The sequence below is a fragment of the Pseudooceanicola lipolyticus genome (genome assembly GCF_002786325.1).
GTDB lineage: Bacteria > Pseudomonadota > Alphaproteobacteria > Rhodobacterales > Rhodobacteraceae > Pseudooceanicola_C > Pseudooceanicola_C lipolyticus.
Map to the genome: position 1 here is coordinate 55918 of NZ_PGTB01000001.1, position 56001 is coordinate 111918.

The 56001-nt window shown below is 63.9% G+C and carries 55 protein-coding genes (2 of these 55 cut by a window edge); 28 read left to right on the forward strand and 27 right to left on the reverse strand.

Going from position 1 to position 56001, the window contains the following annotated elements; genetic code table 11:
• Positions 1–9 carry the start of an MmgE/PrpD family protein gene (locus CVM52_RS00280; protein ID WP_100160726.1) on the reverse strand. Its footprint begins 1377 nt before the window's first position, so only the first 9 of its 1386 coding nucleotides appear in the window; the start codon lies at positions 7–9; its stop codon lies beyond the left edge, outside the window.
• A 100-nt stretch (positions 10–109) separates the two neighbouring features.
• Here CVM52_RS00280 and CVM52_RS00285 point away from each other — a divergent pair, with 100 nt between their 5' ends.
• From CVM52_RS00285 to CVM52_RS00330, 9 genes are all read left to right on the forward strand, one after another.
• Positions 110–928: an aspartate dehydrogenase domain-containing protein gene (locus CVM52_RS00285; RefSeq protein ID WP_100160727.1), complete on the forward strand. Its 819-nt coding sequence runs from the start codon at positions 110–112 to the stop codon at positions 926–928.
• Between the two features lie 3 nt (positions 929–931).
• Entirely contained in the window at positions 932–2197 is a 1266-nt protein-coding gene (locus tag CVM52_RS00290) for an aconitase X (protein WP_100160728.1), read from the forward strand.
• Positions 2190–2606, forward strand: a complete 417-nt coding sequence (locus CVM52_RS00295) for an aconitase X swivel domain-containing protein (RefSeq protein WP_100160729.1) — start codon at positions 2190–2192, stop codon at positions 2604–2606. Before CVM52_RS00290 ends, CVM52_RS00295 begins: the two co-directional genes overlap by 8 nt.
• A 55-nt stretch (positions 2607–2661) precedes the next feature.
• The gene (locus CVM52_RS00300; protein ID WP_100160730.1) at positions 2662–3921 is read left to right on the forward strand and encodes an NAD(P)/FAD-dependent oxidoreductase; all 1260 of its coding nucleotides are present in this window, start codon (positions 2662–2664) and stop codon (positions 3919–3921) included.
• Positions 3921–4685 carry an aspartate/glutamate racemase family protein gene (locus CVM52_RS00305; RefSeq protein WP_100160731.1) on the forward strand — a complete coding sequence of 255 codons (765 nt, stop codon included), beginning with the start codon at positions 3921–3923 and terminating at the stop codon, positions 4683–4685. Before CVM52_RS00300 ends, CVM52_RS00305 begins: the two co-directional genes overlap by 1 nt.
• A 294-nt stretch (positions 4686–4979) precedes the next feature.
• A complete protein-coding gene (locus CVM52_RS00310; protein ID WP_100160732.1) occupies positions 4980–5963 on the forward strand; it encodes a Bug family tripartite tricarboxylate transporter substrate binding protein in 984 nt (327 codons plus the stop codon).
• 99 nt (positions 5964–6062) lie between these two features.
• The gene (locus CVM52_RS00315) at positions 6063–6524 is read left to right on the forward strand and encodes a tripartite tricarboxylate transporter TctB family protein (protein ID WP_100160733.1); all 462 of its coding nucleotides are present in this window, start codon (positions 6063–6065) and stop codon (positions 6522–6524) included.
• The gene (locus CVM52_RS00320) at positions 6524–8011 is read left to right on the forward strand and encodes a tripartite tricarboxylate transporter permease (RefSeq protein ID WP_100160734.1); all 1488 of its coding nucleotides are present in this window, start codon (positions 6524–6526) and stop codon (positions 8009–8011) included. The genes CVM52_RS00315 and CVM52_RS00320 overlap by 1 nt, the downstream gene beginning before the upstream one ends.
• 270 nt (positions 8012–8281) lie before the next feature.
• A complete protein-coding gene (locus tag CVM52_RS00330) occupies positions 8282–9082 on the forward strand; it encodes a glutathione S-transferase family protein (RefSeq protein ID WP_100160736.1) in 801 nt (266 codons plus the stop codon).
• Between the two features lie 323 nt (positions 9083–9405).
• Here CVM52_RS00330 and CVM52_RS00335 read toward each other — a convergent pair whose 3' ends face one another.
• Genes CVM52_RS00335 through CVM52_RS00350 form a run of 4 tightly spaced genes read right to left on the reverse strand, consistent with a single transcriptional unit; the run spans position 9406 to position 12427 of the window.
• A complete protein-coding gene (locus CVM52_RS00335; RefSeq protein ID WP_100160737.1) occupies positions 9406–10143 on the reverse strand; it encodes an SDR family NAD(P)-dependent oxidoreductase in 738 nt (245 codons plus the stop codon).
• A complete protein-coding gene (locus CVM52_RS00340) occupies positions 10140–10790 on the reverse strand; it encodes an isochorismatase family protein (protein WP_100160738.1) in 651 nt (216 codons plus the stop codon). Before CVM52_RS00340 ends, CVM52_RS00335 begins: the two co-directional genes overlap by 4 nt.
• 11 nt (positions 10791–10801) lie before the next feature.
• A complete protein-coding gene (locus CVM52_RS00345; protein WP_100160739.1) occupies positions 10802–11662 on the reverse strand; it encodes an isocitrate lyase/PEP mutase family protein in 861 nt (286 codons plus the stop codon).
• A gap of 36 nt (positions 11663–11698) precedes the next feature.
• On the reverse strand, positions 11699–12427 hold the full coding sequence (locus CVM52_RS00350; RefSeq protein WP_172720865.1) for a maleate cis-trans isomerase family protein: 729 nt from the start codon (positions 12425–12427) through the stop codon (positions 11699–11701).
• Between the two features lie 233 nt (positions 12428–12660).
• Between CVM52_RS00350 and CVM52_RS00355 the strand changes: the two genes are divergently transcribed.
• The gene (locus CVM52_RS00355) at positions 12661–13440 is read left to right on the forward strand and encodes a GntR family transcriptional regulator (protein WP_100160741.1); all 780 of its coding nucleotides are present in this window, start codon (positions 12661–12663) and stop codon (positions 13438–13440) included.
• Positions 13441–13451: 11 nt separating this feature from the next.
• Here the strand turns inward: CVM52_RS00355 and CVM52_RS00360 are convergent, their stop codons facing one another.
• Genes CVM52_RS00360 through CVM52_RS00390 form a run of 7 tightly spaced genes read right to left on the reverse strand, consistent with a single transcriptional unit; the run spans position 13452 to position 20347 of the window.
• Positions 13452–14336, reverse strand: coding sequence for an MBL fold metallo-hydrolase (locus CVM52_RS00360; RefSeq protein WP_240620810.1), 885 nt, complete (start codon positions 14334–14336; stop codon positions 13452–13454).
• Position 14337: 1 nt separating this feature from the next.
• Complete coding sequence (locus CVM52_RS00365; RefSeq protein WP_172720866.1) at positions 14338–15156, reverse strand: SDR family NAD(P)-dependent oxidoreductase; 819 nt, start codon at positions 15154–15156, stop codon at positions 14338–14340.
• Between the two features lie 23 nt (positions 15157–15179).
• Positions 15180–16682 (reverse strand): aldehyde dehydrogenase, encoded by a 1503-nt coding sequence (locus tag CVM52_RS00370; RefSeq protein WP_100160744.1) that lies wholly within the window; start codon positions 16680–16682, stop codon positions 15180–15182.
• Complete coding sequence (locus CVM52_RS00375; RefSeq protein ID WP_100160745.1) at positions 16679–17479, reverse strand: GntR family transcriptional regulator; 801 nt, start codon at positions 17477–17479, stop codon at positions 16679–16681. The genes CVM52_RS00370 and CVM52_RS00375 overlap by 4 nt, the downstream gene beginning before the upstream one ends.
• On the reverse strand, positions 17419–18345 hold the full coding sequence (locus CVM52_RS00380) for a polysaccharide deacetylase family protein (RefSeq protein WP_100160746.1): 927 nt from the start codon (positions 18343–18345) through the stop codon (positions 17419–17421). Before CVM52_RS00380 ends, CVM52_RS00375 begins: the two co-directional genes overlap by 61 nt.
• Positions 18346–18355: 10 nt before the next feature.
• On the reverse strand, positions 18356–19102 hold the full coding sequence (locus CVM52_RS00385; RefSeq protein WP_100160747.1) for a maleate cis-trans isomerase family protein: 747 nt from the start codon (positions 19100–19102) through the stop codon (positions 18356–18358).
• Positions 19103–19141: 39 nt separating this feature from the next.
• Positions 19142–20347, reverse strand: coding sequence for an FAD-dependent oxidoreductase (locus CVM52_RS00390; RefSeq protein WP_100160748.1), 1206 nt, complete (start codon positions 20345–20347; stop codon positions 19142–19144).
• Between the two features lie 278 nt (positions 20348–20625).
• On the opposite strand from CVM52_RS00390, the gene CVM52_RS00395 reads away from it, so the two are divergent.
• The 6 genes from CVM52_RS00395 to CVM52_RS00420 all read left to right on the forward strand — a co-directional run bounded on the left by CVM52_RS00395 (position 20626) and on the right by CVM52_RS00420 (position 27215).
• Positions 20626–21543, forward strand: a complete 918-nt coding sequence (locus CVM52_RS00395) for a branched-chain amino acid ABC transporter permease (protein WP_100160749.1) — start codon at positions 20626–20628, stop codon at positions 21541–21543.
• A gap of 13 nt (positions 21544–21556) precedes the next feature.
• On the forward strand, positions 21557–22471 hold the full coding sequence (locus tag CVM52_RS00400; RefSeq protein ID WP_240620811.1) for a branched-chain amino acid ABC transporter permease: 915 nt from the start codon (positions 21557–21559) through the stop codon (positions 22469–22471).
• Positions 22468–23247 carry an ABC transporter ATP-binding protein gene (locus tag CVM52_RS00405; RefSeq protein ID WP_100160751.1) on the forward strand — a complete coding sequence of 260 codons (780 nt, stop codon included), beginning with the start codon at positions 22468–22470 and terminating at the stop codon, positions 23245–23247. Before CVM52_RS00400 ends, CVM52_RS00405 begins: the two co-directional genes overlap by 4 nt.
• Positions 23240–23959, forward strand: coding sequence for an ABC transporter ATP-binding protein (locus tag CVM52_RS00410; RefSeq protein WP_100160752.1), 720 nt, complete (start codon positions 23240–23242; stop codon positions 23957–23959). Before CVM52_RS00405 ends, CVM52_RS00410 begins: the two co-directional genes overlap by 8 nt.
• 38 nt (positions 23960–23997) lie before the next feature.
• On the forward strand, positions 23998–25182 hold the full coding sequence (locus CVM52_RS00415; RefSeq protein ID WP_100160753.1) for an ABC transporter substrate-binding protein: 1185 nt from the start codon (positions 23998–24000) through the stop codon (positions 25180–25182).
• Positions 25183–25274: 92 nt separating this feature from the next.
• A complete protein-coding gene (locus tag CVM52_RS00420; RefSeq protein WP_172720868.1) occupies positions 25275–27215 on the forward strand; it encodes a TRAP transporter permease in 1941 nt (646 codons plus the stop codon).
• Positions 27216–27329: 114 nt separating this feature from the next.
• On the opposite strand, the gene CVM52_RS00425 is transcribed toward CVM52_RS00420, so the two are convergent.
• The gene (locus tag CVM52_RS00425; RefSeq protein ID WP_100160755.1) at positions 27330–28295 is read right to left on the reverse strand and encodes a TAXI family TRAP transporter solute-binding subunit; all 966 of its coding nucleotides are present in this window, start codon (positions 28293–28295) and stop codon (positions 27330–27332) included.
• Positions 28296–28539: 244 nt separating this feature from the next.
• Between CVM52_RS00425 and CVM52_RS00430 the strand changes: the two genes are divergently transcribed.
• Entirely contained in the window at positions 28540–30246 is a 1707-nt protein-coding gene (locus CVM52_RS00430) for a thiamine pyrophosphate-requiring protein (protein ID WP_100160756.1), read from the forward strand.
• Between the two features lie 19 nt (positions 30247–30265).
• On the opposite strand, the gene CVM52_RS00435 is transcribed toward CVM52_RS00430, so the two are convergent.
• The 3 genes from CVM52_RS00435 to leuC are packed head-to-tail and all read right to left on the reverse strand — an operon-like array spanning position 30266 to position 33233.
• Positions 30266–31216, reverse strand: a complete 951-nt coding sequence (locus CVM52_RS00435) for a 3-hydroxyacyl-CoA dehydrogenase NAD-binding domain-containing protein (protein ID WP_100160757.1) — start codon at positions 31214–31216, stop codon at positions 30266–30268.
• Positions 31213–31830: a 3-isopropylmalate dehydratase small subunit gene (leuD, locus tag CVM52_RS00440; protein WP_100160758.1), complete on the reverse strand. Its 618-nt coding sequence runs from the start codon at positions 31828–31830 to the stop codon at positions 31213–31215. Before leuD ends, CVM52_RS00435 begins: the two co-directional genes overlap by 4 nt.
• Positions 31830–33233, reverse strand: coding sequence for a 3-isopropylmalate dehydratase large subunit (leuC, locus tag CVM52_RS00445; RefSeq protein ID WP_100160759.1), 1404 nt, complete (start codon positions 33231–33233; stop codon positions 31830–31832). Before leuC ends, leuD begins: the two co-directional genes overlap by 1 nt.
• A 170-nt stretch (positions 33234–33403) precedes the next feature.
• On the opposite strand from leuC, the gene CVM52_RS00450 reads away from it, so the two are divergent.
• Positions 33404–35464 carry a hydantoinase/oxoprolinase family protein gene (locus CVM52_RS00450; RefSeq protein ID WP_100160760.1) on the forward strand — a complete coding sequence of 687 codons (2061 nt, stop codon included), beginning with the start codon at positions 33404–33406 and terminating at the stop codon, positions 35462–35464.
• Between the two features lie 3 nt (positions 35465–35467).
• The gene (locus CVM52_RS00455) at positions 35468–37243 is read left to right on the forward strand and encodes a hydantoinase B/oxoprolinase family protein (RefSeq protein WP_100160761.1); all 1776 of its coding nucleotides are present in this window, start codon (positions 35468–35470) and stop codon (positions 37241–37243) included.
• Between the two features lie 63 nt (positions 37244–37306).
• On the opposite strand, the gene CVM52_RS00460 is transcribed toward CVM52_RS00455, so the two are convergent.
• Positions 37307–38347 carry a LacI family DNA-binding transcriptional regulator gene (locus CVM52_RS00460; RefSeq protein WP_240620812.1) on the reverse strand — a complete coding sequence of 347 codons (1041 nt, stop codon included), beginning with the start codon at positions 38345–38347 and terminating at the stop codon, positions 37307–37309.
• A gap of 130 nt (positions 38348–38477) precedes the next feature.
• Between CVM52_RS00460 and CVM52_RS00465 the strand changes: the two genes are divergently transcribed.
• The 3 genes from CVM52_RS00465 to CVM52_RS00475 are packed head-to-tail and all read left to right on the forward strand — an operon-like array spanning position 38478 to position 42207.
• Complete coding sequence (locus CVM52_RS00465) at positions 38478–39590, forward strand: sugar ABC transporter substrate-binding protein (RefSeq protein WP_100160762.1); 1113 nt, start codon at positions 38478–38480, stop codon at positions 39588–39590.
• Between the two features lie 5 nt (positions 39591–39595).
• On the forward strand, positions 39596–41203 hold the full coding sequence (locus tag CVM52_RS00470) for a sugar ABC transporter ATP-binding protein (RefSeq protein ID WP_100160763.1): 1608 nt from the start codon (positions 39596–39598) through the stop codon (positions 41201–41203).
• Entirely contained in the window at positions 41200–42207 is a 1008-nt protein-coding gene (locus CVM52_RS00475) for an ABC transporter permease (protein ID WP_100160764.1), read from the forward strand. Before CVM52_RS00470 ends, CVM52_RS00475 begins: the two co-directional genes overlap by 4 nt.
• A gap of 307 nt (positions 42208–42514) precedes the next feature.
• On the opposite strand, the gene CVM52_RS00480 is transcribed toward CVM52_RS00475, so the two are convergent.
• Positions 42515–43393 carry an isocitrate lyase/PEP mutase family protein gene (locus tag CVM52_RS00480; RefSeq protein WP_100160765.1) on the reverse strand — a complete coding sequence of 293 codons (879 nt, stop codon included), beginning with the start codon at positions 43391–43393 and terminating at the stop codon, positions 42515–42517.
• A complete protein-coding gene (locus CVM52_RS00485) occupies positions 43390–44157 on the reverse strand; it encodes a GntR family transcriptional regulator (protein WP_172720869.1) in 768 nt (255 codons plus the stop codon). Before CVM52_RS00485 ends, CVM52_RS00480 begins: the two co-directional genes overlap by 4 nt.
• Before the next feature lie 206 nt (positions 44158–44363).
• Here CVM52_RS00485 and CVM52_RS00490 point away from each other — a divergent pair, with 206 nt between their 5' ends.
• From CVM52_RS00490 to CVM52_RS00510, 6 genes are all read left to right on the forward strand, one after another.
• On the forward strand, positions 44364–45353 hold the full coding sequence (locus CVM52_RS00490) for a Bug family tripartite tricarboxylate transporter substrate binding protein (RefSeq protein WP_100160767.1): 990 nt from the start codon (positions 44364–44366) through the stop codon (positions 45351–45353).
• Positions 45354–45465: 112 nt separating this feature from the next.
• Positions 45466–45984: a tripartite tricarboxylate transporter TctB family protein gene (locus CVM52_RS00495; protein ID WP_100160768.1), complete on the forward strand. Its 519-nt coding sequence runs from the start codon at positions 45466–45468 to the stop codon at positions 45982–45984.
• 12 nt (positions 45985–45996) lie between these two features.
• Positions 45997–47511, forward strand: a complete 1515-nt coding sequence (locus tag CVM52_RS00500; RefSeq protein WP_100160769.1) for a tripartite tricarboxylate transporter permease — start codon at positions 45997–45999, stop codon at positions 47509–47511.
• Positions 47508–47807 carry an SDR family NAD(P)-dependent oxidoreductase gene (locus CVM52_RS26510; RefSeq protein WP_133119761.1) on the forward strand — a complete coding sequence of 100 codons (300 nt, stop codon included), beginning with the start codon at positions 47508–47510 and terminating at the stop codon, positions 47805–47807. Before CVM52_RS00500 ends, CVM52_RS26510 begins: the two co-directional genes overlap by 4 nt.
• 44 nt (positions 47808–47851) lie before the next feature.
• A complete protein-coding gene (locus CVM52_RS00505; RefSeq protein WP_100160770.1) occupies positions 47852–49018 on the forward strand; it encodes an iron-containing alcohol dehydrogenase in 1167 nt (388 codons plus the stop codon).
• Positions 49019–49138: 120 nt separating this feature from the next.
• Positions 49139–49333, forward strand: a complete 195-nt coding sequence (locus CVM52_RS00510; protein ID WP_133119762.1) for a hypothetical protein — start codon at positions 49139–49141, stop codon at positions 49331–49333.
• Positions 49334–49625: 292 nt separating this feature from the next.
• Here CVM52_RS00510 and CVM52_RS00515 read toward each other — a convergent pair whose 3' ends face one another.
• The 8 genes in view from CVM52_RS00515 to CVM52_RS00550 are tightly spaced (at most 23 nt apart) and all read right to left on the reverse strand, a layout consistent with a single transcriptional unit that may run on beyond the window.
• Positions 49626–51074 carry an aldehyde dehydrogenase family protein gene (locus CVM52_RS00515; protein WP_100160772.1) on the reverse strand — a complete coding sequence of 483 codons (1449 nt, stop codon included), beginning with the start codon at positions 51072–51074 and terminating at the stop codon, positions 49626–49628.
• A gap of 1 nt (position 51075) precedes the next feature.
• On the reverse strand, positions 51076–51843 hold the full coding sequence (locus tag CVM52_RS00520; protein WP_100160773.1) for a sugar isomerase domain-containing protein: 768 nt from the start codon (positions 51841–51843) through the stop codon (positions 51076–51078).
• A gap of 23 nt (positions 51844–51866) precedes the next feature.
• Positions 51867–52601, reverse strand: coding sequence for a phosphorylase family protein (locus CVM52_RS00525; protein WP_100160774.1), 735 nt, complete (start codon positions 52599–52601; stop codon positions 51867–51869).
• Complete coding sequence (locus CVM52_RS00530; RefSeq protein WP_100160775.1) at positions 52598–53434, reverse strand: carbohydrate kinase family protein; 837 nt, start codon at positions 53432–53434, stop codon at positions 52598–52600. The genes CVM52_RS00525 and CVM52_RS00530 overlap by 4 nt, the downstream gene beginning before the upstream one ends.
• Positions 53431–53988, reverse strand: coding sequence for a cysteine hydrolase family protein (locus CVM52_RS00535; RefSeq protein ID WP_100160776.1), 558 nt, complete (start codon positions 53986–53988; stop codon positions 53431–53433). Before CVM52_RS00535 ends, CVM52_RS00530 begins: the two co-directional genes overlap by 4 nt.
• Positions 53985–54872, reverse strand: a complete 888-nt coding sequence (locus CVM52_RS00540) for an ABC transporter permease (RefSeq protein WP_100160777.1) — start codon at positions 54870–54872, stop codon at positions 53985–53987. The genes CVM52_RS00535 and CVM52_RS00540 overlap by 4 nt, the downstream gene beginning before the upstream one ends.
• Complete coding sequence (locus CVM52_RS00545) at positions 54869–55897, reverse strand: ABC transporter permease (RefSeq protein WP_100160778.1); 1029 nt, start codon at positions 55895–55897, stop codon at positions 54869–54871. The genes CVM52_RS00540 and CVM52_RS00545 overlap by 4 nt, the downstream gene beginning before the upstream one ends.
• A protein-coding gene (locus CVM52_RS00550) for an ABC transporter ATP-binding protein (protein ID WP_100160779.1) crosses the window boundary here: on the reverse strand, positions 55894–56001 show its 3' end. Its footprint extends 1419 nt past the window's final position; 108 of the gene's 1527 nt are visible here — the last part of the coding sequence; its start codon lies off the right edge, out of view; it ends in the stop codon at positions 55894–55896. Before CVM52_RS00550 ends, CVM52_RS00545 begins: the two co-directional genes overlap by 4 nt.

The following is a 56001-nucleotide window of genomic DNA, read 5'->3' on the forward strand; positions in this document are numbered from 1 at the left end:
GTCGTTCATGGCGGATCCTTGAAAGGCAATGAAATTGGAGTTGCATATCTACCTGTATACATGACAGAGTACAGATATCAGTCAAGGCATTCGTGAGGGCGGCAAGGGCATGACAGATACGACGCGGATCGTTTTGGGCGGCTTTGGCAACGTGGGCCAGCAGATCGCCGCCAAGTTGACAGCCGATCCCTCGCAAGCGCTCCGGATCGTCGCCATCGCGGCACGTGACAAACAGAAGGCCGCCGCGAATGCCGCAAAGTTCGGTCTGGAGGTCCCGGTGATTTCCGCGTCCGAGGCACCGCAATACGGTGCCATCCTCGTGGAATGCGCCACCTATAACGGCTTTCGCGACGTGGTCGAACCGACCCTGAGGGCCGGTGGCCATGTCATCGCCGTGAGCGTTGGCGCGCTTGCCGTCAACCTTGACCTGATCGACATCGCCGAAGAGACCGGCGCCACCTTGCAGATTGCCGGTGGCACCTTGCCAGGGCTGGATATCATCCGCGCAGCGTCAGAGGACGAGATCACCTCTGTAACCCTGACCTCGCATATCAAGCCGTCGTCCTTTGCACACGAGCCGTTCATCCATGACAACGGCATCGACCTGGCTTTGGCCGAACAGAGCGCGGTGCCCGTGTTCGAGGGCAGCGCGCGGGAGGCGGCAGGGCATTTTCCGCGCCATTTCAACGTGGCGGTGACGCTGGGGCTGGTGGGGATCGGGCTGGACCGGACACAGGTGCGCATCTTTGCCGACGGTACCTTGCCCGGTGCACGCCACACGCTCAGCGTCGAGGCCAGCGCCGCGTCGCTCGAGATGACCTCCCAGAATTATCCGTCGCCGCAGAATAACCGCACCAGCATGTTGGTGGCGCTCAGCATCCTTGCCGCGCTGCGGCGCGACCGCGCCACGCTCCGGATCGGAAGTTGACCGATGCAACTGTCCGAGCGCGACCAAACATTGCTGGACGGGGCCGCGGGCGAGGCGGCGCAGCAGGCGATGTCGGCGCTGGTCCAGCTGGGCGAGGCCTATGATGCGCCGGACATGGTCGACATCGGCTATGCCCATGTCCATGCGGGCATGGCGCTGTACAAGGGCGACGTGGAGCTGATCGAGGCCACTGCACAACAGGGTGCACGGATGGTGGTGCCGGCGTCCACCAATATTGCCAATGCCGATATGGGCGACTGGCAGGGCATCGGGGCCCCCGAAACGCTTGGCCGCTTGCAGAAACGTGCAGAAGCCGCCCACCGCAGGATGGGCAGCGCGACCTCCTTTACCTGCACGCCCTACTGGGCCGGACACTGGCCGACTTGGAACATGCATATCGCCTCGATCGAAAGCGGGGTGACGGTGTTTGCCAATTCGGTGCTGGGCGCCCGGTCAAACCGCGACGGCTATTTTGCGGTCTATGCGGGGATGACCGGGCGCTATCCTCGCTTTGGGCTGCATCTGGACCGCAACCGCCAGCCGACCCATCGCGTCACGGTTTCGGCCCAGCCCCGCGGCACCGCGGAATTCACCGCGCTTGGTTATGCTGTCGGAACGGCGGTGGGCAGCGGCGTGCCGCTGATCCAAGGGATCCGCAGGCGCCCTTCGCTGGATGAACTTGATGCCCTGGGGGTGGGCATGGCGACCTCGGGCGGGGTGGCGATGTTCATCCTGCCGGGCGCGACGCCGCCGTTCGGCGAAGACGCTGATGCACCTGGTCTGCCGGAGATCGAGATTGCTGAGGCGGAGATCGCCGGCGTGTTCGATACCTTCTGTACCGGGGGCGAAGCCGGGTTTGACCTTGTGCATCTTGGCTGTCCACACGCGTCATTCGAGGAAATGAAATACTATGCCGAACTGCTGGCCGGGCGTCGGGTTGCGCCGGGCGTGGAGCTTTGGATCACCACCAGCCGCGCGGTGCGCCAGACGGCGCGCGAGGCCGGTCTGCTGGCCCCGCTCCTGGCCTCGGGCGCGCGGGTTGTCACGGATACCTGCCCGATTTCCTGTCATTTCGCCTGCACATGTTCGCCGGACCCCGCGCTTGGGGTCACGCCACCGACCCTGCGGACGATCCTTGTCGACAGCGCCAAGCAGGCACATTACGTGCGCGACATGATCCAGTGCCCGACGCTGTTCACAACCAGTGAACTGGCGGTGGAATCGGCGGTCACCGGTCGTTTCGTGCCCCGGAGTCGCCGCAATGGCTGAGACTTCGTGGCAGGCACGCGGCGTGGTCAGGGGCGTGGCGGATGGCGCCGCCCTGGTCTCGCAAACGGCGCTTTCGTTTCTGGGTGATCTCGATATCCGGTCGGGCCGGGTGGTGGGGCGTTCCAGCGATCTGTGCGGCGAATGTGTTGCCGGTCGGGTGCTGGTGCTGCCCGCGAGCCGGGGGTCGGCCGGGGCATGGCGGTTCCTGTACCAGCTCAAGATGCATGACACCCATCCGGCGGCGCTGATCCTGCGGGAAATGCCCGACCCCTCGGTGACGCAGGGCGCGATCCTGGCGGAGGTGCCGGTGGTGGTGGCGCCGGAAGGCACATTCTGGACCAACATGCGCGGCGGAGACATCCTGCGCGTCGATGGCAGCAGCGGCAGAATTGAACGGTGCCAGCGATGACTGCCATCAATGCAGGCAAGGGCGTCAAGGCTTTCGGAATGGGGAAGGATTGTAGATGAAGGCGGATATCGCTGTCCTTGGGGCAGGAATCATCGGCGCTCACACCGCCGTTCAGCTTGCCGAGCGAGGGCTGAAGGTGGTGCTGGTTGATCCCGGCCCGCCGGGCGGAGAGCAGGCGGCCAGTTTCGGCAATGCCGCATGGTTGTCGTCACATTCGGTGACGCCGCCCACGTCGCCGGGGATCTGGAAACAGGTGCCGAAATGGCTGCGCGATCCGCTTGGGCCGTTGAGCCTGCGGCCTGCATATCTGCCCAAGGCATTGCCCTGGTTGCTGCAGTATCTGTCGGCGGGGGCGACGGAACAGAAACTGCGCGGAATCGCAGCCGAATTGCGCACCTTGCTGATCGACGCGCCGAAACTGCACGCAGAGATTGCAACCCGTGCAGGCGTGCCAGAGCTGATCGATGCCGACAGCGGCCTGATGCATATCTATCCTGACCGCGCAAGTTACGAGGCCGATGGGCTTGGCTGGCGTATCCGTCGCGAATTGGGGATCGTCTGTGACGAAATCGAGGGGCCCGAACTGGCCCGGTGCCAGCCGGATCTGGCAAGAACCTACACCTTTGCCGTCAACGTGCCGGAGGCCGGGCAATGCCTGGACCCCGGCGCTTATTGCGCGGCGCTGGTCAGCTTTGCCCAGTCGATGGGCGCGCGGCGGATTGCGGCCCATGCAACCGGTTTTCGCAGCGAGAATGGCAGGCTGCGGGCCGTCGAAACATCACAAGGGGAGATCGCCTGCGATGCCGCCGTCATCGCCTGTGGCGCCAGATCGGCGGCGCTGGCCAGGAAGGCTGGCGACCGTGTGCCGCTTGAGAGCGAGCGGGGATACCATGTGACGGTCGAGGGCGGCGCGAACATGCCCGGGCCAACAACATCGGTGATGGTGAGCGACCGCAAGGTGGTGATCACGCGGCTGGCTCAGGGTATCCGCTGCGCCGGGCAGGTGGAGATCGCCGGCCCGGATGCGGCGCCGGACTGGCGCCGGGCCGAGATCATGCGGACCCACCTTGCCGCGATCTTTCCGGGCCTGGATACCAGCGATGCGCGGGTCTGGCTGGGGCTGCGGCCCAGCCTGCCGGACGGCAAGCCGGTGATCGCTGCCGCACGGAACATCAAGGGTGTCGTGCATTGTTTTGGGCATGGCCATGTCGGGCTGGTTTCATCGGCGCGCAGCGGCCGGCTCGCCGCCCAGCTGGTCACGGGCGAAACCCCCGAAATCGACCTTGCCCCGTTTTCCTCTGATCGGTTCCGCTGATGAATGATCCGGTTCAACCCTATGGTGCGCCCGGTACCCATGTGGCGCGCGGCGGAAAGGCGCTGTATGGCGCACCCCTTGGCATCCTGATGCTGGAGGCGCGATTTGCCCGCGTCTATGGCGAGATGGGACATGCGCGGACATGGCCCTTTCCGGTGATTTACCGGATCGTGCGGGGCGCCAGCCCGGACCGGGTGGTCTGTGACGGCGCGCGCGGGCTGCTGGATGATTTCATCGCCGCTGCGCGCGACCTGGTCGACCTGGGCGCAGAGGCGATCACAACGAATTGCGGTTTCCTGTCCATCTACCAGGCCGAACTGGCCCAAGCGGTGAGCGTGCCGGTGGCGACATCCTCCATGATGCAGGTGCCCTGGGTGCAGGCCACCCTGCCACCGGGCAAGCGACCGGGCATTGTGACGATCAATTCCGCCGGGCTGACGCCAGCCCATCTGAACGGAATCAACGTCCCGCTCGACACTCCGGTGGCCGGGACCGAGGACGGGACAGAGTTCTTTCGCACCATCATCAAGGCCGAAAAGCAGGATCTCGATCTGGCGCTGGCCTGCGCAGATGTGGTCGCAGCCGCGAGGCGCCTTGTGCGCGAGAACCCGGATGTTGGCGCTATCGTGCTGGAATGCACCAATATGTCGCCTTACAGCGCTGCGGTGCAGGCGGCGAGCGGACTGCCGGTCTATGACATCTATTCGATGGTCACCTGGTTTCACGCGGGACTTCGACCCCGGAACTTTACGGCAGGCGGATAACACCAGGCCGGGTCGACCGCAGCACAGGTGCGAACTGGCAGTGTCTGCACCGAACCGCCCGGACCCGAAATGGTCGAGACTCATCCCGCGATCGCGGGCGCAATGGCTGATTTCATGGGCGATTCCGTGATATTCCCTGTGCGTGATAAGGGGCTCCAACAAAAACCGTTGCAATGCACTCTGGTCTGTATATTGTTCTGTATACATCTCACGCGCCCCTCGGGGAGATACACTTAGAAAAGCGGACCTCAAGCATACGGCGGCTCCGCAATAACATCACAGAGAGGACCAAACATGGCTTTCACGAAAGCTCTGCGCACAGCCCTGACCGGCCTGGCAATTCTTGCCACCGGGACACTGGCCGCCGGCGCACAGGATTTCCCGAAAAAGGACATCACCCACATCATGCCGTGGAGCGCGGGCGGTGGGACCGACACTGTCATGCGCACTTTCCTTCACTATGCCGAGGAACCGCTTGGGGTGGGCATCCGCACCCAGAATGTCACCGGCGCACAGTCCGGTGTCGGCACGCTGCGGCTGATGAAGTCTCGGCCCGATGGCTATACCATCGGCTCCCTGACCTGGGACAGCATGATCACCGTGCCCTACAAGAATCTCGTGCCGGGGTATGACACCGCCTCGCTGAGCTATCTTGCCAATGTCACGCTTTACCCCACGGTTCTGGCCGTCAACGCGGACACCGGCTGGGACACGCTGGATGATTTCATCGCTGCCGCAAAGGCAGCGCCGGGTGAAGTCACCGTGTCCGATTCCGGCATCGGCGGCATCTGGCACCTGCACGCGCTCGACATGGCCGAGCAATTGGGTGTCGAACTGAACCACGTGCCCTTCCCCAACGGCTCGGCCGAACAGCGCGAGGCGCTGATCTCGGGCGAAAACGACGCCGCAAGCCTGAGCTATGCCACCGTGTCTTCCGCTGCTGAGGCCGGGCAGGTGAAGGTGCTGGCCGTGATGGGGTCGGAACGCGATCCCAGCCTGCCGGATGTGCCGACCTTCACCGAACTGGGCTATGACGTGATCTGGGGCGGCATGCGGGTGCTGGCCGTGCCCGCCGAGACGCCGGATGAGATCAAGGCGACCCTGACCGCAGGGTTCAAGGCCGCTTTCGACAACCCCGAGTTTCAGCAAAAGGCCGCCGACACGGGCATGAATGCCTTCTGGATGGATGGCCCCGCGACCGAGGCCTATGTCGAGCGCACCCAGACCCGCGCCCTGAAGCTGCTGGACCGGCTGAAATCCGAGGGTGTGCTGGAATAATCGGCCTTCCTGCTACCTTCTTGTACAGCGCCCCGACCGTATCAAACGGGCGGGGCGCATTTCGAATGACCATGCCGGGAAAAGGCGCTTCCATTGACGATGAAACCCCAAGCTGTTTTCGCGCTCCTCATCCTCGCGCTTGATGCGGCATATCTGCAGCAGGCGCTACAGTTGCCATTGCCCTTCGCCAACGGTGAACCCGGCCCATCGCTGATGCCCCTGGTGCTTGTTCTCACGCTTGGGATCGGGGCGCTTGGCGTTCTGGTGCAGGAATTGCGCGGGACTGCGACGCATGACGACGACGAGGATGCCGGTTTCAGCCTGCGCACCATCGCGCTGATCGGGCTGACCTGCGGCTTTGTCTGGGCCTTCGAGCCGCTGGGATACTGGTACGCGACACTTTCCTACGCCTTCGGCGTGGCGTGGCTGTTCGAACAGGAAAGGCTGGGGCCGGTGAAGGCCGTGCTGACCTCTGCGCTGATCGCGGTGGGCATTGCCGGTGCAGGGTGGCTGTTCTTTGTCACTCTCTTCGATCTCTTCCTGCCCGAGGGGTATAATTGATGTTCGCTGAACTGATGGGCGGTTTTGCCGCCCTCGCCAATCCGGAGACCTTTCTTTACCTGGTGGGCGGGTTTCTGATGGGGCTGGTCTTTGGCGCCATTCCCGGTTTGACCGCCACGCTGGCCATTGCGTTGCTCTTGCCCTTTACCTTCGCAATGGAACTGACCAACGCGCTGGTGATGGTCATGGCCATCTTCATGTCGGGCATCTACGCGGGTTCCGTCACCGGCATCACGGTGAATATCCCCGGCGCGGCCTCCGGCGCCATCACGACCCTGGAAGGCCATGCCCTCATGAAGCGCGGAGAGGGTGCCAAGGCGCTGAGCCTCGATGCGCTGGCCTCGTCGATCGGCGGCGTTCTGGGGGCTGCGGTATTGATGTTCGTCGCCGTCCCGATGAGCCAATTCGCGCTGTTGTTTCATACGCCTGACAAGTTCGCGCTGGTCTTTATGGCGGTGGTCACCGTGGTGATCGTCGCCAAGGGGTCTATCTGGAAAAGCCTTGTGACGGTATCATTGGGTCTGATGATATCGACGGTGGGCTTTGACAATATGGTGGCGCAGGGGCGGTTCGATTTCGGCAGCGCCAACCTGATCGAAGGGATCCAGCTTTTGCCCGCTGTCATCGGTCTTTTCGCGGTTTGCGAATTGCTGCTGCAGGGGGGGGCAAAGGCCCGCGCTGCCGCCGACACGCCCGCGTTCAAGGTCAAGCACAAGGATTTCTGGCCGGATTGGAAAAAGGTGCGCGAGATCGGTTTTCTGACCTATCTGAAAAGTTCGGTGATCGGGGTCATGATCGGGATGCTGCCCGGCGGCGGTGCGTCGATGGCTTCCTTCGTCGCCTATGCCGAGGCCAAGCGCGTCAGCAAGACACCTCAGAACTATGGCAATGGATCGCACGAGGGGCTGGCGGCGGCGGAATCGGCCAACAACGCCATGTGCGGCGGGGCTGTCGTGCCCCTGCTGACACTGGGCATTCCGGGGGATTCCGTCACCGCGATCATCTTCGGAGTGCTGCTGATCCACGGCCTGGTCCCGGGGCCGGGACTTTTGACCACCGAGATGGCAACCGTCGCGCCGATGTTCGCGGCCCTGATGGTGGCGGCGGTTTTCGTCTTTCTGTCAGTTCTCGTCTTCGGACCTTATTACATCTGGCTGGCGCGGATGAACCGGGGGGTGCTTTATGCCTTTATCGCGATGATCGCGATGGTGGGCACCTATGCCTCGACCTACTCGGTGTTCCAGATGTGGATGGCGCTGGCCATCGGCATATTCGGATGGTCGCTGCGGCTGATGTCTTATCCCCTCGTACCGCTGCTGATGGGCATCATCCTTGGTCCATATCTTGAGCTCTACATGCGGCGGTCATTGATCACGTCGAACGGCGACGTGATGACGTTTTTCAGCAGTCCGATCAGCATCGGCCTGTATGCCATGACGCTTCTGTTCATCTACTTCCTGCGGTTCAAGCCGCCCAAGGCGGCATGACCGGGGCCGGGGTTGTGCAAAGCGGGCGGCCACGACTGATCGCCAGCCCGGGCCCGAGCGTCTTCAGTCCGCGCGGCATGAACCACACTGTCAGGGCGATCAGTGTGGCACCATCCCGGCATCTTCCAATCCCGGCGCCCGGCGGTTCCGAGGGTTTCCTGGCCGATAGGGCCGCGGGCCAGTTCAGTATCACAGAGAACATGCCGACGATCGCAGCCACCGCCGGACGTCAAACCCTCCGCTTTCTCGACCCGTCTCAGGAGTGAAGCCATGACAGAAAACCATATCGTCCATCACATCCCGGTCTGTCCTTTTTCCCAGCGGCTCGAAATCCTATTGGCCCTGCGCGGCCGGCAGGACGACGTCGAATTTCGCGTGGTCGACATCACCAAGCCACGCGATCCGGAGCTTCTCGCCAAGACGCGGGGCACCACCGCGCTACCGATTCTCGAAACACCGGACGGCCGCATCATCAAGGAAAGCCTCGTCATCCTGCGCTATCTGGACGAAGTGATGGAAGGCGCGCCATTGCGCAGGACCGACCCGGCGGAGCATGCGATCGAATCGATGCTCATCACGCGGGAAGGGCAGTTCACGATGGCGGGTTATCTGTTCGTCATGAACCAAGAGCAAGAACGCCGCGATGCCTGTGCCGACAAGCTGTTGTCCATCTATCGCGACATGAACGACTTCCTGCTTGAACACAGCCCGGACGGGCCGTTCCTGTTCGACGGTTTTGGACTGGCCGAGACCGTCTTCACGCCGATGTTCAAACGCTTCTGGTTTCTCGATTACTACGAAGACTTTCAGCTACCGGATTCGCCCGAATACCACCGGGTCAGCGCCTGGCAGCATGCCTGCATGTCTCACGAGGCGACCGGGCAAGTGAGCCGGGAAGAGATCATCAAGCTCTACTACGACTACGCGCTCGGCGCAGGAAACGGTGCCCTTGTCGAGGGTCGATCGGTCTCGAGCTTCGCCTTCACGCCGCATTGGCAGGACAGGCCATGGCCCCCGCGCGAGAAATATGCCGGCACCGCAAGCGATGAGTCCCTAGGGCTCCTCGGCTGACGACCCCGTGGCGCGTGTGTCGGTTCGGCCGGGCCGGATGCATTAGCCGTTGGGATGTCCGACAAATCGCTGTCTCGATCTGGCGGCGGTCTTTCTGAACCCTCGGATCGGACCAGAAGCCTTGGGGTTTTGCGCCATCAGCCGTGGCCGGCATGAACAGCCCAGGTTCCAGGTTCTGAAACGTTCCTCGTATTCGGGCTGAAGCAACCAGCGCAGGAGGGTCTTGCAGGTATGCGTCCGCGCCGCCGGATCGGCCACCGCCAGCAATCGACCCGATGTATCGACCGCAGTTGCCTCAGCCGTAGGCAGCCGCCCGCCCGGTGTCAGGGCATGTAGCCGCCGCCGTTCACCCAAAGCACCTGCCCGGTCATAAAGCCGCTGTCGGGCCCGAGCAGAAAACGGATCGGGCCGGTGATGTCCGCCGGGTGTGCAATCCGGTCCAAAGGCGTCATCGCCTTGTAGGCTTCGAGGTTGACGATACTGTCCGCGTCCTCGGCAGACCGTCCGGTGCCGCCCCGCAGAAAGGCCGTATCGACAAGGCCGGGCGCAACGGCATTGACCCGCAGCTTTGGTGCGAGCTCCAGCGCCAAGGTCTTTGTCATGGCGATCACCGCGGCCTTTGAAGCCGAATAGGCGCCATAGCCGGGCCGCACATGTGAGGCGAGGCCGGAGGCGATCATGACCATGCTGCCCAGCTCGCCGGTGCCGGTCCCCTCAAGAAGCGGCGCCGCCGCGCGTGCCGCCAGAAAGGCGCCGCGCAGGTTGGCCGAGAGGATCTCGTCAAAGTAGCCGGGTTCCATTTCGGCGAGCGGGGTCAGCTCGGTATTGTAACCGGCCAGGTTCACGAACCCGTCGAGAGCGCCGCCCACTTTGGCAAAAGCGCGCGCGACCGAGGCTTCCTCGGTCACGTCGATCTCGATTCCCTCGGCAATGCCGTGCCTTTTAAGCGAGGCGGGCAGGTCGAGGATGAGCACGTCATCGCCGGCGGCAGAAAGTTCGGCGGCGAGAACCCGGCCGATCCCGCCGGCACCGCCAAGCAGCGCGATTCTGCGCCGGCTCATGCCGCTGCGCCCGTGTCGTTGAGGCTGGCGAGATAGGCCAGGATCTCGGCCTCCGAGACGACATCGGCATATTTGGCGTTCATGTCGAAGAGGTTCGCGTCATGCGGCCCTGCGTGGCGGTCGCCGCAAGCCTCGGCAACGACGATGGTCTTGAATCCATGGGACATGGAGTCAACACAGCTTGCCCGCACGCAGCCCGATGTGGTGAGCCCGGTGAGGATGACGCTGTCATGCCCGGCTGCGGTCAGCGTGGAGGCCAGCGAGGTGCCGAAAAAGGCCGACGGATACTGCTTGGTCACGATCAGCTCGTCCTCGCGCGGCACTAGCCCCTCGACAAACCCGCCGCTCCGTTCGCCTTCCATGAAGGCCTTGAGCGGCAGAGCCTTCTCGAAGAAGCGCCCGCCATCCTTGCCGCCGAGGCCCTTCTGATAGGTCACCTCGGTCAGGATCACCGGCACGCCGGCGGCATGGGCGGCCTCGCGCACTCGGAGCGCCGAGGCCAGCGCATCGTCCACCCCGGCGTAAAGCACGTTGTCGGGGTCAAAATAGGCCTGGGCGAAGTCAATCAACACCAGCGCGGGGCGCTTGCCATAGCCGGACTTGTTGGAATAGGCCTTGGAATAGTTGGCTTGAAGATCGTCAGACATGGGTCGCCCTCTCACACTTGCGCGTATTTCTTCTCGAACTCCCAGACCGCCGGGAAGCCGACCAGATCGTTGAACTTGCCGAAGTCATAGAGGTCGATGGCATCGGTGGTTTCGCCATTGGCCTTGAGATCGGCATAGGCCTTCTGCAAGGCCGCGCCCATGGCAAGAAAGCCGAGGGCCGGGTGGATCCCGATAGAGAATCCCAGCTCCTTCAGCCGGTCGGCCGAGAGCAGGGGCGTCCGGCCGCCGTTGACCATGTTGGCAAAGAGCGGTGCGTCGATCTCGTCGCAGATCCGCTTCATCTCGTCCTCGCTCTCGGGGCTTTCGACAAAGACCACATCTGCGCCCGCCTTGGCAAAGGCCTTGCCGCGCTTGATCGCCTCATCGAGGCCAAGGCCGGTGCGGCTGTCGGTGCGGGCGATGATGAGAAAGTCATCGCTGCGGCGGGCATCCGCGGCCACCTCGATCTTGCGCAGCATGTCTTCCAGCGGCACCACCCGGCGGTTGGGCGTGTGGCCACATTTTTTGGGAAATTCCTGATCTTCCATCTGTATCGCGCTCACACCGGCATCCTCGTAGCCGCGCACGGTATGGGCCACGTTGAGAAGCCCGCCATAACCGGTGTCGGCGTCGGCAATCACCGGGGTGGTGGTGCGCTCGCAGATTGTCGAAATCCGGCCCAGCATGTCGGAGTAGGTGGCCAACCCGGCATCGGGCAGCCCCAGCGCAGAGGCCACGGTGCCGTAGCCAGTGACATAGAGCGCCTTGAAGCCTTCACGGTCGGCCAGCAGGGCCGAGATCGCCTCGAAGACGCCGGGGGCCAGGATGAATTCGCCATTCTTGATTGCGGTGCGCAATGCGGGATCGGGCATGGTTTAGTCCTTTTCTGTCTTCGTATGTGGCCGCATTCACGCGGCGAAAAGTTTACCGCCACCCGGCAGGTCGTCGGCCACACCGCAGGCACGCAGCATCGCCCAGAGCGTTGCGGTGTTGGACGAGATGACGGGCACCCCAAGCTCGGACTCGAGCTCTTCGATAAGCGGCAATGTGGGAAAATCCGTGCAGGCCAGCAGCAACGCATTGCTGCCCGGAGCGAAGGTTTCAAGCGCGTGCGCCTTTACTTCGGCAAGCGGCGTCTGCGCGATCCTGACATATTCGTGCGGGCCGCCCGCGCCAATCCCCAGCCCTGCAATCGCGAGGGTCTCGATCCCGTGGGCCGCCAGAAATTCGACCTCGTGGTCGTTGGTGGCCTTTGCATAGGGCGTAGCAACCGAGATCCTCTCGGCCCCCAACGCCCGCAGGGCGAGGATAAGGGCATGCGACGTGGTCAGCACCTTGAGCCCGGAAGCCTCGGAAGCGGCGTCGGGCATTTGCGCGGAGGGCGTTGTCATCGATCCGGCCGTGCATGCGTATGCAATGGCGTCCGGCCGAACCTGCCCAAGCAGTTCGATCCCGGCCAGAAGGTCGGGCATCAGCGCCGGGTCGCCGGCGGGATGAAGCTTCATCCGATGGCTGTGAAAGGTGACGCCCTCTGGCATCAGCCGCGTCCATTCTGCTTCGTTGACGCTATTGGTCGGCGGCACGATCAGCCCAAGGCGGGCGCGTTGCGAGTAGCTGGAGCTGGGACGGGGGGTCATGTCGATCCTTGATTTAGCGCAGAAGTGGCAAATCGAATTCGATTTGTCCATACCAATTTTGGGCCGGCCGCGAAGATGTCACATTCGCCAATATAGGCAACAAAACGATGGATTGCTTGGATGTGCGGCATCCCGGCGCGGCCGGAGTCACAGGAAAGGGCTGGACATCTTTTGGTGAGGGCGACATTGGGGTCACGTTTGTACTCTCAATCGCCAGAAGATCGGGGTGAGACATGGGCAAAGGCAGCAAGGCGCTGAGACGAAAATCCGATCTGCCGCGCTATGCTCGGATACAGAGCGAGTTGCAGTCGCGCATTTCCGGCGGAACCTACCCCGTGGGTGCGTTGATGCCGACGGAGTTGGAACTGGCGGAGGAGTTCGACACCTCGCGCTTCACGGTGAGGGCCGCGTTGCAGAACCTCACCCAGGAGGGTTTTGTCGAACGACGGCAGGGCATGGGCACCCGCGTGGTTTCGGCCAATCCGCAGGTTGGTTATTCGCAAAGCTTCGACAGTCTTCAGGCGCTGTTCCAGATCGCGATTGACACCTACATGGTGATCCTCGCAGATGCGCCCGTGGTGCTCGATGAGGCGCTTGCTCGCGTCATCGGGGGCGATGCCGGCAAGGTAGAGGCCGGCGAGCGCTGGATCCGGGTTGACGGCGTGCGTTGGACGGCTCCGGGCGGCCGGCCGCTGTGCTATATCCAGTGCTACGTGCCGGAGCGGTTTGCCGAGTTGGTGCCCGAGTTTGCCGAGCAGAACGGCCCGTTTTTCGACCTTCTGGAGCGCAAGTCCGGCGAAACGATCATGGAGGCCCAGCAGGAGATCCGCGCGGTGCCCATGCCTGCCGAGATGGCGCGCGCGATCGGTCTCAAGCCGGGGGCGCAGGCGTTGCAGCTTTCGCGGCGCTACATCACCGCGCGCGGCATATTGATCGCCTCTCTCAACTGGCATCCGGCCGAGCAGATGGTCTATCGCACCCGCGTGCGCCGCCGCGCGACGAAAGACGACTGAGCGCCTGCGCATCACAGGTACTCCGGCCTGTAGCCCGAGGGCGATCTGCTATCCTGCGCAATCGTCATGGCCATGCTGCCGCGCAGATGTGCGGGCAGCAGCAGGGTGCCACTCTCGGCAGCCTCGGAAAGCAGGGCCCTGCGCGTCGCCGCCGCCTGTTCCGCGTCATGGCAGAATGCGGTTGACCATTCGGGGCGGAACACATGCACCGGACTGTGCAGCGCGTCGCCGCAAAACCGCGCGTGGCCGGCGCTGCCGCCGTCCAGATCGAGCCCGATCTGCCCCGGCGAATGCCCGGCACAGGCGATGATGTTCAGCCCTTTCCCCAGCGAAAATCCCTCCGATACCCGCTCGACAAGCCCTGCCTCCAGCAGCGGCTCGACCGAGTCGGCAAAGGCCCCGTGGTTATGTGTACCGGGCTGCGCGGCCTCCTCGGCCAGCCAATGCGCCAGTTCGGCCTCGCCCACGAGGTAGCGCGCCCGCGGAAAGGTGGGCACCCAGCGGCCGTTTTCCAGCCGGGTGTTCCAGCCCACGTGATCCGCGTGAAGGTGGGTGCACATCACCACGTCCACCTCCTCGGGGGAAACGCCGGCCTGGGCCAGGCGCTCGAGATAGCCGGTGTCGCGCCGGTCGTGCCAGTCTGCGCGGCGCGGCCGCGGCTTGTGCTCGCCCACGCAACTGTCGATCAAGATCGTAAGACCGCCCACCCGGAGCAGAAAGGAATGGAGGCCAAGCAGCAGCGTGTTGGCCTCTAGGTCCACATGCAGCGGACAAAGGCTCGCCGCCTCGCTTTTTAACTCCGAAAGGTCACGCCCGGGCAGCAGCAGGGACGCGGGCAGCACGAAGGGGTCGAAGTCGGTGACCTTTTCGATGGTGGCGCGCCCCAGACTCAGCATGTCAGAGTATCCTCGGCATGTCGCCGTGGTCATCACGGGCACCCCGCGCGGCCTCGTCGGGCGGCAGGCTCTCGTCCCACAAACGTGCGATGAACCGCGCCCCGGTGACCCCGTTCGAGGCATCGGAACACAGCCACCCGATCCCGCGGCGCATGATGTCTGCGGGCAGCAGGTTGCCGTCCGCCCCCTTCTTGTTGGCGCTTGGCGGCAGCAGGTCGGTGTCGGCCGCGCCGCCGGGGAGATAGACGTTCACATCCACGCCGCTGCCCTCCAGATCTTGCGCCCAGACGCGGGAGTAGGCTTCGAGAGCGGCCTTGGAAGGACCATATGGGGCATAGCCGCGGCGGATCATCGTCTGTGCCGAGGTCGACACGTTGATGACCTTGCCAAAGCCACGTTCCACCATGCCCGGCACCGCCGCGCGGGCCATGAAGAAGGGGCCATTCACATTGGCGCCGATGATGTCAGACCACGCAGCCGGCGAGGTCTCCCAGAACTTTGTCGGAGTGGTGTTGAAGTTCTCGGCCACCCGGCGCATGCCCAGGCCCGCGTTATTCACCAACACGTCGATCCGCCCGAAATGGGCTTCCGCCTCTGCCACAACTGCGGCGGCCTGACCCGCGCGGGCCACATCGGCGGTGAGGATCATCGTGTCGGAGATCTCCTCGGCCAGGCTGTCGAGCGCTTCGGAGGGCTGCGAGCCTAGCAGCGCCAGCCTTGCGCCCGACCCCGCGAGCGCAAGCGCCATCTCGCGGCCCAGACCGCGAGATGCGCCGGTGATCAGGATGACCCTGCCATTCAGAGAAGGGTGATGGCTCATGATGCTCTGCATTTCCGCGCGGTTCAGTTGCCGGTACCCATGCGGGGCAGGGCAGGGCGTTCCAGCGCAATGATGGTGGATTTCATTTCGGTGAACATGGCCCGCGAGCCCTTGGCGCCCTCGCGACCCAGGCCCGACTGACGGACGCCGCCGAACCCGGTGCGCAGGTCGCGCATGATCGGAGTGTTGACCAGCACGGTGCCGGTTGCCAACCGCCGCGACAGCCGCAGCGCGCGTTCCAGATCGGCAGTCCAGACATAGCCGACGAGCCCGAAGGCGCTGTCATTGGCGCGGGCAATTACCTCGTCTTCGTCGCTGAACGTCTGGATCGTGGCGAAGGGGGCAAAGATCTCTTCCTGACAGATGGCCAGCGCGTTGCTGTTCGATTGCATCACGGTTGGCTCGATAAAGAAGCCGTCGCCCTCGATCTGGCCGCCCCCCGCCAGCAGCGTTGCGCCCTGACCAAGGCCGCTTTCGACGTAGGAGGCCACGCGCGCCATCTGTGCGGCGTTGATCATCGGGCCGATTTCCGTCGCCGGATCAAAGGGATCGCCGACGCGCAGCGCCTTTGTGCGGGTAGTGAATGCGGCGATGAACTCATCCGCGACCTGCTCATGGACAAACAGGCGCGAGCCCGCGAGGCACATTTGACCGTTATTCATGAACGAGCCCAGCATCGCGCCGTCCAGCGCCCGTTCGATATCCGCATCGGCAAAAACGATGGAGGGGGACTTGCCGCCCAGTTCCATGGCGCCGCCCTTGATCCCCTTGGCCAGCGCGCCAAGGATACGGGCGCCGGTTTCGGTGCCGCCGGTGAAAGAGACCATGTCGATATCTGGATGCGCCGACAGCGCCTCGCCGGTCACATGTCCGCGCCCATTGACCAGGTTGATCACCCCGGGCGGCAGGATGCCCTTGGCGTCCATGATCTCGAACAGCCGGGCGAGCGTCAGCGGCGTGATTTCCGAGGGTTTCACGACACAGGTGTTGCCGAAGGCCAGCGCCCCCGCCATTTTCATCGCGGTCAGCCCCAGCGGCATGTTCCATGGGCCGATGAGGGCGCAGACGCCAATCGGCTCATACGTAACCAGCGACATGTAGCCGGGTTCTTGCGTGAATACCTCGCCGCCGTCCTGATTGATGAATTCCGCAAAAAAGCGAAAGTTTTGCGCGGCGCGGGGAAGGTGGATGTTTTTGGTCTGGATGAAAGGGATGCCGGTGTTCAGCGTTTCCAGCGCGGCCAGTTCTTCGGCATGTTCCAGGATGGCGTCATGGATCGCGTGCAGCGCGCGCTGGCGGTCTGCGACGCTGGCCCCGGCCCAAGGACCAGCCCGGAACGCGTCGCGGGCGGCGGCAACGGCGGCCCCAACCTCTGCGCCGTCGCTTTCGTGCAGCACCGCGACAGTGGTTCCGGTGGCCGGGTCGATGACCGGAATCGCCTCGCCGGTCGGAGCGGCGAAAGCGCCGGCGGCATAGCCCGTGATCGTCTTGGGGTTCGACATAAGTTCGGAGCGAACGTTTTTCATTTTTCGTCTTTTTTGCGAGTGTTTTGCGGAAGTGGATTATTGGGTCTGGTCGACAAGATATGAGCCGACATGATCGCCTCGGCCGCCGTTGGGTTACGTGCCACCAGCGCGTCCAGAAGGTCGCGGTGCTGTCGGTTCGAGCGAGAGATGTTCACCCGCTGAGACCAGACGAATTGCTTGATCATTTCCAGCGGCATCGAGATGGCGCGCGCCGACAGGTTGCGCATTTGCGGGGAGCGGGTGGCGTTGATAATCGCGGTGTGAAAATCGGTGTTCAACTCGGCAAAGCGGCGGATCACATCCCGGTCCGTCCCGTCCTTCGGAGCAAGCGCATCGATTTCTTCGATGATCTGCGCGAGGCCCTGCAGTTCCGCATCGGTGATCCGCTCTGCCGCGACAAAGGCGGCGTAGCCTTCCAGGCGGGCGCGGATGTCGAAGATGATCGCTACCTCTTCGAACGGGAATTGCGCCACAAAGCTTGAGCGGCCCTCGTCATGAGCAAGCCCTTCGCCGACGATCCGCCTGAGCGCTTCGCGCACCGGTGTCCGGCTGGTGCCGGTCATCTGCGCGAGTGCTTCCTCGCGCAGATGGGTTCCGCCGGGTAAAAGACCGGACAGGATCGCCCGCCTGATGCCTTCATAAGCGCGGTCGGCGGGTCGTTCGATCCCGGCGCGGTCCAGTTCGTCGGCCAGGGCGGTTTCAGTCAGGGCGCTCTCCATCTGGGCTGGCTCTTCTGTCATGGGATGGGTGGATCTCCGCTGGGCTCGATATGCAGGGCGTGGTTGTCCAGATACCATTCCGCGATCTCTTCGCGTTTCGGGAACCAGACACCGTCATGGGCTTTGGCATAGCGGATGAAATCACGCAGCGCACGAATGCGGAAGGGCTGGCCGATGACATGCGGGTGCAGGCCGATATTCATCACCCGGCCTGACGTCGCGCTTTCCTGATACAGCCAGTCGAACTGTTCCTTGAACATGGAAAAGCCGGTGTCCACCGTCAGCCCCTGCCGCAGGAACGAGAAATCGTTGACCTCGGACGTGTAGGAGATCGAGACCATCGGCGCGCCGGAACGGGTTTTCACCAGATAGGGCTGGTCGTCGTTCAGCAGGTCGGTGACAAAGATCAGCCCTTCTTCGGCGAGGATGTCGATGGTGTTCAGCGTCGAGCGCAGCGAGGAAGACAGCCAGCCCTTGGGTTTCTTCCCGATGGTGTCTTCGTAGACATCGAGCGTGCGCTTGATCACGTCCCGCTCGGCTTTTTCGTCGAACATGTAATCGGTCAAAAGCTCGTCCTGCACAAAATTGTGCGGCACGATTTCCCAACCGCGTTCCAGCGCGGCGTCGATCACCGGGCGGCGTTTCAGCGCCATCTTGGCGTTCATCGTGCAGGAGGCCGGCACGCCCTCGGCATCGAAGAGGTCGAACATGCGCCACACCCCCACCCGGTGGCCGTATTCCCGCCAGGTGAAATTGGGGTTGTCATAGACATTGCCGGGCAGGTTGCCGCCGACGATTCCGGGGCCGCCGGGGTAATAGGGCTTGTCGCTATCCTGAACCGGATCCCAGTATTCCAGATTGATCGTCAGGATCACCGCAAGCCGGTTGTCGTTCGGCCACTTGAGCGGCTTGCGGTCGGGCAGGGGAACAAAATCGTATTCCATCTCGCGCGCCCTAGTAATGCGACAGGAGCGAGCCGAAGCCCTGCACCTTGTCTTCGATGCCGTTCATCCTGAGCGCGTGCCAATAGGTCGCGGTGTTGATCGCGATCACCGGCTTGTCGAGCCAGAATTCCGCGATGCCGCCGACGCGGGCCATGGCCAGGTTGGTGCCGGCCTGAATGATTGCCTCGACCGAGGGATCATTGACCTCGTTGATCGCGTCGCGCAGGGTCTTTTCGGTTTCGTGGGCGATGAGCATCGGGCTTTTGCATTTCAGCCCCTTCACCTGCACCACCTCGTACCCGCAATCGGTGAAATAGCGTTCCACCTGCTGGTCGCCGACCGGCATGTAGGGCGTGATCACCGCAATCTTCTTGATGTCGCCAAAGCACTTCAACGCGTTCATGCAGGCGTCCGAGCCCATGGCAACCGGCATCCCGGCGCGCTCCATGATCTCTGCCTGCAACTTGTCGGCGCGCTCCTTGCCGTCCCAGAAGGTTTCGGCGGACATGCCCATCACCATGGCGCCGGGCGAGCAGGTTTTCACTGCGTCGATCGCGTCCATCGTGGCAGCGCGGATGCCCATGACGAGATTGTTGAAGTCCTCATCGTTGTGCACCGGGGTGTCGGGGATGATGATCCGCGAGAAATGGTTGGTCACGCCCACCGGGCGCATGTCGTCGAACTCGGGTTGTACCGAGGTATTGGTGGACGGCGCGATGACGCCGAATTTCATGCGGTAGCCGAGGCTGTCGGTCATCTTGATGTCTTTCCTGCTGGTCGTCGTTTCTGATTGGGCTCAGGCCACCTCTTCCAGATCCTTCAGGGACTGGAGCATCGAGGAACGCATGAGAAAGTCTTTGTGCCGGGCCGGATCGGCAACGATGGCGCGCAGTTCGTCGTGGTAACGCGCGCGCGCCTCGGGGTCGTTCTCGGCCATCATTTTGCGATTGCGCATCGACTGCTCTTGCACCGTGTCGATACACACCTGCCGGCGCTGCCGCTCGTAGCGGTCGAGCGACGAAGGTTCTGCCTCTCCGCGCCAGACCGGAATCAGCTTCTCGACCAGGTTCACCGCGTCATGGATGCCGCCGTTCATGCCCATCCCGCCAAGCGGATTGTTGAGATGCGCGGCATCCCCGGCAAGAAAGGCGCGGCCCTTCACATATTCCTTGGCGACCCGCTGATGCACCCGGTAGGCGGTGGCGTGCACCACATCATAGGTGCCATCCTGATGGCAGAGCTTTTGCAGCCGCCGTTCCATCAGCGCCGGGTCCTTGATTTCCTCCTCGGTCATGCCCGGATCTGTGGGCAGCAGCACGCGCCAGAGAGAAGGGGTGCGCAGCAGCACGGCCCATTCATCGGGGTCGGTGAGATAGGCAATGGGCGCGAGATCGGGAATCGCCTTGCCGAAGTCGAACTCCGTGGACATCGACAGGAAGATTTCGGGGATGGTCAGCCCCTCGAACTCGATATCGAGCGACTTGCGCATGCGCGAATGCGCGCCATCGCAGGCGATGAGATAGCGCCCCTTGAGCAGCTCGGTGCTGCCATCGCTGCGTTCGGTCGTCAGCGTTACCTCATCCGCGTCCTGCGTGAGGGAGGTGCCGATGGCGCCATAGATCATCTCGACGCAATCGCTGGCGTCCAGCCGGCTCCGCAGCGCCTCGGTCAGCTTCCACTGTTCGCACTGGAGTCGGTAGGGGTGATTCGTCTCGCCCGACAGCAGGCCGAGGTCGAAATGCGCGACGATTCCCTCGCTGCGGTCGCGGAACTGCCAGTGCGGGCAGACGAGTCCGCGGGCCACCAGCTGCTCCGAAATGCCGAAGCGGTCGAGCATGTCGAGCGTGGGTGGATGAAAGGTCGAGGCCCGTAAATCTTGGGGCAATTCATCGCTGCGCTCAATTATCGTTACAGGGATTCCCGCTTCCGCGAGGCTCGCTGCGGCAACCAGCCCAACCGGGCCTGCGCCTACGATGAGCACGCGCTCGTTTTTCTCACTCATTTGGCTCTCGCCTCCTTCATCACGCTTGACAGCCACGATGTCGCTTCTCATTGTGTACAAAAGGTTTGGACAAATCTTCAAGACAAAATCAAGACCGAGGGACAAATAATGGGTAAAGAAAGTTGGTAAGCGCTAGAAATATAAGAGTTAATCACTCTTTTAGGGGCGGTGAACGTCTGTACCGGTCTAGATTCGCGAGCCCGAGAGGGCATAAAATGGCTGCGCAACAAGTACTGTGTTTGCCTCAAATGTGTACAAACTAGGAGAGGTCAGACCTGATGCTTTTCCTGCAGCAGCTTGTGAACGCCCTGATGCTGGGCTCGGTCTACGTGACCGTTGCCGTGGCCTTCACCCTCACAATCGGCATCCTCAACTTTCTCAACTTCACCATTCCCACCCTCTTCATGCTCGCCGGCATGCTCGGCTGGGCGCTGTCCTCCTGGGGGCTTCCGTTCGGCCTTGGCGGTCCGATCCACTGGCTCCCGGCGATCATGTTGGGCATCCTCGCCGCGATCATCGTGTCCCTGATCGTCGAGCGGTTCACTTTCCGCTATCTCAAGACGAAATACGGAGACAGCACCGAGCACGCGATTCCGCTGGTCTCTTCACTCGGCTTCCTGCTGATCGTCGAAAACCTCGTCCGCATCGCCTATGGCACCGAAGGTCGCCGCTTCGAGGGGCCTGACGCCGACCTCACGCTTCATGTGGGCGGCATCTTGGTTCGTGTGCCGCAGCTGGTCTCGCTCCTTATCACCGTTCTGATCGTGCTTGGCCTCACCCAGCTGCTCAAGCGGTCGCGCATCGGCCGTGGTCTGCGGGCCATCGCCGAAAATCCCGACGCCGCGAATGTGCTCGGCGTTGATACCGCCAAGATCGTCCCGGTCGTCTTCATGCTGACCGGTGTGCTCTGCGGCCTCGCAGGCGCCCTCTTTGCCGTCAACTACGGCGAGGTGTCACCGATGATGGGTGAGGATGTTGGCGCGAAGGCCATCGCCGGCATGGTGATTGGCGGGCTTGGCTCGATCTGGGGGGCGGTTCTGGGTGGCCTCGTCGTGGGCTTCCTCGAGTTGATGACCGTGCATTTCATCGGCGCCGACACTGTGCAGGTCGTTGTTTGGGGCGCACTTCTGCTGATGCTTATCGTCAAGCCCAGCGGCCTGCTTGGACACAACTCCATCGGCAAGGGGAAGCTCTAAGATGTCTGGATATATGGCTGGGATCATCTCGATCCTCGCAATCAACGTGATCTTCGCTTACGGAATCTTCCTTTCTGTCGCCTCCGGTCAGCTCAATCTTGGCGGGGCTGGCTTCCAGGCTTTGGGCGCTTACGCCGCCGCCATGATCTCGGCGAATTACGATCTCCCCCTTTTCGCGGCCATGCTCGCGGGCATGGTGATTGCGGGTCTGATCGGGGTGGCCCTTGCCTTCCCGATCCTGCGAACGAAGGGGGTCTATCTGGTGCTGGCAACCTTCGCTTTTGCCGAGGTCGTGGCAGGGGTGATCATCAACACCGAATTCCTCGGCGGTGCGATGGGGCTCTCGGTGCCGGGCTATGTCGACTGGCAGCCCCCGGCGATCGCCGCGGTCCTCGTGTGCCTCTTCGTCTTCTACCTCATGTCCACCCGCTTCGGTCTGGCCATGCGGGCGATCCACGATGATGAAGACGTGTCCGACCTCATGGGGGTTTCCATCCGCAACGTAAAGGTCGTAGCCTTCGGCGTCGGCGCGGCGCTGGCCGGGCTTTCCGGCGCCTTCTATGCCTTCAGCTTCGGCTTCGTCGAGGTGCAGAGCTTTAATGCGCTGGTGTCGATCTACGTGCTTCTCTACGTGCTGCTCGGGGGCACCCAAACGCCTTGGGGCCCGCTCGTCGGTGCCGCCTTCTTCACCCTATTGCCGGAACTGCTGCGCGAGCTTCTGCCCGCCATCACGCAGGGCGTCGCCAACATCTTCGGCGCCACGGCCGATGTTGCACCGCCGGACGAAAGCTGGCGCTTCGTGATCCTGGGTGTGCTTGCCGTCGTGATGATGGCTGTACGTCCCGAGGGCGTTGTGACCCGAACCATGGTGGAGCGTCTCCGCTTCCGCCGGAACCGGAACAAATCCCTTGAGGAGGTGGCACAATGACCGAGACCATCCTCAAACTGACCAACCTCTCCAAGGGTTTCGGCGGGGTCCAGGTGATCGACGATTGCAGCTTTGACGTGCCGCGCGGTGCCCGGATGGCGCTGATCGGCCCCAACGGCGCCGGCAAAACGACGATCTTCAATCTGATGTCGGGCGTCTACACGCCCGATACCGGGCGGGTCATCTTTGACGGGGAAGACATCACCGACATCCCCTCGCGTATGCGCGTGCGTCGCGGGATGGCCCGCAGCTTCCAGAACATCCGCCTGATGCCGCACCTCTCGGTGGTCGAGAACATCATGCTCGGCCAGCACGCGCAGGTGGGCTCGCCGCTCGATATGGTCACCCCGCTGTTGAAGCGCTCGCGCTGGCGGCGGGAGGCCGAGGCGCTGCTGGCTGACATGGACATGGAGAGCTATCCCGGCGAGGTGGTGGCCACGTTGCCCTATGGCGTGCGCAAGAAGATCGAGGTGGTCCGGGCGCTGGCCTCGCGGCCCAAAATGCTCATGCTCGATGAGCCGGCCGCCGGCCTCAACCCCTCGGAAACGGCCGCTCTGCGCGACTTCCTGGTGCAGATTTCCGAAACCGGCGTGACCATCCTGATCGTCGAGCATGATATGAGCCTTGTCCGCAGCCTTTGCGACCGGGCCGTGGTGCTCAACTTCGGGCGCCTCATCTATGACGGCTCCACCAAGGAAGTGCAGCACGATCCGCAGGTGCTCGAGGCCTATCTCGGTTCCCGCCATGCCGAAGCCAAGGGAGAAGTCCATGCTTGAGGTCGAAACACTTGGCGTCACCTACGGGCGCACCCAGGCGGTCAAGGGCGTATCGCTCACCGTCGCGCCGGGCGAGATCGTCACGGTCCTGGGTGCCAACGGCGCGGGCAAGACCTCACTGTTGCGGGCGCTTCAGGGCGCGGTCAAGCCCGCTTCGGGCCGCATCACCTTCAACGGACGCGACCTCACGGGGCAGAGCCCCGCGGCACGGGTCAAGGAGGGCATGGTGCTCGTGCCGGAAGGCCGCCAGATCTTTGTTTCCATGTCGGTCCACGAGAACCTGCTGATGGGAGCATATCTGCGCCGCGACGACGCGGTCGTCGCGGAGATCGAGGCAATCTACGAGCGTTTTCCCAACCTCGCCGACCGCCGCAATGCGCAGGCCAGTTCGCTCTCCGGCGGGGAGCAGCAGATGCTCGCCATCGGGCGCGCTCTGGTCGCTCGGCCGCGCCTGATCATGCTCGACGAGCCCAGCCTCGGCTTGTCGCCGCTCTTCGTCGACAAGCTCTTCAGCTTGCTCGGCGAACTCAATCGCGACGGCATCGGCATTCTGCTCGTGGAGCAGAACACCACCATGGCGCTCGAGATCGCACAGCGCGGTTACGTGCTCGAACTTGGCGCGGTGGCCATCGAAGGCACGGCCGCAGAGCTCTCGGCCGATGGCGCACTGACCGAGGCCTACCTCGGCGGCAGCGAAGCCGAGCCGGCCTGACACAAACAATAAATTCATCTTCACAGGGAGAACTGACCATGCAACCAACCAAGACCCTCTTCGCTGCGGCTCTTGCGGCCACATTTGCCACCACCGCGCCGCTCGCGGCGCAGGATACCATCAAGATCGGCCACATCGGCGTGGCTTCGGGCTTTCTCAAAAGCTACGGCGAACCCTCCAACGTGGCGGTTGATATCGCCGTGGAGGAGATCAACGCCGCTGGCGGGATCAACGGCAAACCGATCGAGCTGATCCGCTATGATACCGGTTCCGATCCCAAGCAGGCTGCCGTCGCCGCACGTTCGTTGGGTCGTGACGACGAGGTCCTCGCCATCGCCGGCCCGTTCTCTTCGGGCGAAGCCTCGGTGGCGTTGAACGATGCCGACCGCCTCAAGATCCTGATGCTGCCCACGTCCTCCTCTGCCCCCGGCCTGACCGAGGGCCGCAAGTATGGCTGGCGGCTCACTGAAGACGAGCACAAGCAGTTCGGCCGCCTGCTCGCCGCGATGAAAGAAAAAGGCCTTCCGATGGCGACCGCCGAAATCGTCTATGTGTCCGACGAGGTCGTGGCCAACGCCGCCGGCACCAAGCTCTACCCCGAGCTTCTGAGCGCGGCGGGCGTCGAGGTCGGCGATCCGATCCCGGTGCAGTGGAAGACCTTCGACATGTCGGCACAGGTTGCCAACATCGTGCAGTCCAATCCGGATATCGTGGCCGTGGCCGCGCTGCCTGAATCCGCCTCCAAGTTGATCGCCGAACTCGACCGGCAAGGCTATGAGGGCCGGGTGATCGGTTCGCAGATCTTCTCCGATCCCAACGTTGTCGAACTCTTCGGCCCCGAGGGTGACGGCACGCTCGTGGTCGCAGGTTTCTGGAAGGGCCGTACCGAGCAGGCGTCCAACTTCAACGAGAAGTTCGTGGCCCTCGCCAATGAGCGCGGCATCCACAAGCTCGGCGCCCACCACTCCGACGCGCAGGCCTATGATACGATCTACCTGATCAAGCAGCTGATGGAGGCCGCAGGCACCACCGGTGACCCGGCGAAGCTGGAAGAAGAGCGCCAGGCCATCGCCGATCAGATGGAAGGGGTGATTTTCTCGGGCATCCTCGGTGACAACATCTGCTTTGACGGCCACGATGCCGAGCTGCCGGGCTACATCATCGAGATCACCGGCGGCGAATGGACCAAGTTCGCAGAGGCACCGGCCGACGCCTGCGAATAACCCGCTCCGCGGCCTCGCCCTGTCAGGGCGAGGCCGTCACGAAAGGCGCCGGGCGGCTCAGGCGGCCCGGCGCAAACACCGAAAGCGAGACCATGGCCCTGAACACCCTTCGCAACATCTTTTCCCCGCTTGCCGCCGTGCTGGCCTTTCTGGTTCCGGTCGTGGCGGTGATCTGGGTGCTGTCGATCCCGCAACGCATGGGCTTTCTGATCTACCCCGAGCAGGTCGCGGCGCTGCTGCTGGGGGCTGCGCTCTGCGTGGTCTTTGGCCGCGCGGTCGCAAAGGCCAGTGGCCCACTGGCATGGTTGGACGCCGCCCTGTCTCTCCTGGCGCTCGGCCTGGGGCTCTGGGTCTTCGTCCGCTTCCCCACACTGACCGAAGGCAGCCACCTCCACCCGACCGAAGCCTATTGGCTGGGAGTCATTGTCACCCTTCTCGTGCTCGAAGGTTTGCGCCGCGTCGTTGGCTGGACGCTGGTCGTCATCACCGCCGCGATGTTTGCCTATGCGCTGTGGGGCAACCTCGTGCCCGGTCCCCTGCGCGGCCGCGGCCAGCCGCTGGAAGACGTGATGCGCTTCATCGGCACCGACAGCGCTGCGACATGGGGTGCCGCCTTGCAGATCGCGGCCTTCGTCGTGGTCATCTTCGTGCTCTTCGGCGGCCTGCTTTTGGCCGTGGGTGGCGGCGATTTCTTTACCCAGCTGGCCACCCGCGTCGCCGGGCGCGGCCCGGGCAACACCGCCAAGGTGGCGGTTGTGGCCTCTGGCCTCTTCGGATCGATTTCCGGCAGCGCCGTCTCGAACGTCATGTCCACCGGGGTGATGACCATCCCGATGATGCGCCGCTCCGGCTTTCGCGACGATCAGGCCGGCGCGATCGAGGCCGTTGCCTCCACCGGCGGCCAGCTTGCCCCGCCGGTTATGGGGGCCGCCGCCTTCCTGATGGCGGAACTCCTGCAAATGCCCTACGGCGACATCCTGCTCGCCGCGATCCTTCCCGCCGCGCTCTACTACCTCTCGCTCTATTTCCAGATCGACTTTATCGCCCGCCGTGACGGCCATGCCGAGGCCGACTGGATCGAAAAGATGGGCCTGCGCACGGTGCTGACCAAGGGCTGGCTCCCCCTCGGGGCCTTCGTGGTCCTGCTCGGTGCCATCTTCGCCTGGGACATGCGCGCCGAGGTGGCGGCCATTTGGGCGCTCGGCCTGATCGTCGGTGTCGCCCTGGCCCTCTGGGCCGTCCGCCGCGCAAGCGGCAGCGCCTCCGGGACGGGCCCCGCCCTGTCACCGAAGGAAGTGGCGGCAACAATCTGCAAGACCGGCAGCCAGGTGTGCGACGTGCTGCTGATCTGCGCCGCCGCCGGCATGATCATCGGCCTGCTGGCCACCACCGGTCTTGGCTTTTCGCTGTCGCTCTTCCTCATCCAGTTCGGTGGCTCCAACCTCTTCGGCCTTCTGCTGATCACCGGCTTGGTCGGCATCGTCCTCGGTCTCGGCCTGCCCACCACCGGTGTCTATCTGCTGCTTGCCACCATGGCCGCGCCTGCACTGGTGCAACTCGGCATCCCGGCGCTCGCCGCGCATATGTTCGTCTTCTACTACGGGATGCTGTCGATGATCACGCCGCCCATCGCGATGGCCGCCTTTGCCGCCGCGTCGATCTCGGGCGCGCCGCAGCTGAAAACCGGGGTCCAGGCGTTCAAGTTCGGCTGGATCGCCTATTTCCTGCCCTTCCTTTTCATCTACAAGCCGGGCCTTCTGATGGCCGGCCCATGGTGGGAGATCACCTATGTCTTCGCCAGCGCCCTGATCGCGCTGATCCTCGTTTCGGCCGCGATCATCGGCCATGGCCTGACCCACCTTGCGCCGCCGGTCCGTGCGCTCGCCCTTGTCACCGGCGTGCTGATCATCGCCCCCCTGCGCCAGTTCGGTCCGCCGGTTCTGGAATTCGGCATCAGCTTTGCCGGTCTGGTGATGATCGTCGCCTATGTCGTGCTCCTCCGTGGCAGCCAGCGCGCGATGGCGAAGGGCTGATTTTCCCACCCGACAACCCAACAAAAAAGCCGGGCTTCGTGCCCGGCTTTCTCATTTTCGACCTGCTGAAAAAAAGACCGGGCGCGGAACGCCCGGCCAGTCTCAGGAAGAAGTTCAGTCAATCAGGCCCTTTTCCTTAAAAAAGGCAGTTGCGCCGGGATGGTAGGGAATGTCGGCTTTCTTGCCCATGCCGGCCGGGTCGAAGGTTTCCCAAAGCGGCGAGGTGCCCTTCAGGAAATCGACACCTTCGTACATCGCGGAAACCACCTTGGTGATCTGCTCGTCGGGCACATTGGCATTGGCGAAGAGCAGGTAGTCGTAGGCAATCACCGCGGTCGCTTCGTCGAGTCCGGGGATCTCTTCCGAGGCCTCGATCGGCGCGATGTAAGAGCCGGGCAGGAAGGATTGCAGTTCTTCCAGCTTGTCTTCGGGGATGGGCAGGAACTGGATATCCCCCAGTGCCGCTTCGAGGTCAAAGGTTGCCTGCGAACCGACAGCCGCAATGCTCACATCGATCCGGCCATCCTTGAAGGCTTCGTATTGCTGCGGAAAGTTCGCAATCGGCACCGAGGTGACGTCATCATAAGTCAGCCCGCCAGCGGCCAGCGCCGCCTGCACCACGAAATCGCCCAGCGAATTCTCGGGATAGCGCGGCACCTTGTGCCCCTTGATGTCGGCATAGCTTTTGATGTCGCTGCTTTCCGGCGCAACGAGTGCCGCGTTGAACGGCATCATCGTGGCGACGAGACGCAGGTTTTTCGCCGGTTCGGTCGACATGCCGGTTCCGGTCATCGCGTAATAGGTCTGCGGGTAATTGGCGATTCCAAGCTCGACCTTGCCCTGATCCAGCAGCACGATGTACTGCGAGGTGTTGGCGCTGATCTGCGGGATCACCTGAAGATCGCTGTTCATCGAAATCACCTGCGCAAGCGCGGTGCCGATCTGCCCGGTAGCGCCCCCCTGGGTCGTTCCGATGCCGAGCGTCTGTGCGCTGGCAGCGGTGCCGAGCGGCAGGAGTGCCGCCGTGGCAAGGAGCCTGGCGGCGAGGCGGAATTTACGTTCGGGCGAGTGGTGAGTCATGCTGTCCTTTCTGCCCTCTGGCGAGGGGTCCCTGTCAGTTTATGTATGCGTATTCAGGATAGCAGACCTGCCGCCTCATGTCATGGATTATTGCAGTTGTCCGCACATCGAAAAAAGTTCGGTAAATAACTAATATTAAACATAAAAAATCGATGCCTAATAAGCGGCATTTTTACAAAATCAGCTGTTGGCAGATCGGTGATTCTGATATTGTCCATACAAATATTCAGCCAAGGATTCCCCCATGTCGAACGCACCCGCCGCCCGCTCGAAAATTGCCGCCGAAGCCTGGCTCGAGGCTCTGACGGAGGGGGGCGTGGATGCACTTTACGCGGTGGCCGGCACCGACTTTCCGTCTATCATCGAGGCGTATGAACGAAGGCCGGAAACCGCGATTGACCTGCCGCGTCCTTACACGGTGCCGCATGAAAACCTCGCGGTGTCCATGGCCCACGGAGATGCTCTGCGCAGCGGCAAGGCACAGGCGGCGATGGTTCACGTGAGTGTCGGAACGGCCAACATGGTGTGTGGTGCGCTCAACGCGGCACGAGATGCTGTGCCCGTTTTGCTCGCCGCCGGGCGCACTCCGCTGACCGAAGAAGGCGAGCCGGGTACAAGGTCGCGCTTCATCCACTGGGCGCAGGAGATGTTCGACCAGGGCGGGATGCTGCGGGAAGCGGTGAAGTGGGATTACGAATTGCGCTCGGCCGATCAGGTCGAGGACGTGGCCATTCGGGCGCTCGACATCGCCGAGGCCCCGCCGCCCGGCCCGGTCTACCTGTCGCTGCCCCGTGAACTGCTGGCCCGCGAGGTCCGTGCCGACCGTCCAAAGCGTAGCCGAAGCCGGGTGGTCGAAGGCGCGCCGGACGGAAACGCAATCGATCGCCTCGCCGGGGCCATCCGCGCCGCGGAATACCCGGTCATCGTGACCAGCAACGCCGGCCGCGAGCCGGGTGGTTGCGCGGCGCTGACCGCCCTGGCCGAGGCCTGGGCCTTGCCGGTCGTGCAGTTCAACGCCCGCTCGGTCAATCTGCCGTTCGAACACGACATGGCAATCGGCTTTGATACCAAAGACTTGCTGCGCGGGGCCGATCTCATCCTTTCTGTGGCCTGTGACGTGCCCTGGGTCCCGCATGTGACCAGCCCGCGCCCCACCGCACCGCTCTGGGAGATCGACCGCGATCCACTTTTTGTAAACTATCCGTTGCGTTCCTTCGGTGCTTCGGAAAGCATCGTCGCTTCGCCTGCCATGGCCCTCGCGGCCCTGGCTGCTGCATTGGGCGCACCTGCGGAGGATGCGGTGCGCCGGGTGGAAATGCGGCGTGCCAAAGTGGCCGAACTGCGGGCAAGGCGCCTCAGCCGCGAGAGCCTGGATCGTTCCCGCTTCACCGCCGAGGTGGCCTCTGCCGTACTGGCCGAACGCCTGCCGCAACAGGCTGTAATCGTGAACGAATATTCCTTCCGGACCGACCTCGCGACGTTCTCGGAGCCGGGTCAGTTCTATGGCTTTACCCCGGCCGGCGGCCTCGGCTTCGGGTTCGGGGCGGCGCTGGGTGTGGCGGCAGCCGACAAGCGCGCGGGCGTGTCCGACCGCCCGGTCGTGGCCATGCTGGGTGATGGAGCCTATATGTTCAACAACCCGGTTGCCTGCCACTGGGCCTCAGCGGCGCATGGTCTGCCCATGGTTACGGTTGTCTTCAACAACCGCCGTTGGGGTGCGGTGCGCAACTCGACGCTGGCGATGTATCCTCAGGGCGCGGCGGCGGCGGGCGACGGCATGTTCCTCGCCGATCTGTCGCCCGCGCCCGATTACGCCGCCATCTGCCGGGCGCATGGTGGCGTCGGAGAGGCGGTGACAAATGCCGAAGCCCTTCCTGCCGTCATTGACCGTGCCCTGACGGCGGTGGCCGGCGGCCAACAGGCGCTGATCGACCTCCAGATCGAAAACTGAACCAAGCCCCGGGCCCGGATCACCGGCGCCCGGGGGCCTTGTCGCTGTCCTGCAAGGCGCGGGTCTTGAGAATGCGCCCGTCACGCCAGGCCTGCGCCTGCGGAATGGTCTCGACCGGTTGCTGCGCCGCCATCCTGTCATGGATTTCGCCTGCCAGTTCGGCGGGCCAGTCATAGGCGGTCTTCGCCTCGCGCCCCATGGTCTTCATCATGCCGCCAAGCTGGTCGACAAATCCCTGAAACCCTTCGCGGGCGTTGAGATGCGCGGTCATGAAAGGCCCGATCGAGGCCCATCGCAGGGCCAAGCCCGAGGTCAGCACCCGGTCGATATCTTCGGGTGAACAATAGCCTTCGCCCACCAGATGCATCGCCTCTGCTACCAGCGTGTATTGCAACCGATTCAGCAGAAAGCCCTCGATTTCCCGGTTCAGCACCACCGGCTCCATCCCCGCGGCCTCGAAGAAGCCGCGCGCCTTGGCGATAGTGCCCTCCGTGGTCTCGCCCGTGCCGCAAAGCTCCACCAGCGGAATATGCGAGGGCGGGTTGACCGGGTGGGCCACCAGAGCGCGCCCAGGGTTGGGCACATCGCGCAAGAACTGCGAACCGGGCAGGGCAGAGGTGGAGGACATCAGCAGCGCATCTTCCGGCACGGCGGCGCCGATTTCGGCAAAGAGCGCCCGCTTTATCCCAAGATCTTCGCGCACGCTTTCCTGCACCGCTTCTACGCCATCGACCGCTTCGGCAAGCGTTTCGGAGGGCGTGATCCGGGCCAGAATGGACTCGACACTCTCGCCCGTCGGGCGCGCTGCGGCGAGGTCTGCCAGTGTCCGGCCAATGCGGGGCAGGGCGAAGTCCTCGACCGTGCCCGGCATCGCATCGAAGAGCCGCACCTGGTATCCTGCGCGGGCATACACCGCCGCCCAGGCGCTGCCGACGGTGCCGGTGCCGATACAGGCGACGGCGCGGGTCATGCGCCCGATCCGGTGAGTGTGGCCAACCGCTCGCGGCTCAGTTCAAGCCAGCGCGGACGGGCCTTCTCGAAGGCGGCGATCTCCTCGGAATGGTCTTCCAGGACAAGCCCGATGTCATCCAACCCCTCAAGCAGCATCCGCTTGCGGTGCGCATCCAGATCAAAGCCGATCACAGCGCCCGAAGGCAGGCGGATTTCCTGTGCCGCCACGTCGATCTCGATCTCCTCACCGGCCTTGGCAGCGGCTTCCACCGGTGCGATCTCTTCGGCTGTCAACCGGATTGGCAGCACCCCGCTTTTGAAGCAGTTCGAAAAGAAAATCTCGCCAAAGCTCCGGCCAATGACGCAGCGCACGCCCAGATCAGCGAGGCACCACACGGCCTGCTCGCGCGACGAGCCGGTGCCGAAATTCTCGCCGACCACCAGCACCGAAGCGCCTTTCCAAGGCGCGCTATCGAGCGGAAAATCGGCACTCCGCCAATCGGCAAACGCATGTTTGCCGAGGCCCACGCGGTCCATCAGCAACAGGAAGCGGGCGGGAAAGATGATGTCGGTGTCGATCGCATTCTGCAGGATCGGGGCGACCTTGCTGCGCAGTGTTTTAAGCGGTTCCATCACAGGAGATCCCTTACATCGGTCAGGCGTCCGGTCACGGCGGCGGCGGCGGCCATCTGGGGAGAAACCAGATGCGTGCGCCCGCCCGTGCCCTGGCGGCCTTCGAAGTTGCGGTTTGAAGTGGAGGCACAGCGTTGCCCGGCCTCGAGCGTGTCGCCGTTCATGCCAACGCACATCGAGCAGCCCGCCTCCCGCCACTCGAAGCCGGCGGCGAGGAACACCTCGTGCAGGCCCTCGGCCTCGGCGGCCGCGCGCACGGCGGCCGAGCCGGGCACGGCAATGGCGGCCACGGTGCCGGCAACATGCCGCCCCTTCAGCACTGCCGCGGCCGCGCGCAGATCTTCCAGCCGCCCGTTGGTGCAGGAGCCGATGAACACGCGATCCACCGGGATATCCGCCAGTTTCTGACCCGGGGTCAGCCCCATATAGGCAAGGCTTTTGCGAATGCGCTCGGCCCGATTCGGATCGGCGATGGTGTCGGGGTCCGGCACCTCGCCCGTCACCGCGCCGGTCTGCTCGGGCGTGGTGCCCCAGGAGACCTGCGGCGCAAGCACCGAGGTGTCGAAGGTGATTTCCTTGTCAAAGACGGCATCCGCGTCAGAGGGCAGGGTCCGCCAAACCGCCATCGCCTCGTCCCAGTCGGCCCCTTCCGGCGCAAGCGGCCGGCCCTTGAGATAGCTGAACGTGGTTTCATCCGGCGCCACCATGCCGACCCGGCTGCCGGCCTCGATCGCCATGTTGCAAAGGGTCATTCGCGCTTCCATCGACAGGGCGCGCGTGGTGTCCCCGGCGAACTCGATTGCATACCCCACGCCGCCACCTGTGCCGATCTCCGAGATCAGGGCGAGAATCACATCCTTGACGGTCACCCCCGCAGGCAACCCCCCGGTCAGATTGACCCGCATGGATTTCTGCTTTGTCTGTCGCAGGCACTGGGTGGCAAAAACCGCGCCGCATTCCGACGCCCCGATGCCGAAGGCGAGGCAGCCAAAGGCACCGTGAGTCGATGTGTGGCTGTCGCCGCAGACCAGAACCGACCCTGGCAGGGTAAAGCCGGTCTCAGGCCCGATCACATGAACGATTCCGTGCCGGTCGCCGTCGAGCGCGACATAGGGCACGTCATACTTGGCAACATTTTCCTTAAGGCGCGCCACCTGTTTGCGGGCCAACTCGCTTTTGATCGTCGCGCCCCTGTCTTTGGTGGGCACCGCGTGGTCTGCCACGGCAAGTTGAAGTTCGGGGCGCCGCATCGGCAGCCCCGTCTTGTCGAGATAGGCAAAGGACTGCGGTGTAGAGACCTCGTGCACGAGGTGGCGGTCCATGTAGACAAGCGCCTCGCCGCCTCCGAAATCATGCACTGTGTGGCTGTCCCAGATCTTCTCGTAAAGCGTCTTTCCCGGCATTCTCGCCCGTTCCTCCAGAAGTGGGGCGCGGCGGCCCCCAGAATTTTCTCTTGAACTGTGTGCGATGTTAGGCTCTGTTGAATACGCATTCAAGCGGTAAAGCTCGGGCCAGACTCAGCCCGGTGTTCAGGGCCGCACACGGTACAATGACCTTAGACAGGGAGAGTTGCATGAGGTTGGGAGTCGACGTTGGCGGAACCTTCACGGACCTGCTGCTGCATGACGATGCAGCCCAAAAGACCTACCGGGCAAAAACGCCCTCCACACCCGAAGACCAGTCGATCGGGGTTGCAGAGGGCGTGCGGCTCATCTGCGAGAAGGCGGGGGTGAAGCCCGAGGATATCTCGCTGGTTTTGCACGGCACGACCGTTGCCACCAATGCGGTGCTCGAGGGCAAGGGCTCCCGCGTGGGCCTGCTCACCACCGCCGGGTTCGAGCATGTTCTGCATCTTGCCAAGTCCTGGACCCCCGGTCCGCTGTTTGGCTGGATCGTGATGGACAAGCCCGATCCGCTGGCCGCGCTCAAGGACACCCGGGGCATTCCCGAACGGATGGACGCCCGCGGCAACGTGGTGACGCCGCTGGATGAGGAGGCTGCAACGGCGCTCATCAAGGATCTCTGCGGCTCCGGTATCGAGGCCCTCACCATCTCGCTGATGCACTCTTACGCCAACCCGGCCCACGAGCAGCGCCTGCGCGAGATCGTGCTGGCGCACTTCCCCGAGATGCATGTCTCGCTTTCCTCCGACATCTTGCCCGAGTTCCGCGAGTATGACCGCGCGATCACCACGGTGATGAACGACTATGTCCGCCCGATCATGACCCGCTACCTCAGCCGGATCGAGCGGCGTCTCGATGAGGCAGGGGTCAAGAGCCGGCTGCATATCGTGCGGTCCGACGGCGGTCTGATGAGCGCCGAAGCAGCGGCACAGCGTCCGGTTCACACCGTGCTCTCCGGCCCGGCGGGTGGGGTGACGGCCACCGCCATGGTGGCCCGCCGCACCGGTCTTAAAAAGCTTCTGGCATTCGACATGGGCGGCACCTCCACCGATGTGTCGGTCATTCTCGACGGCGAGGCCACGATCACGCGCTCGACCGATGTGGGGTATTTCCCTGCCAAGGTGCCGACACTGGATGTGCGCTCCGTGGGCGCAGGCGGCGGCTCGATCGCTGAGATTTCCGAACTGACCAACTCGCTCCGCGTCGGACCGCGTTCGGCTGGTGCCATGCCCGGCCCCGTGGCCTATGGCCGTGGCGGCACCGAGCCCACGGTTTCCGATGCCAACGTGGTGCTGGGCTATCTCCCGCCGAAACTGCTGGGCGGTGACATGAGCCTCGACCTCGAAGGCGCCCGCGAGGCCGTCGACAAGGTCGGTCAGCCACTAGAGCTTTCGCCGGAGGCCGCGGCGCAGGGCATTCTCGACATTGCAAACGAGGTGATGCTTGGCGCGCTGCGCGTCATTACCGTTCAGCGCGGCCTCGACCCGCGCGACTTCGGCATCGTGGCCTTTGGCGGCGCCGGGCCGCTCCATGCCAACGCGATGGCGCAGGTGCTGGGCTGTTACCCGGTGGTCGTGCCGCACAATCCCGGCGTGCTCTCGGCACTGGGCTTCCTCGAAGCCGAGTTCAAGAACGAGATGGTCCGCACCCTGATTGGTTCCGTCGCCGGTATGAACGATGCGGCCCTCTTCGATCACTTCGCCACTCTGCGCCAGAAGGCCGTGACTTGGCTTGACGAGGAAAAGGTCGAAGAGGCCGATCGTGGCCTGACCTACACCGTCGATCTGCGCTACGAGCAGCAGGGCTTCGAGGTGTCGATCAACGTGCCCGCCGAGGTGGTCGAAAAGGCCTCCGGTCTTGAAACGGTTCTGGATGATTTCCACACAACCCACGAGCGCCTCTATGGTGTGCGCTTCGACCTGCCGATCGAGCTGGTCGCCCTGCGGGTCGTGGCCACCGGCGCCACGCCCCCGGTCGAGGAGGCCGCACCTGCCGAGGGCACGACCGACATCGCCGAGGCCACCATGGAGGTCCGCAAGGGCTACTTTGGCGGCGCCTGGGTCGATACCCCGCATGTTGACCGCGAAATGCTCGCTGCCGGTGCCCGGGTCGAAGGCCCGGCGATCATCCGCCAGTACGATACCACGACCGTTCTCCTGCCCGATCACTACGCCGAGGTTCATCCCACCGGCAACCTGCTGATCTGGCCCACCGAGAAGAAGGGAGCCTGAACCATGAGCAAGAAAGTCGATCCCATCGTTCTCGACCTGATCGAGAACGCCCTGTTGAACGCCCGCTTCGAGATGGACAGCGTGGTGGTGCGCGTTGCCCTTTCGCCGGTAATTCGCGAGCAGCACGACGAGTTCCCGATGATCTGCGACCCGGCGGGCCGGATGATTGTCGGCCAGTTCGGCTCGTACATCCCGGCCATCGTCGAGGAATATGGCAGCGATATCCACGAGGGTGACATCTTCGTCTGGAACGACCCTTACGCCTGCAAAGGCTCGATCTCGCACAACAATGACTGGTGCGTGATGATGCCGATCTTTCACGAGGGCGTGCATGTGGGCTTCTCCTCGATCTTTGGCCACATGGTCGACGTGGGCGGCAAGGTGCCGGGCTCCATGCCGTCGGATGCGCGCACGATCTGGGAAGAGGGGCTGCGCGTGCCCCCGGTCAAGATCTACGAAAAGGGCGTGCTCAACGAGGGCGTGCTCAAGGTCATGCTCAACAACACCCGCACCCCCGACATGAACCGCGCCGACCTGATGGCGCTGGTGGCGGGGTGCCGGACGGCGGCGCAACGGGTGCGTGAAACCTGCGATCGCTTCGGGCGCGAAACCTATCTCGATGCCTGCGGCCTGCTGCTCGACCGGACCCGCGAGGCGATGCGCGTGCTGATCAACCAGTACATCCCTGAGGAGCCGGTGAGCTTTACCGACTACGTGGATGACGACGGCGTCGGCAACGGCCCCTTCAAGATGAAGCTGTCGATCTACCGCCGCGGGGATACCGCGGTGTTCGACTGGACCGGAACCGATGACCAGGCCGAAGGTCCGATCAACTTCCACATCCACGAAGGGCTCTGCAAACTGTTCTTCGGGGTCTACATGATCATGGCCTTCGATCCGAAGATCATGTTCAACGAGGGGTTCTACGACCTCTTCGAGATCGTGCTGCCCGAAGGTTCTCTGCTGAACCCCAAGTTCCCGGCAGCGCTGTCGAACCGGCTCAACACCCACACCCGCTTCTTCGACTGTCAGGCAGGAGCGCTCGGCCAGCGCGCACCGCACCTGTCGATGGCGGCGGGCTACGGCACCAGCCCGCATTTCATCTTCACCGGGCAGGACAGCAACGGAAAGTATTTCCAGCTGATGGAACTGCTCTTCGGCGGCGTGCCGGGCCGGCCGCGCGGCGACGGGCTTGACGGTCACGCCTGGTGGCCGCTCTTCTCTGCCACCCCGATCGAATACATCGAAAACTACTATCCGGTGATCGTCGACAGCTATCGTCCGGTGAAGGACGCCGGCGGTGCGGGGCTGCACCGGGGTGGGGCAGGGATCGAAAAGACCTACCGCGTGCTCGAGGCCGGCTCGATCTCGATCCACGACGACCGCGAAGTTGTGCCGCCTTGGGGCATCAACGGCGGCCTGCATGGCGGCACATCCAGCAAATGGATCATCCGTGCAGGCTCGGAAGAACGCGAGCGCATTCCCTCCAAGCTCGACAACCTCAAGGTCGAGCCGGGCGACCGCATCGTCTTCATCACTGCCGGCTCCGGTGGCTGGGGCGATCCGCTCGACCGTCCGGCGGAGAAGGTTCTGGCCGATGTGCAGAACGATCTCGTCTCGCGCCAGAAGGCCGAGGAGGATTACGGCGTGATCATCTCCGAAACCCATGTGCTCGATACCTCGGCCACGGCCAGGCTGCGGGAGAAGATGAAAGCCGAGCGCGGCGCGCCCTCCGACTTCGACTTCGGCTTCATCCCCGGCGTCCACGCCGCAGAGTAGCCTTGTTTTCCACTCACGGAACTCAGGCGTCGCCTTCGGGCGGCGCCATTTCTGTCAGGCAAATCAGTCCTCTCGAGACTGGATCGTGACGCCCGGAATCATGTCACCCTGGATCACCCGGAGTGCGGCGGGTGCGCCCTCGTCGGATTTCGCGGCGTCGAGCAGTTCAAGCGTTTCGGTCACCATCCGCTCGATCGGCTGGCGGACGGTGGCAAGATGGTAGGGCTCGCGCTGAGCTTCGCGGATCCCGTCGAAACCGGCGAGCATGATGTCATCGGGGATCTTCTTGCCGAAATGGCCGCGCAACGCATCCGCGCAGCCAATCGCCATGATGTCATTGACGCCGAAGATCGCGTCAGGCCAGTCCGCCAATGGTTTGTCGAAACGCGAGACCGTGGCGCGATAGGCACCAGCATAGCTCGACTGACCGTCGATCTCCTCAACCTGTGCACCCTTCAGTTTCTTCAGCGCATCCCTGAAGCCCTGAACCCGCGCCATACTGGTCGAGCCTGCGGGATCGCCGCGCAAAACAAGAAATTTGCGTGCTCCGGCGGCGTGCATCCGCCGCGCCAGGGCGGCGGCGCCCCCCTCGTTGTCGCACAGCACCGAGGGCAGATTGGCGTCCGGCACGCGCCGGTTGTACATGATCACCGGGATTCCGAGCCCCTCGGACAGCTTGACCATGCTCGATGTCACCGTCGCAGATGTCACCACGACTCCGTCTACCGGGTATCGAAGCGCCTGCATCATCACGTCATCGCTGTTCTGGTCTTCCTGTACCGTGAAGGCCAGAACCTGCCGCCCAGTGCGCTGAATTTGCTCGACAAAGCACTGAAGGCTTTCGGAATAGAAGGGGTTGTTCAGGTTGCCGCTGATCACCGCGACGATCTTTGAAGAACTGCGCGACAGGCTGGAGGCGAAGACATTGGGCACATAGCCGAGCTCTCGGGCGGCGGCGAGAATACGGTCGCGTTTTTCCTTTGTGATCGGCGCACCCGGATTGAAGGCGCGCGACACCGCCGGCTGCGATACGCCAGCGAGCTTCGCCACATCGTAGGACGTCACGCGTGCCTTTTTGCCTTTTTGACCGTTGCTTTCTGACATTCGCGCTCCGCCGCTGAACAATCAAGACTGGATCATTGACAGGTTAGGAGCGAAACGCAAAGATGTGAATGCGTATTCAATGACCCGGGCGAGTCGACAGAAAACACGCCGGGCACAACGGAGGTACCAAATGAAGATCAACAAGACTCTCGGCATGCTCGCGGCTCTCGCCGCCCTCGGTGCGCCCGCTGCACTGCACGCGCAAGACAGCGAAGCGATGGCGCGCGCCAAGGAAAAGCTGTCGGCCTACACGGCCAAGCCCGAATTCGTGGCCCCCGGCGAGCCCTTCGATATCCGCCAGTGCGCGGCGGGCAAGAAGATGCTGTCGATTCCCAACAACTCCTCCAACCCCTTCCTCAAGGGCATCATCGACCGGATGAAGGTTGTCGGCGAAGAAATCGGCCTCGAAGTTGTCGAATGGGAAAACCAGGGCCAGCCCAGCCAGTGGGTTCAGGGCTTCGACTATGCCATCCGGGATGGTTTTGACGTGATCGACCTGATCTCCGGCATCTCGCCCGACACCGTCGAGCCCCAGATCACCGCCGCCAACGAGGCCGGTATCAAGGTGATGACTTCGCATTTCTACGATCCCTCCTTCGAACCCAACCCGCTGCTGTCCAGCTCGCTTCCCATCGGCTTCAACGAGATTGGCCGCATTCTGGCGAATTGGACCGCCGTCAATACCGACGGAAAGGGCAAGATCGCGGTAATCGTCTCGCGCGAGGTGCCGCCGACCATTCCGCTGATGGACGGGTTCACCGAAGAACTGGCCGCGAACTGCCCCGACTGCGAGATCGTGACCGAGATCAACGTGGGCGTGGCCGAATGGGGCACCAAGATTCAACCCTCCGTGCAATCGGCGCTTCAGGCCAATCCTGAAATCGACGTCGTGATCCCGATCTACGACTCGATGAGCCAGTTCGTCGTGCCCGCCCTGCGCCTCACCGGCACGCTCGGTCAGGTAAAGGTCGCGACCTTCAACGGCACGCCCTTTGTGCTCGACTTCATCCAACAGGGCGCCGTGTCGATGGATATCGGCGAAAGCCTCGACTGGATCGCCTATGCCACGGTTGACGGGCACATGCGTGATCTCTGCGGCCTCGAAGTGCCGGCCAAGCTCGAAGTGCCCTTCTACATCTTCGACGAAAGCAACGCGGCCGATGCTGGCACCCCCGCCAAGTTCGATACCGGCTATGGCGATGCCTACATCGCCGGCTTCCGCGGGCTCTGGGGCCTGGAATAACTCCCGTGCAAAGCCTCGTACAAACCCCCGCATCCTCGCGGGCCGGCGCCTCCCCAACAGGGGGGGCGCCTACCATCAGCCTCACCGGAATCTCCAAGACCTTCCGGGCGACCCGCGCGCTCGATGACGTGTCGCTGGAGGTGCGCCCGGGCGAGGTCCACGGATTGCTGGGCACCAACGGCTCGGGCAAATCAACCCTGATCAAGATACTTGCCGGTTACCACGCCCCCGATCCCGGCGGGCGGCTGCTGTTCAACGGCGAAGAGGTCTCGCTGCCGCTCGCGGCCTCCGATTTCCGCCGCCTTGGCATGAGTTTCGTGCATCAGAACCTTGGGCTCTTGCCCTCGCTTACCGTGCTCGAAAACCTGCGCCTCAAGCAGATCGCCGTCGAACCGCATCTGCGCATCAACTGGCGCGCCGAGAAGGCGGCAGCCCAGGCCGTGCTGGATCGCTATGGCCTCGATATCGAACAGTGGCGCCGCGTGGACGAGCTGGACGCCGTCAACCGCGCCTTGCTGGCCATCGTCCGGGCCTTCGAGGAAATCCGCGAAACCTGCGAGGCCACGGGCAAGCCCGGCCTCGTTCTGCTGGATGAACCCACGCCGTTTCTGCCCGAGGAGGGGGTCAAACGCCTCTTCGTACTGATGCGCGAGATCGCCGACAGCGGCTCTTCGGTCATGTTCATCTCCCATGATATCGACGAGGTGATGGAGATCACCGACCGCGCCACCATCCTTCGCGATGGCCGGGTGTCAGGCAGTGTCGAAACAAAGTCGGCGACCCATGGCGAGATGATCGAGCTTATCATTGGTCGCTCGCTCGCCGCGCTCTCCGATACCGGCCCCGAACTGCGCAGCTTCGCGCCCGGCGCCCGGTTCGAAGGGCTTGCCGGCCCCGGTCTGCCGCCCTGCGACATCGAGGTGGGCGAGGGCGAAATCGTCGGCCTTACCGGCCTCATCGGTTCGGGCTACGACCGTGTGCCCTATCTCGCCTTCGGGGCCACCCCTGCCGAAGCGGGCAGCCTGACGCTTGGCGATAGCCGCCACCCGCTGCGCGGCATGACGCCCGCAAGGGCGATCAACGAGGGCCTCGCGCTCTTGCCCGGCGACCGCGACGCCAAAAGCGGCGTGCCGACGCTGTCAATCGCCGACAACATGCTTCTGCCCGATATCTCTGACTGGTTCCGGGGCCTGCGCCTGCGCAACGGCGCCATGCGGAAAGAGGCCAGGCGGCTCGGCGAGGTTTACGAGGTGCGCCCCAACGACCCCGACCGCCCGCTTGCTTCGCTGTCGGGCGGCAATGCCCAGAAGGTGCTGATCGCCCGCTGGATGAAGCGCAAACCCAAGCTGCTCATGCTCGACGAGCCGACACAGGGGGTCGATGTGGGCACCCGCGCCCGCATCTTCGACGCCCTCAAGGCAGAGGCGGCCGAGGGCATGTCGGTACTTTGCGCCAGTTCCGATGCCGAACAGCTCGCCCATATCTGCGACCGCGTGCTTGTCTTCGCCCGCGGTCGGGTCGTGCGCGAATTGCGCGGGCCGGAGGTGACCAAGGACCATATCACGCAGGCCTGCTACGCCTCGCTCGAAACACAAGACCGGAGCCAAAAATGACAGACGCACCAAGCGCCGCCTATGACGAGGAGCGCGCCCGCATCCGGGCCCGCCGCCTCCACCTGTTCGAACGTTACGCTCTGCTGCTGGTCTGGGCGCTGCTGATCCTCGGGTTCAGCCTGGCCTTGCCCAATTCCTTCCCGCGCTGGGGCAATTTCTCCATCCTCTTCGCCTCCTACGCGCCCGCCGCCCTGCTGGCCCTCGCCATCATCATCCCACTTACATCGGGCGATTACGACCTCTCGGTTGGTGCGGTGATGACCCTTTCGTCCTGCATGATCGCGGTGCTGAACGCCTGGATGGGCCTGCCCATCCTGCTGTGCCTGCTGCTCTCGGTGCTTGCGGGTGTCGCTGTCGGCCTCTTCCACGCCTTCTTCATCGTCTATGTCCGCATTCCGTCACTGGTGGTCACGCTCGGCTCAACCTCGCTGATCTCCGGCATCGTGCAGTGGTTCACCAACTCCTCCACCATCGGCGGCATCGACAACGCGCTGATCATGTCGGTGGTGGGCGGGCGTCTGTTCGGGGTGCCCTATGCCTTCTACTACGCCTTCGCGGCGGTGGTGGTGCTCTGGTACATCTTCGATTTCACCCCGCTCGGCCGCCGACTGCTCTTTGTCGGCCGCGGGCGCGAGGTGGCGCGGCTGAACGGCATCGCGGTCGAGAAAGTGCGCGTAGGGGCGCTGGTCGCCTCGTCTGTCGTGGCCTCCTGCGCGGGTATTCTCTATGCGGGCGTGCTCGGCTCGGCCGATCCCTATTCGGGCCTCAACTACCTGTTGCCGGCTTTCGCCGCCGCCTTTCTCGGCTCCACCACGATCATGCCGGGGCGCTTCAACCCTTGGGGCGCCATGGTGGCCGTCTATTTCCTCGGGACCGGCATCACCGGGCTGACGATGCTGGGCATCCCGCTCTGGGTCACCAACGTGTTCAACGGTGGCGCTCTCATTCTGGCGGTTGCGATCTCGCAGTTCACCCGTGGCCGTGAGGCCCCCGATATCGGCTAAAACCGCCGCTTGCCGCATATCGCGCCGGGGCAACTGTCCCGGCGCTTTTACATCCAAACCCGCATTCAGGGAGGCATGAATGCCTCTCACCTATCTCTAGCGCGGCGAGTCAGGCGACCTGCGCCGCTGCGATCACGCCAAGGTTCGGCTCGGTCATGCCGAACAGTGCATCGCGAGGGTCCGGCGCCATCGCGGCCAGAACCTGCCCAACGGCGGCGCGGCGGAATAGGCAAACAAGAAGCGCCGGGGGGAGGACCCGGCCCTTGCTGTATGCGCCGCTTGATCCGCGAGGCAGGGGCGCTGCGCGTTATTCGGCAGCCTGAGGCACGTCGCTCCATTTCTGCTCGAACTCCCAGATCTCGGAGAAGCCGATCAGAGAGTTGAACTCCTGAAAGTCGAACAGTGGCACATCAGGCGACAGCGACGTGCCGGTCGCCTTCAGCGTCTCCAGTGCGTTTTCGACCGCAGCGGCGGCAGCAAGGCCGGTGAGGGCGGGGAAGATGGCGAGGTTGTAGCCGATCTCCTCAAGCTTTTTCGCCGGCAGGATCGGCGTGCGCCCGCCATCGGCCATATTCGCCATCATCGGCGCGTCGATCCGCGCACAGGCCTCGCGCATCTCTTCCTCGGTGTCGAGCGCCTCGAGAAAGACGATATCGGCCCCCGCATCCCGGTAGCGCTGCCCGCGCTCCACCGAGGCCTCGAATCCTTCCATCGCCTTCGCGTCGGTCCGGGCGATGATCATGGTGTCGGCACCGTCGCGGGCATCGCAGGCCACCTTGATCTTCTGCATCATCTCCTCGGCCGGGATCACCTGCTTGTAAGGCGTGTGGCCGCATTTCTTCGGAAAGCGCTGATCTTCCATCTGGATCGCCGTGGCCCCGGCGGCCACATAGCCGCGCACCGTATGCGCCACGTTGAGCAACCCGCCAAAGCCGGTATCGGCATCTGCGATAACCGCTGCGTTGCAAGTGCGCGACAGCGTCTGAAGGCGGCGCAGCATCTCGGTATAGGTGGTGATCCCCGCGTCGGGCAGACCTTCCACCGAAGCGGTGCCCCAGTAGCCCGAAGAGTACACGAAATCAAAGCCGACCTTGTTGGCGACAACGGCCGAGATCATGTCGTGAATGCCGGGTGCCGTCACGAACTGTCCTGCTTCGAGTGCGGCGCGGAGGCTTGGTTTGCTCATCTATCGTTGTCCTTCAGTGAAACGTCATTGGAACTGTCGCGCCCGGCCTTGCCGTGCGGGGCGGGCTCGTGTGGGTCGGGGGCATCGTGCGTGCCCTTGAAGATCCGCGTGGTGGCAAGCACATGGGCGCGCATCACGGCGCCGGCCCAGGCGGCCTCGCCGGCTCCGATGGCCTTTACCAACTGGCGGTGATCCGAAAGTGAGCGCTCCACATCCTCCTGCTCGAACAGCCGGTAGGAGCGCACCAGAAAGCCCAGGTCCATCAGGTTCAGCGCGATCTCCTCAAGCCGCTGGTTGCCCGACAGCCGCAGGATGCGCGCGTGGAAGTCGCGGTTCATCTCGGAGTATCCCGCCACGTCGCGCAGCGGCGCGCCCGCGGCCTGCTCCATCCGGCGGGCGAGGGCGTCCAGCTCCTCCACGTCCCGCGCCGTGGCATTCCGTGCCGCCCGTGCGGCGGCTTCCGATTCGATGATCGCCCGAGTCTCGAACACGTCGCGGGCGTCCTGTGCCGACCATCCCTTGACCAGTGCACCGGCGTGGGGCGACAGCGTGACAAACCCTTCCGATGCAAGCCGCCGCAGCGCCTCGCGCACCGGGGTACGGGACACCTTGAGCGCGTCGGCCAAGGCTCCCTCGGTCAACCGTTCGCCAACGCTGTATTGCCCGCCGGCAATATCGTCGCGCAGGGTTTCGTAGACACGCAATGAGGCGGTCTTGCGGCCTCGGGGCGCGCCACGCGTGGTCTTTTCGTCAGCGAGTTTCATACCCATTCCTCCAATCGCCGCAGCTTGGCACGGCGATTGCCGAAAATTAAGCCATCTCTTAGATTGTATGCAATATCGGGGCAACTAGAAATAAATAGCGCAGGTTCTTGACGAATTGTATGCAATAAATAATGTTGCCGCCACTCGACAGCAGGGTGCATCGATTGCGCCCTGCCAAGACGAACGCACCTTTGGGAGGAACAGGAATGACTTTTTCGCTTGGCCGCAGGGCCCTTATTGCCGCGTTTGCGGTGCTCGGCTTCTCCGCCACCGGACTCGCTGCCCAGGATGGTTATTTGCCGGGCCGGCTCGAAATCATCGTGCCCTTCAACCCCGGCGGTTCCGCCGACCGGCTGGCCCGCTCGATCGGCCAGTTCCTGCCCGAAGAACTGGGCGTTCCGGTCACCGTCACCAACCGCCCCGGTGGCAGCGGCGCACTTGGCCACACCTATTTCCTGCAACAGCCCGATGACGGTTCGGTTGCGCTGGTGACCCCGGTGAACCCCTACCTCATCTCCAACATCCTGCGCGGCCAGGGCATGCTGGACTGGGACAAGTTCCACTTTGTGAACGGCCAGTGGCAGGACTACTACGTTCTGCTGGTGAACAAGGACCAGCCGTTCCAGACCGCGGGCGAGCTGATCCAGTTCATCAAAGACAACCCGGGCGAGGCGACCTCGGCCATCATCAACGGCGACGGTGCCCACCTGGCACAGGTCATCATGCTGGAAAAGCTGGGCCTCGCCCCCGATGCGATCAACTTCATCAGCTACGATGGCGGCGCCCCCATGCGCACCGCGCTGGCCGGCAATCAGGTGACCTTCTCGTTGATCGCCGCACTGGGCTCCTCGGTCATCGCCGATGACGTGCGTCCGCTTGCCGTGATCAAGGCCGAGCCCGATGAGCTGTGGGATGCACCCAACATCAATGACGTGCTTGCCGAATTCGACACCGAGATCCCTCTGATCTCTGCCGACCTGCGCAGCTTCGTGGTGCACAAGAGTTTCGCCGAGAACCACCCCGAGACCTACGAGGCGCTCGTCTCGGCCTACCAGCGGATGCTGGAGCGCGACGACTACAGGGCCTTCATCACAGAGGGCCAGATTGGCGGCGACTGGATGGGCCCCGAGGCCACGACCGCCTCGCTCGAAGAGAGCTTCGCGGCATACTCCCAGTACATCGACGCGCTGGAGTGATCTCCATCACCGGGAGAGCGGCATCTTCAGCACAGCTCTCCCGACCCTGCGCGCCCCGGTCCGCCCCTGTGCGTTCCGGGGCGCCAGGCAGACCGGAGGAGGAGAGACAGATATGCGCCAAGTGATGACGCACCTGAGCGGAACGGCCGGGCACCTTTTGCTGCTCGCAGGTTTCGCCGCCTACGCCCTATGGTATGCGCTCGACGCCTGGGCCGCGCAGGCCAAAACCCAGAACATGCTTTTGATTGGCCCCGCCGCGTTGCTCGCCGGCGTGGTGATCACGCTGCTTTTCGCCAAGGAAGTCCAGCGCTGGCGCGCGGGCGAACCCACCGAAACGGCCGAAGACGCGCCGGACCTCGAACCAGCCGCCGCCGATACCGGTGATGACACCCGCACCTTTCGCGAGGCCTGGGGCACCCCGCTTTCGGCGGCGCTGCTGGGGGTCTACGTCATCGCCCTGCCGATCGTCGGCTTCGATGTCGCGACCGTGGTCTACATTGCCCTCTGCATGATGCTCCAGGGCGCCCGCGACTGGCGCATCATCCTGGGCTTTTCCCTCGTGGCCGGGCTGCTCCCGGTCTGGGCGATCGAGAAGATGCTCTCGGTCCCCGTTCCAACCCTCTTTCTCTGAGCCGAGGCTGACATGATCGACCTAGCCGCCGCCAGCGACGCCATCGCGCTCCTTGCCGGAAACCCCATGGCCTGGGTGGTGGTGCCCATCGGCCTGCTGATCGGGCTTGCCTTCGGTGTCCTGCCGGGCCTGTCGGTGCCCATCGCCATGGCCGTGTTCCTGCCGTTCACCCTCTACATGGATTTCCTCTCGGCCATCCTCTTCCTCACGGCCATCTTCACCGGCGGTGGCTTTGGTGGCTCGGTGCCCGCGATCCTGATGAACGTGCCCGGCACGACGGCCGCGATCGCAACCTGCTTCGATGGCTACCCCATGGCGCGGCAAGGCCGCCATAACGAGGCACTCGGCCTCGCGCTCGCCGCCTCCACGGTGGGCACGATCATCGGCTACACGCTGCTCTTCGTCCTGCTCGAGCCGATCTCGCGGCTGGTGCTGAAACTCGGCGCTCCCGAACTCTTCCTCGTTGCCGTGGCGGGCCTTTTCCTAATTGCGGCGCTTTCCGGCAAGTTCTTCTGGCGCGGCGTGCTTGCCGGTGCGCTGGGGCTGATGCTGGGCACCATGGGCATGAGCTCTTCGGGCGTCATGCGTGGCACCATGGGTTCGATGTACATGCTCGACGGCATCGAAGTGACCGCCGCAATCATCGGCCTCTTCGCCGCATCGGAGATCTTCGCGCTGGTGAAGAGCGATTACATAGTGGCAGATGCCTCGGCCCGCGAGGTCAAGCTGTCGCGCATCGCCAAGGGTTTTACCGGCGCGTTCAAGCACTGGTATCTTATGGTCCGAGGCGGGCTGATCGGCGCGGGCGTCGGCTCGGTGCCAGGCGTTGGCTCTACCGTGGCCAACCTCGTCAGCTATTCCTTTGCCCGGACCGGCTCGAAGACGAAAGACAGCTTCGGCAGGGGCAACCCCGAGGGCGTCATCGCCGCCGAATCCGCCAACTCATCCTCCGAGGGCGGCTCCATGGTGGCGCTGCTGGCACTGGGCATCCCCGGTGGCGCCGGCACCGCGATCATGCTGGGTGCTTTTGCCATGCACAATGTCACCGGCGGCCCCCGCTTCGTCTCCGACAACAAAGAGATCGTCTACGCCATCATCGGCGGCAACCTCGTGCAGGCGATCCTTCTGGCTGGCATGGGCCTGCTTTTTCTGCGCGTCGCCGTAACCATTGTGAAGGTACCGCTGCGCTACCTGTTGCCGGTCATCACCGTGCTGACCGTGCTCGGTTCCTACGCCCTGTCGCAAAATATGGTCGGCCCGATCACCCTGGCTGGCGGCGCCATCCTCGGCCTCATCATGAAGCACTTCAACTACCCGGTCGTCGCCATGGTGATCGGGATTCTGCTGGGCCGCATGATGGAGGGCAACCTGCTGCGCACCTGGCAGCTGGGCCGCGGAGATCTGACAATCTTCTTCGAACGCCCGATCTCGCTCGGACTTCTCATCGCGCTCTGCCTCGTGGCGATCCTGCCCTTCGTGATGAAACGGGTGAGCACCCGGCTCGAGCAGCAACGGAGGCAGGCATGACCCAGCATTTCCGTCGCGACGGAATGCGCGCGCCGGTGGCCGGCGCGGACAGCGGGATTAGCCGCGCCGTCGCCGAGGGCTTCGCCGGGGCAGGGGGCCCAGTCTTTGGTCCAGCCCGGTCCGCACCCCAGATGGAGGAAACCGCCGAGGTGATCCGCATTGCCGGCGGCAAGGCCCGGGCCCTGCCACTCGATGTCACCGACACCGCTGCCTGCCATGCCGCGCTGGACGCGCGCCCGGTCTTCCTGAAGTCCGGCTTCGCCCTTATGGTCGGCGGCGGCTGGACAGCCGCCTGACCGCTAGTGCCCGCACCCTCAATCGCAGAACGGAGCTCCGTATCATGACCCTCGCTTCCCAGCCCTTCTCCTTCGACACGCCCGGATCCATGCTCGTCGAGTGGGGCGGCGCGGCGCGGATCGGGGCGCTCCTGCGCGGCTGGTTCACCCAGCGCAACCTGCTGATTGTGACCGACCGCTTCCTGCACGAGAACGGCCTGCTTGGCCCCTCCCTAGACTCGCTCAAGGCCGAAGGCTTCGCGGTGACCGTCTTCGACAGCGTCGTGGCCGACCCGCCGGAACATGTCCTGATGGCCTGCATCGAGCAGGGCAAGGCCGCGGGTGCCGACATCGTGCTTGGGCTGGGTGGCGGCTCGTCGATGGATATCGCCAAGCTCGCGGCCGTGATGCTGGTGTCCGAGCAGCCGCTGGCCGAGCTTTACGGCATCGGCAAGGTGCAGGGCGGTCGGGTTCCGCTGGTGCAGGTGCCCACCACCGCCGGCACGGGATCCGAGGTGACCAACATCACCATCCTCACCACCGGCGAAACCACCAAGATGGGGATCGTCGCGCCGCAGCTCTACGCCGACCGCGTGCTGTTGGATGCCGAACTGACCGTGGGCCTGCCCCGCACGCAGACCGCCGCCACCGGGATCGACGCGATGGTCCATGCCATCGAGGCCTTCACCAGCCGCCACCGCAAGAACCCGCTTTCCGATCTCTTCGCCCGCGAGGCCCTGCGCCTCATGGCCGCCAACCTGCTACCCGCCTGCGAAGACGGCACGAACCACGCCGCGCGCGAGGCCATGCTGCTGGGATCCAACCTCGCGGGGCAGGCGTTTTCCAACAGCCCGGTGGCCGCCGTTCACGCATTGGCATACCCGCTCGGCGGGCACTACCATTTGCCACATGGGCTCACCAACGCCCTTATGCTCGGCCCGGTGCTGCGCTTCAACATGGCCGCTGCGGCCCCGCTCTATGCCGAACTGGCCGATGTGGTGCTCGGCCCGTCCGAGACCGGTGTGCAGGCGCGTTCCGCAGATTTCGTGGCCTTCATGCAGGACCTGATGGACCGTTCCGGCGCACCGCTTCGGCTGCGCGACGTCGACGTGCCCGAAGCCGACCTGCCAATGCTCGCCAGTGATGCCATGCTGCAATCGCGACTTCTGGTGAACAACCCGATCGATGTCACCGAGGCCGACGCTCTCGAACTTTACCGGGCCGCCTATTGAACCGCCCGGGCTTGCCCGGAGAGCGTTCCCTTCAACGCGTTACGCGAGTTTGTCCATCGCGGCGACTTGTTTAGAGAGTCGCCTCTCGGCCTCGGTGGAACTGAGGAGACCGTCCTGATTGTGCCAATCGACCCGGTGCATGGTTTTCCGTTCGAGATCCCGCATCGTTTACCAGGGCCCGAGCTGCTTGAAGACCTCGGGCTTGAACCGAACGATCACGCTTTTGCCTCGCTGAAAGCGTGCCTTTGGCTCGATATGCGGCGGCTGATCAGGCTCATGGTGGAGGGGGACCGTGGCCGCAGTGCGGCCGCGTAAGTCCCCGGAACGGTGCCGCAGCAATGCCTGGGAGGGAACCGGAGCCGCAAACCAGCAAGAAGCATCCCGAGCACAGGAATTACCCGTCCCGTCTCAAGAGGGTGTTCATAGTCCGACCGACCCGGGTCTGGCGTAGCGACATCAGCTATATCCGGCTGCGCCGGGGCTTCCTGAGCTTGGACCGGCGGCAAACCGGTCGAACATTCGGGACCACCTCTGCCGAGATCCGCCCGCGCTTGTCTTCAGCACGATCAGGCGGATCTACAGCCAGGTTTTGCCGCTATTGTAGAGGTCAGGAAGCCCGGCGAAGCCGGACTTTGAGATGCTTGGGCTGCAGAAACGTATCGAGTCCTTCCGGCCCCAGTTCGCGCCCGAAACCCGACATTTTCCAGCCTCCGAAAGGCGCCATGAGATCGCTTGTATCGTTCACGTTGACCCCGATTGCGCCAAACTCCATCTGCTCGGCCAACGACCAAACCCGATCCAGATCGGGGCCGTAGATATAGGCCGCAAGGCCATAATCAAGGCTGTTTGCGATCTTCAGCATCTCCGTGTCCGACGCGAAGCTTGCAATTCCGATGACGGGGCCGAAGGTTTCTTCGCTCATCGGAAGGCTGTCGAGTGGCGCGTTCGCGATCACCGTCGGGCGATAGAACAGGCCGTCGTCCAAGCCGCTTCCAGTGGCGCGGCCGCCCCCAGCGATCACGCTGCCGCCCTTGGCGACCGCGTCCGACACATGCCGGTCCATCCGTGCAACAACTCCAGCGTTCTGCACCGGGCCATAAGCGATGGACGGGTCTAGCCCGTCACCGAGCACGGTTTCATCTGCGAGGCTCGCGAGAATGCTGGCAAATTCATCTGCAACCTTTTCGGCCACCAGAACGCGGTTCACGGTGATGCAGATCTGGCCCATGTTGGAATATCCGCGGCGGTGCGCGGCACGGGCGGCCTCTTCAAGATCGGCGTCTTCCATGACGACGAAAGGCGCATGGCCGCCGAGTTCGAGACAAAGGCGCTTCATGTTCACCGAGGCGGCGCGCATGATCGCCTGACCGGCAGGGACCGAGGCCGTGGCCGACAGGGCACGGATGCCGCGATGGGTCGACAGCGCCTCGCCTGCGATTTGACCGAGGCCAGGGATGTCGGCGATGGAACCGGCAGGGAATCCGGCCTCGTGCAGGCAATCGACGAGCATGGCGATCGCGAGCGGAGTTTCATGCGGCGACTTCACTATGATCGGGCACCCGGTCGCGAGCGCCGGGCCGATTTTCCAGCAGTAGAGATCGATGGGATAGTTCCACGGCACGATCGCCGCCACGACTCCGATCGGGTGATAGGTGACGAGGTTGCGGATGTTCGGCGCCGACGCGGGGCGGATCGACCCGCCCACACGCACCCCTTCCTCGGCGTAGTAGCGCAGCACTTCGCAGCCGAAGAGGATCTCTTTCATGTTATCGGCGACGGGCTTGCCCTGTTCGAGGGTCAGAAGCCGGGCCATGTCGTCGGCCCGCTCCTCGATCAGACGTGCGGCGCTGTGCAGCATATCGGCGCGGGTGCGCGCGGGCAGGGCGGCAAAGGCAGGCGCCACCTTTTGTGCGACGTCGACGCAGCGGTCCACGATGGCGGCATTCGCCAGCAGTGTCGAGCCCACCGGCGTGCCGTTCGCCGGGTTCGTTATGTCGAAGCGGTCCAGCCCGGAGGGATGTTCCCACTGACCATTGATGAAGAAACCACGATCCATGTCAGCGCGCCTTCAGACGGCGCCACAGTTCGGCGTAGTTCTTGTCATTGTGGGCGTTGGCCTTGGCCTTCTCCATCGTGTTTGGGCTGACCATGATGTAGGGGTCGCGACCTGTTTGCGCGACAAGCTCGGCAGTGGTCGAATTGATCGCGTGGCCGATCGCGATGGCCACCGATGTGGAGGTCGCGCCGGTGCGTCCCGCGACGCCCTCGATCTCGATGCCCGCATCACCCAGAGGCACGCCGGTGTCGATGGTCACATCCGCAATTTCATAAAGCCGCTTACCGCTCGAATGACGAGAGACAACCGCGGAGGAATGCGGAATTGAAGTCACGGCGATGACCTTCATGCCCTTTTCTTTCGCCGCGATGGCGATATCCAGCGTCACGGCGTTCATGCCGGAATGCGAGAACATGATGATCGCGTCACCGGGGTCGGTCTGATGGCTGTCGAAGATCGCGTTGCCATAGCCTTCCTGCGCGTGGATGAAACGGTACTGGCGTGCACCCGCGTCACCCAGCACTCGGTGGAACGAGATCATCGAGCTCTCCACGATCGGGCGAAAACCGGTGACGGTGCCGGTGCGAGGATACATCTCCATCGCGGCGAAGGATCCGTGGCCGGTGCCGAACGTGAAGACGAGCTTGTCGCTCAGGATGGCCTCGGCACAGACGTTTGCCGCGTTTTCAATGGCGTCGGTCTGGCTGTCCATGACGGTGGTCAGGCGGTCCAAGACCGTCTGGAGATAGCGCTTGGGCATGTCGCTCATTGTTCTTGTCCCTCTATCATGTGTCAGTGCGTGATCGCGTCCAGAGCGATCCGGAATAGTTGTCTTTCACCGCTTTCGAGCGCCTCGGCTCCAAGCTTTTCCTGGCTCAACGCGTCGACGGTGCCATAGCAGAGCGTCGCGACCGACAAGCTGAGATCCTGTCCAGCGGCGAGCAGCGCCGAGGTTTCCATGTCGACGGCCAGCACGCCGCGCTGCGCCATGGAACGCCGCATCCGGTCGGCGCGGTCGTTGCCTTTGGCGTCGATGCCGAACATGTCGCGGTAGAAGGCGTCATAGGTCGCGTAGAGCCCCGTGTAGGGGGTTTCGCCCGCTGCAGTCGCGGCCTCGGACAGGCGTGCCGCGAGCGCCGGGTCGGCTGCGACCGTTTCGCCGTTGGGTACGCCATAAGCGGGCGAGGTGCCGTCGAACCCGATCGCGGCTTCCGACACGAGGAATGCGCCGCCGGTGGCCGGCGGGAAAAACATCGCCGTGCCGATGCGCACGAAACGCGCGATCCCGAGGTCCGCGAATTCGTGCAGCAGGATGGTCGCGATCGGAGCGCCCATGCCGAAGGCGGCGATGCTCACTTTCTTTCCATTCCAGCGGCCCGTAACGGTTTTCAGGCCGCGCTTGACCGGAAGGAAAACGGGGTCGGTCAGCATCGCACCGATCCGTTCCACCCGGTCCGGATCGCCGACCAGAATGGCGCTGTCGCCAAGATCATCGGCGCAATGTCCTGCGTACCAGGCTTTTTTCACTGTTCTTGTCTCCTCTTGCGTTCCGACAGCAGGGTTGCCGCCGCCGCGATACCTGCGCGCGCAGCAGCCACCGGGTCTGCCCCGGCCATTTCGGCGGCGATGAAGCCGCCGGCGAATGTGTCCCCCGCACCCGTGGTGTCGGCGATGTCGATTGGCGTGACGGCAATTTCGGTTTTTTCGTCGCCCTGCGTGACGCATACGCAATCGGGTCCGCGGGTCTCCACCAGCACCGCGTCGTTCGCGCCGATCAGGGGGCGCTCGGACCGCGCGTGAAAAATCACATCGGCACGGGCCGAGAGACGCGCGCGGATTGCGTCGGGGAAGGCGTCGGTGTCGTTCTTGACCGCCCAGTAGAGGCGTGCATCGCGCGGGCAGAGGCTGACGATCTCGTCCATGAGTTGCGGCGGTCCGACCGAGATGCACAGATGCGAGGCGCTGGCGATCAGGTCTTTCTGCGCGTCCATCAGCACCTCGCCCCGGTCGAGCGCGGGATCGTAAAGGCACATGCAGGAGCCGTCCGCCTGATATACCATGAGCGCCGTGGGCGAACGGGGGCTGTCGACCAGGCCTATGCCTTCGGTGCCGATGCCCTGCGCATCGATCTTGCCGACAAAACCCTGACCTTCGGCGCCGGTGCCCACCCACATGACGGGGCTGGCCGCCTGCCCGGACCGCACCACCGCGCCGGCGATATAGGTCGGGCAGCCGCCGGCGCGGGGCCATGCACCGGCATCGCGGTCGGCGATCAGCGTGGTGCGATCGCCCTGCGCCTGACCGTCGAGGCGGACCGCGAAGTCGAGACTCGCGTAGCCGGTGACAACCAGACGGCTCATGCCAGAAGGCCCTTTGCAGTGTCGAGATCCACGACCTTGCCGATATAGCGTTCCACATCTTCCAGCGACGCCTCGCTGAGATGCGGGCGGTTCGAATTCACCGCTTCTCGAACCACGTTGACCTCGAACCCGTTGCCGAAGGCGTCGGTTGCGGTGGCGCGGACGCAGACGTTGGTTTTCACCCCGCCGATCACCACCCGTTCGATCCCCTGTTCAAAAAGGAACAGCGCGAGGTCGGTCGCAAAGAACGCCGAATAGCGCCGCTTGGTGATCTGGATTTCGTTGGGGCGGTTGGCAGGGCCGAAGCCCTCGAAGAACGCGGCGTTAAACCCGCCGGTCACGCAATGCACCGGCAGGCGCGGCTGTTCGAAATCTGCAAATCCTTCGCGGTGGCGGTCGCAGACGTGGACGATTATGGCCCCGCTGGCGACCGCAGCTTCGAGCAGTTCCAGACAGGGCGCGACGACCTCGGGCGCGGCCGGATAGAAGTTTTCACCATCGGGATGCAGGAAAGAATTTTGCATGTCGACGAGGATGAGAGCGGTCTGTGTCATTGCGTCCTCTTCAGGCTGCGGAGCTGTGTGATGACGAGGGCGACGAGCACCATGAGATAGGGCAGCGCGCCGATCAGGCGCGGGGGCAGGCCGACGGTCTGCATGCGGATCTGGGCCGCGTCGAGCAGGCCGAACAGGAGACAGGCGGCGGCGGTCTGCCACGGGCGGTCGCGACCAAAGTAAAAGGCGGCGAGGGCGATGAATCCACGACCCGCCGTGAGGCCCTCGTTGAAGATACCGATCGACGCCAGTGCCAGTTGGGCGCCCGCGATGCCCGCGAAGAACCCGGCAAAGGCGGTCGCTGCTTCCTGCACCAGTTTCGGATTCAGACCAACGGAACGCACCACGGACGAGGCGTTGCCAGTCGCCCTGATCCACAATCCAAAGCGGGTCGCGCCGAGGAAGAATGGCAGGACTGCGATCGACCCGACCGCGAAGAGGGTCAGCGGGTCCAGATCAGCTAGCATCGGGCCGACCAGTGGGACCGCGACGATGCTCTCCGGCAACACGTTGGGCAGAAGCGCCACATCGGGAAGCCGCAGAGTGCCCGACGACCCGTAGGCGATGGACATGATGAAGCCGATGGCCCCGGCAGCGAGCACGTTCAAGCCCAGACCGGCAATGATCATGTTGGCCCCGAGCCGCGTGATTGACAGGGAAAAGGCGTATCCGATGACCATGCCGACGAGCGCGGCGCTCACGGTGGCGACGAGCCAACTGCCGGTCGCCGAGGACACCAGGACCGCAACAAACGCGCCGATGAGCATCTTGCCTTCGAGGGCGATGTTCACGATGCCGGCCTGGCGGTTCACCAGGCCGCCGATGGCGGCGAGGAGGATCGGGGTGGTCAGGATGAAGCCGGCGGCGAGGACTTGTTCGATCATGCCCTGGCCCTCCGGCGGATGGTGATGCGGCCAAGTTCGACGACCGCGAATATCATGACGATGCCTTGAATGATGTTCACGAGATCGAGCGGAATGTTGGAAAACAACTGGATCGTGGTGCCGGCCGAGGCGAGCGCACCGAAGAGGATCGCGCCGAACAGGATACCAATCGGCGTGTTACGGCCCAGAAGCGCCACCGCCATTCCGGTGAAGCCGTAGCCGGCCGAAAACCCGTCGGTGAAGCGATGCAACTGGCCCAGCCCGTGAGCGGCACCGCCAAGGCCCGCAACCACGCCTGACAGCACCATCGCGAGGATGATGGTCTGCGGGACGGAGACGCCCACGGCGCGGGCGAAGCGTTTGTTCAGACCGACCCATGCGCCTTCGAGTCCAGCCGGAGTACGGCGCACCCAAAAGGCATAGGCGACGAGCACCACCAGGCCGATCAGGAAACCGCTGTGCAGGGTCGCGGGGGGCATGAGACGCGACAGTTCGGCGGCGTCGTGCACGCGGGGGGTGACATTGTTGCCGGACTGTTCGGAGAGGAACGCCCCGTTCACGAGATATCCGGTGATCGCCACGGCGATGAAGTTGAGCATCAGGGTCGAGACGACTTCATCGACGTCGAGCTTCGCCAGCAGCCAGCCGGGCACAAAGAGCCACGCAGCCCCGAAGACGGCGGCGATGGCGAGACAGATCGGGATCAGAGCCCATCCGAGACCGGCGGGCAGCGAGAACCCCGCGACCACGGCCGCGAGCCCCGCGATCAAGAACGCGCCGTCGACGCCAACGTTGAACACGCCGGCGCGGAAACAGATTGCCGTGCCGACCGCCGTGAACAGAAGCGGTGTCGCCGCCGAAAGCGTCGAGGCGAAGCGGCGGTCAGAGCCGAAGGCCTCGGTGGCCATCAACGCGAAAGTGTCGATGGGGTTTTCCCCGATCACCAGGAGCACCAGAGCGCTCACCACCAGTGCGATCAGCACCGGCACGGCGAATCCGAAGCCGCGTTCGAACCAGTTCGTCATGCGCCCGCCCCCTCCATGACCATGAGACGCCCGATCTCGCGCCGGTCCGCGTCCGCGCCCAATGCGCCGACGATGCGGCCTTCGGCCATCACCAGGATGCGGTC

Coding starts and splice junctions, on each gene's coding strand:
- CVM52_RS00285 (WP_100160727.1), top strand. CDS start 110: ATGACAGATACGACGCGGATCGTTTTGGGCGGCTTTGGCAACGTGGGC.
- CVM52_RS00290 (WP_100160728.1), top strand. CDS start 932: ATGCAACTGTCCGAGCGCGACCAAACATTGCTGGACGGGGCCGCGGGC.
- CVM52_RS00295 (WP_100160729.1), top strand. CDS start 2,190: ATGGCTGAGACTTCGTGGCAGGCACGCGGCGTGGTCAGGGGCGTGGCG.
- CVM52_RS00300 (WP_100160730.1), top strand. CDS start 2,662: ATGAAGGCGGATATCGCTGTCCTTGGGGCAGGAATCATCGGCGCTCAC.
- CVM52_RS00305 (WP_100160731.1), top strand. CDS start 3,921: ATGAATGATCCGGTTCAACCCTATGGTGCGCCCGGTACCCATGTGGCG.
- CVM52_RS00310 (WP_100160732.1), top strand. CDS start 4,980: ATGGCTTTCACGAAAGCTCTGCGCACAGCCCTGACCGGCCTGGCAATT.
- CVM52_RS00315 (WP_100160733.1), top strand. CDS start 6,063: ATGAAACCCCAAGCTGTTTTCGCGCTCCTCATCCTCGCGCTTGATGCG.
- CVM52_RS00320 (WP_100160734.1), top strand. CDS start 6,524: ATGTTCGCTGAACTGATGGGCGGTTTTGCCGCCCTCGCCAATCCGGAG.
- CVM52_RS00330 (WP_100160736.1), top strand. CDS start 8,282: ATGACAGAAAACCATATCGTCCATCACATCCCGGTCTGTCCTTTTTCC.
- CVM52_RS00335 (WP_100160737.1), bottom strand. CDS start 10,143: ATGAGCCGGCGCAGAATCGCGCTGCTTGGCGGTGCCGGCGGGATCGGC.
- CVM52_RS00340 (WP_100160738.1), bottom strand. CDS start 10,790: ATGTCTGACGATCTTCAAGCCAACTATTCCAAGGCCTATTCCAACAAG.
- CVM52_RS00345 (WP_100160739.1), bottom strand. CDS start 11,662: ATGCCCGATCCCGCATTGCGCACCGCAATCAAGAATGGCGAATTCATC.
- CVM52_RS00350 (WP_172720865.1), bottom strand. CDS start 12,427: ATGACCCCCCGTCCCAGCTCCAGCTACTCGCAACGCGCCCGCCTTGGG.
- CVM52_RS00355 (WP_100160741.1), top strand. CDS start 12,661: ATGGGCAAAGGCAGCAAGGCGCTGAGACGAAAATCCGATCTGCCGCGC.
- CVM52_RS00360 (WP_240620810.1), bottom strand. CDS start 14,336: ATGCTGAGTCTGGGGCGCGCCACCATCGAAAAGGTCACCGACTTCGAC.
- CVM52_RS00365 (WP_172720866.1), bottom strand. CDS start 15,156: ATGAGCCATCACCCTTCTCTGAATGGCAGGGTCATCCTGATCACCGGC.
- CVM52_RS00370 (WP_100160744.1), bottom strand. CDS start 16,682: ATGAAAAACGTTCGCTCCGAACTTATGTCGAACCCCAAGACGATCACG.
- CVM52_RS00375 (WP_100160745.1), bottom strand. CDS start 17,479: ATGGTATCTGGACAACCACGCCCTGCATATCGAGCCCAGCGGAGATCC.
- CVM52_RS00380 (WP_100160746.1), bottom strand. CDS start 18,345: ATGGAATACGATTTTGTTCCCCTGCCCGACCGCAAGCCGCTCAAGTGG.
- CVM52_RS00385 (WP_100160747.1), bottom strand. CDS start 19,102: ATGACCGACAGCCTCGGCTACCGCATGAAATTCGGCGTCATCGCGCCG.
- CVM52_RS00390 (WP_100160748.1), bottom strand. CDS start 20,347: ATGAGTGAGAAAAACGAGCGCGTGCTCATCGTAGGCGCAGGCCCGGTT.
- CVM52_RS00395 (WP_100160749.1), top strand. CDS start 20,626: ATGCTTTTCCTGCAGCAGCTTGTGAACGCCCTGATGCTGGGCTCGGTC.
- CVM52_RS00400 (WP_240620811.1), top strand. CDS start 21,557: ATGGCTGGGATCATCTCGATCCTCGCAATCAACGTGATCTTCGCTTAC.
- CVM52_RS00405 (WP_100160751.1), top strand. CDS start 22,468: ATGACCGAGACCATCCTCAAACTGACCAACCTCTCCAAGGGTTTCGGC.
- CVM52_RS00410 (WP_100160752.1), top strand. CDS start 23,240: ATGCTTGAGGTCGAAACACTTGGCGTCACCTACGGGCGCACCCAGGCG.
- CVM52_RS00415 (WP_100160753.1), top strand. CDS start 23,998: ATGCAACCAACCAAGACCCTCTTCGCTGCGGCTCTTGCGGCCACATTT.
- CVM52_RS00420 (WP_172720868.1), top strand. CDS start 25,275: ATGGCCCTGAACACCCTTCGCAACATCTTTTCCCCGCTTGCCGCCGTG.
- CVM52_RS00425 (WP_100160755.1), bottom strand. CDS start 28,295: ATGACTCACCACTCGCCCGAACGTAAATTCCGCCTCGCCGCCAGGCTC.
- CVM52_RS00430 (WP_100160756.1), top strand. CDS start 28,540: ATGTCGAACGCACCCGCCGCCCGCTCGAAAATTGCCGCCGAAGCCTGG.
- CVM52_RS00435 (WP_100160757.1), bottom strand. CDS start 31,216: ATGACCCGCGCCGTCGCCTGTATCGGCACCGGCACCGTCGGCAGCGCC.
- leuD (WP_100160758.1), bottom strand. CDS start 31,830: ATGGAACCGCTTAAAACACTGCGCAGCAAGGTCGCCCCGATCCTGCAG.
- leuC (WP_100160759.1), bottom strand. CDS start 33,233: ATGCCGGGAAAGACGCTTTACGAGAAGATCTGGGACAGCCACACAGTG.
- CVM52_RS00450 (WP_100160760.1), top strand. CDS start 33,404: ATGAGGTTGGGAGTCGACGTTGGCGGAACCTTCACGGACCTGCTGCTG.
- CVM52_RS00455 (WP_100160761.1), top strand. CDS start 35,468: ATGAGCAAGAAAGTCGATCCCATCGTTCTCGACCTGATCGAGAACGCC.
- CVM52_RS00460 (WP_240620812.1), bottom strand. CDS start 38,347: ATGTCAGAAAGCAACGGTCAAAAAGGCAAAAAGGCACGCGTGACGTCC.
- CVM52_RS00465 (WP_100160762.1), top strand. CDS start 38,478: ATGAAGATCAACAAGACTCTCGGCATGCTCGCGGCTCTCGCCGCCCTC.
- CVM52_RS00475 (WP_100160764.1), top strand. CDS start 41,200: ATGACAGACGCACCAAGCGCCGCCTATGACGAGGAGCGCGCCCGCATC.
- CVM52_RS00480 (WP_100160765.1), bottom strand. CDS start 43,393: ATGAGCAAACCAAGCCTCCGCGCCGCACTCGAAGCAGGACAGTTCGTG.
- CVM52_RS00485 (WP_172720869.1), bottom strand. CDS start 44,157: ATGAAACTCGCTGACGAAAAGACCACGCGTGGCGCGCCCCGAGGCCGC.
- CVM52_RS00490 (WP_100160767.1), top strand. CDS start 44,364: ATGACTTTTTCGCTTGGCCGCAGGGCCCTTATTGCCGCGTTTGCGGTG.
- CVM52_RS00495 (WP_100160768.1), top strand. CDS start 45,466: ATGCGCCAAGTGATGACGCACCTGAGCGGAACGGCCGGGCACCTTTTG.
- CVM52_RS00500 (WP_100160769.1), top strand. CDS start 45,997: ATGATCGACCTAGCCGCCGCCAGCGACGCCATCGCGCTCCTTGCCGGA.
- CVM52_RS26510 (WP_133119761.1), top strand. CDS start 47,508: ATGACCCAGCATTTCCGTCGCGACGGAATGCGCGCGCCGGTGGCCGGC.
- CVM52_RS00505 (WP_100160770.1), top strand. CDS start 47,852: ATGACCCTCGCTTCCCAGCCCTTCTCCTTCGACACGCCCGGATCCATG.
- CVM52_RS00515 (WP_100160772.1), bottom strand. CDS start 51,074: ATGGATCGTGGTTTCTTCATCAATGGTCAGTGGGAACATCCCTCCGGG.
- CVM52_RS00520 (WP_100160773.1), bottom strand. CDS start 51,843: ATGAGCGACATGCCCAAGCGCTATCTCCAGACGGTCTTGGACCGCCTG.
- CVM52_RS00530 (WP_100160775.1), bottom strand. CDS start 53,434: ATGAGCCGTCTGGTTGTCACCGGCTACGCGAGTCTCGACTTCGCGGTC.
- CVM52_RS00535 (WP_100160776.1), bottom strand. CDS start 53,988: ATGACACAGACCGCTCTCATCCTCGTCGACATGCAAAATTCTTTCCTG.
- CVM52_RS00540 (WP_100160777.1), bottom strand. CDS start 54,872: ATGATCGAACAAGTCCTCGCCGCCGGCTTCATCCTGACCACCCCGATC.
- CVM52_RS00545 (WP_100160778.1), bottom strand. CDS start 55,897: ATGACGAACTGGTTCGAACGCGGCTTCGGATTCGCCGTGCCGGTGCTG.